At 58.7% G+C, this 57,061-nt stretch carries 52 protein-coding genes and 6 tRNA genes (1 of these 58 cut by a window edge); 44 read left to right on the top strand and 14 right to left on the bottom strand.

From position 1 onward, the window contains the following. The 6 genes in view from prmB to KUV52_RS01210 are tightly spaced (at most 21 nt apart) and all read left to right on the top strand, a layout consistent with a single transcriptional unit that may run on beyond the window. Positions 1-308, top strand: partial view of a 50S ribosomal protein L3 N(5)-glutamine methyltransferase gene (gene prmB / locus KUV52_RS01235; RefSeq protein WP_222524120.1) — the end only. Its footprint begins 628 nt before the window's first position; 308 of the gene's 936 nt are visible here — the last part of the coding sequence; its start codon lies beyond the left edge, outside the window; its stop codon occupies positions 306-308. 21 nt (positions 309-329) lie between these two features. After that, positions 330-1,427, top strand: a complete 1,098-nt coding sequence (gene aroC / locus KUV52_RS01230; protein ID WP_222524119.1) for a chorismate synthase — start codon at positions 330-332, stop codon at positions 1,425-1,427. Positions 1,428-1,434: 7 nt separating this feature from the next. After that, positions 1,435-2,610, top strand: coding sequence for an MFS transporter (locus KUV52_RS01225; RefSeq protein WP_222524118.1), 1,176 nt, complete (start codon positions 1,435-1,437; stop codon positions 2,608-2,610). Then, positions 2,594-3,148, top strand: a complete 555-nt coding sequence (locus tag KUV52_RS01220) for an elongation factor P hydroxylase (protein ID WP_222524117.1) — start codon at positions 2,594-2,596, stop codon at positions 3,146-3,148. Before KUV52_RS01225 ends, KUV52_RS01220 begins: the two co-directional genes overlap by 17 nt. Beyond that, complete coding sequence (locus KUV52_RS01215) at positions 3,123-4,247, top strand: ATP-NAD kinase family protein (RefSeq protein ID WP_222524116.1); 1,125 nt, start codon at positions 3,123-3,125, stop codon at positions 4,245-4,247. Before KUV52_RS01220 ends, KUV52_RS01215 begins: the two co-directional genes overlap by 26 nt. Continuing rightward, positions 4,241-4,507 (top strand): YfcL family protein, encoded by a 267-nt coding sequence (locus KUV52_RS01210; protein WP_222524115.1) that lies wholly within the window; start codon positions 4,241-4,243, stop codon positions 4,505-4,507. Before KUV52_RS01215 ends, KUV52_RS01210 begins: the two co-directional genes overlap by 7 nt. Positions 4,508-4,512: 5 nt before the next feature. Here KUV52_RS01210 and mnmC read toward each other — a convergent pair whose 3' ends face one another. Next, entirely contained in the window at positions 4,513-6,489 is a 1,977-nt protein-coding gene (gene mnmC / locus KUV52_RS01205) for a bifunctional tRNA (5-methylaminomethyl-2-thiouridine)(34)-methyltransferase MnmD/FAD-dependent 5-carboxymethylaminomethyl-2-thiouridine(34) oxidoreductase MnmC (RefSeq protein ID WP_222524114.1), read from the bottom strand. Between the two features lie 128 nt (positions 6,490-6,617). Here mnmC and fabB point away from each other — a divergent pair, with 128 nt between their 5' ends. The 10 genes from fabB to purF all read left to right on the top strand — a co-directional run bounded on the left by fabB (position 6,618) and on the right by purF (position 17,853). Next, the gene (gene fabB, locus KUV52_RS01200) at positions 6,618-7,841 is read left to right on the top strand and encodes a beta-ketoacyl-ACP synthase I (protein WP_222524113.1); all 1,224 of its coding nucleotides are present in this window, start codon (positions 6,618-6,620) and stop codon (positions 7,839-7,841) included. Positions 7,842-7,952: 111 nt separating this feature from the next. Further along, positions 7,953-9,092 carry a 4-phosphoerythronate dehydrogenase gene (locus tag KUV52_RS01195; RefSeq protein ID WP_222524112.1) on the top strand — a complete coding sequence of 380 codons (1,140 nt, stop codon included), beginning with the start codon at positions 7,953-7,955 and terminating at the stop codon, positions 9,090-9,092. Positions 9,093-9,098: 6 nt separating this feature from the next. After that, positions 9,099-10,109, top strand: a complete 1,011-nt coding sequence (locus tag KUV52_RS01190) for an aspartate-semialdehyde dehydrogenase (RefSeq protein ID WP_222524111.1) — start codon at positions 9,099-9,101, stop codon at positions 10,107-10,109. A gap of 93 nt (positions 10,110-10,202) precedes the next feature. Beyond that, positions 10,203-11,855 carry a FimV/HubP family polar landmark protein gene (locus tag KUV52_RS01185; protein ID WP_222524110.1) on the top strand — a complete coding sequence of 551 codons (1,653 nt, stop codon included), beginning with the start codon at positions 10,203-10,205 and terminating at the stop codon, positions 11,853-11,855. Between the two features lie 77 nt (positions 11,856-11,932). Beyond that, positions 11,933-12,724, top strand: coding sequence for a tRNA pseudouridine(38-40) synthase TruA (gene truA / locus KUV52_RS01180; protein ID WP_222524109.1), 792 nt, complete (start codon positions 11,933-11,935; stop codon positions 12,722-12,724). Between the two features lie 248 nt (positions 12,725-12,972). Further along, positions 12,973-13,851 (top strand): acetyl-CoA carboxylase, carboxyltransferase subunit beta, encoded by an 879-nt coding sequence (gene accD, locus KUV52_RS01175; RefSeq protein WP_222524108.1) that lies wholly within the window; start codon positions 12,973-12,975, stop codon positions 13,849-13,851. Continuing rightward, positions 13,848-15,098: a bifunctional tetrahydrofolate synthase/dihydrofolate synthase gene (gene folC / locus KUV52_RS01170; RefSeq protein ID WP_222524107.1), complete on the top strand. Its 1,251-nt coding sequence runs from the start codon at positions 13,848-13,850 to the stop codon at positions 15,096-15,098. The genes accD and folC overlap by 4 nt, the downstream gene beginning before the upstream one ends. A 2-nt stretch (positions 15,099-15,100) precedes the next feature. Beyond that, positions 15,101-15,673 carry an SPOR domain-containing protein gene (locus KUV52_RS01165; RefSeq protein ID WP_222524106.1) on the top strand — a complete coding sequence of 191 codons (573 nt, stop codon included), beginning with the start codon at positions 15,101-15,103 and terminating at the stop codon, positions 15,671-15,673. A 132-nt stretch (positions 15,674-15,805) separates the two neighbouring features. Then, positions 15,806-16,288, top strand: a complete 483-nt coding sequence (locus tag KUV52_RS01160) for a CvpA family protein (protein ID WP_222524748.1) — start codon at positions 15,806-15,808, stop codon at positions 16,286-16,288. A 50-nt stretch (positions 16,289-16,338) separates the two neighbouring features. Further along, positions 16,339-17,853: an amidophosphoribosyltransferase gene (purF, locus tag KUV52_RS01155; protein ID WP_222524105.1), complete on the top strand. Its 1,515-nt coding sequence runs from the start codon at positions 16,339-16,341 to the stop codon at positions 17,851-17,853. A 539-nt stretch (positions 17,854-18,392) separates the two neighbouring features. On the opposite strand, the gene KUV52_RS01150 is transcribed toward purF, so the two are convergent. Beyond that, positions 18,393-18,992 (bottom strand): Yip1 family protein, encoded by a 600-nt coding sequence (locus KUV52_RS01150; protein WP_222524104.1) that lies wholly within the window; start codon positions 18,990-18,992, stop codon positions 18,393-18,395. A 185-nt stretch (positions 18,993-19,177) separates the two neighbouring features. Between KUV52_RS01150 and KUV52_RS01145 the strand changes: the two genes are divergently transcribed. Then, complete coding sequence (locus KUV52_RS01145; protein ID WP_222524103.1) at positions 19,178-19,897, top strand: tRNA-(ms[2]io[6]A)-hydroxylase; 720 nt, start codon at positions 19,178-19,180, stop codon at positions 19,895-19,897. Here the strand turns inward: KUV52_RS01145 and KUV52_RS01140 are convergent, their stop codons facing one another. Continuing rightward, positions 19,898-20,650, bottom strand: coding sequence for a UDP-2,3-diacylglucosamine diphosphatase (locus KUV52_RS01140; protein WP_261389820.1), 753 nt, complete (start codon positions 20,648-20,650; stop codon positions 19,898-19,900). Next, complete coding sequence (locus KUV52_RS01135) at positions 20,640-21,134, bottom strand: peptidylprolyl isomerase (RefSeq protein WP_222524102.1); 495 nt, start codon at positions 21,132-21,134, stop codon at positions 20,640-20,642. Before KUV52_RS01135 ends, KUV52_RS01140 begins: the two co-directional genes overlap by 11 nt. 140 nt (positions 21,135-21,274) lie before the next feature. On the opposite strand from KUV52_RS01135, the gene cysS reads away from it, so the two are divergent. Next, a complete protein-coding gene (gene cysS, locus KUV52_RS01130; RefSeq protein ID WP_222524101.1) occupies positions 21,275-22,657 on the top strand; it encodes a cysteine--tRNA ligase in 1,383 nt (460 codons plus the stop codon). 54 nt (positions 22,658-22,711) lie between these two features. On the opposite strand, the gene folD is transcribed toward cysS, so the two are convergent. Further along, a complete protein-coding gene (gene folD, locus KUV52_RS01125; RefSeq protein ID WP_222524100.1) occupies positions 22,712-23,566 on the bottom strand; it encodes a bifunctional methylenetetrahydrofolate dehydrogenase/methenyltetrahydrofolate cyclohydrolase FolD in 855 nt (284 codons plus the stop codon). A gap of 194 nt (positions 23,567-23,760) precedes the next feature. Between folD and KUV52_RS01120 the strand changes: the two genes are divergently transcribed. From KUV52_RS01120 to fabV, 10 genes are all read left to right on the top strand, one after another. Next, positions 23,761-23,837, top strand: a tRNA-Pro gene (locus KUV52_RS01120). A 32-nt stretch (positions 23,838-23,869) separates the two neighbouring features. Further along, positions 23,870-23,946, top strand: a tRNA-Arg gene (locus tag KUV52_RS01115). A gap of 12 nt (positions 23,947-23,958) precedes the next feature. Further along, positions 23,959-24,034 (top strand) — tRNA-His (locus KUV52_RS01110). 353 nt (positions 24,035-24,387) lie between these two features. Then, positions 24,388-25,689, top strand: a complete 1,302-nt coding sequence (gene tig, locus KUV52_RS01105; RefSeq protein ID WP_222524099.1) for a trigger factor — start codon at positions 24,388-24,390, stop codon at positions 25,687-25,689. Between the two features lie 97 nt (positions 25,690-25,786). Beyond that, positions 25,787-26,404 carry an ATP-dependent Clp endopeptidase proteolytic subunit ClpP gene (gene clpP / locus KUV52_RS01100; protein WP_222524098.1) on the top strand — a complete coding sequence of 206 codons (618 nt, stop codon included), beginning with the start codon at positions 25,787-25,789 and terminating at the stop codon, positions 26,402-26,404. A 64-nt stretch (positions 26,405-26,468) separates the two neighbouring features. Next, complete coding sequence (gene clpX / locus KUV52_RS01095; protein WP_222524097.1) at positions 26,469-27,746, top strand: ATP-dependent protease ATP-binding subunit ClpX; 1,278 nt, start codon at positions 26,469-26,471, stop codon at positions 27,744-27,746. A gap of 129 nt (positions 27,747-27,875) precedes the next feature. Then, on the top strand, positions 27,876-30,233 hold the full coding sequence (gene lon / locus KUV52_RS01090; RefSeq protein WP_222524096.1) for an endopeptidase La: 2,358 nt from the start codon (positions 27,876-27,878) through the stop codon (positions 30,231-30,233). A 277-nt stretch (positions 30,234-30,510) separates the two neighbouring features. Continuing rightward, positions 30,511-30,783 carry a nucleoid-associated protein HU-beta gene (gene hupB, locus KUV52_RS01085; protein WP_222524095.1) on the top strand — a complete coding sequence of 91 codons (273 nt, stop codon included), beginning with the start codon at positions 30,511-30,513 and terminating at the stop codon, positions 30,781-30,783. A gap of 209 nt (positions 30,784-30,992) precedes the next feature. Next, entirely contained in the window at positions 30,993-32,867 is a 1,875-nt protein-coding gene (locus tag KUV52_RS01080; protein WP_222524094.1) for a SurA N-terminal domain-containing protein, read from the top strand. A gap of 207 nt (positions 32,868-33,074) precedes the next feature. Continuing rightward, on the top strand, positions 33,075-34,283 hold the full coding sequence (gene fabV / locus KUV52_RS01075) for an enoyl-ACP reductase FabV (protein WP_222524093.1): 1,209 nt from the start codon (positions 33,075-33,077) through the stop codon (positions 34,281-34,283). Between the two features lie 54 nt (positions 34,284-34,337). On the opposite strand, the gene KUV52_RS01070 is transcribed toward fabV, so the two are convergent. The 6 genes from KUV52_RS01070 to pspF are packed head-to-tail and all read right to left on the bottom strand — an operon-like array spanning position 34,338 to position 40,760. Continuing rightward, positions 34,338-35,114: an ATP-binding cassette domain-containing protein gene (locus KUV52_RS01070; RefSeq protein ID WP_222524092.1), complete on the bottom strand. Its 777-nt coding sequence runs from the start codon at positions 35,112-35,114 to the stop codon at positions 34,338-34,340. Next, positions 35,111-36,115 (bottom strand): oligopeptide/dipeptide ABC transporter ATP-binding protein, encoded by a 1,005-nt coding sequence (locus tag KUV52_RS01065; protein ID WP_222524091.1) that lies wholly within the window; start codon positions 36,113-36,115, stop codon positions 35,111-35,113. Before KUV52_RS01065 ends, KUV52_RS01070 begins: the two co-directional genes overlap by 4 nt. Then, entirely contained in the window at positions 36,115-37,005 is an 891-nt protein-coding gene (locus KUV52_RS01060) for an ABC transporter permease subunit (RefSeq protein WP_222524090.1), read from the bottom strand. Before KUV52_RS01060 ends, KUV52_RS01065 begins: the two co-directional genes overlap by 1 nt. Next, on the bottom strand, positions 36,998-38,020 hold the full coding sequence (locus KUV52_RS01055) for an ABC transporter permease (RefSeq protein WP_222524089.1): 1,023 nt from the start codon (positions 38,018-38,020) through the stop codon (positions 36,998-37,000). Before KUV52_RS01055 ends, KUV52_RS01060 begins: the two co-directional genes overlap by 8 nt. Then, the gene (locus tag KUV52_RS01050) at positions 38,021-39,625 is read right to left on the bottom strand and encodes an ABC transporter substrate-binding protein (RefSeq protein ID WP_222524088.1); all 1,605 of its coding nucleotides are present in this window, start codon (positions 39,623-39,625) and stop codon (positions 38,021-38,023) included. A gap of 55 nt (positions 39,626-39,680) precedes the next feature. Beyond that, positions 39,681-40,760, bottom strand: a complete 1,080-nt coding sequence (gene pspF, locus KUV52_RS01045; protein ID WP_222524087.1) for a phage shock protein operon transcriptional activator — start codon at positions 40,758-40,760, stop codon at positions 39,681-39,683. A 181-nt stretch (positions 40,761-40,941) separates the two neighbouring features. Between pspF and pspA the strand changes: the two genes are divergently transcribed. The 12 genes from pspA to gltS all read left to right on the top strand — a co-directional run bounded on the left by pspA (position 40,942) and on the right by gltS (position 52,510). Further along, on the top strand, positions 40,942-41,610 hold the full coding sequence (gene pspA, locus KUV52_RS01040; RefSeq protein ID WP_222524086.1) for a phage shock protein PspA: 669 nt from the start codon (positions 40,942-40,944) through the stop codon (positions 41,608-41,610). 29 nt (positions 41,611-41,639) lie between these two features. After that, entirely contained in the window at positions 41,640-41,888 is a 249-nt protein-coding gene (gene pspB, locus KUV52_RS01035) for an envelope stress response membrane protein PspB (RefSeq protein ID WP_222524085.1), read from the top strand. After that, a complete protein-coding gene (gene pspC, locus KUV52_RS01030; protein WP_222524084.1) occupies positions 41,872-42,261 on the top strand; it encodes an envelope stress response membrane protein PspC in 390 nt (129 codons plus the stop codon). Before pspB ends, pspC begins: the two co-directional genes overlap by 17 nt. A 57-nt stretch (positions 42,262-42,318) precedes the next feature. After that, on the top strand, positions 42,319-43,710 hold the full coding sequence (locus tag KUV52_RS01025) for a YcjX family protein (protein ID WP_315900182.1): 1,392 nt from the start codon (positions 42,319-42,321) through the stop codon (positions 43,708-43,710). Then, positions 43,707-44,735 carry a YcjF family protein gene (locus tag KUV52_RS01020; protein ID WP_222524083.1) on the top strand — a complete coding sequence of 343 codons (1,029 nt, stop codon included), beginning with the start codon at positions 43,707-43,709 and terminating at the stop codon, positions 44,733-44,735. Before KUV52_RS01025 ends, KUV52_RS01020 begins: the two co-directional genes overlap by 4 nt. Positions 44,736-44,874: 139 nt before the next feature. After that, entirely contained in the window at positions 44,875-46,098 is a 1,224-nt protein-coding gene (locus tag KUV52_RS01015) for a trans-sulfuration enzyme family protein (protein WP_222524082.1), read from the top strand. Further along, positions 46,095-46,886, top strand: coding sequence for a phenylalanine 4-monooxygenase (phhA, locus tag KUV52_RS01010; protein WP_222524081.1), 792 nt, complete (start codon positions 46,095-46,097; stop codon positions 46,884-46,886). Before KUV52_RS01015 ends, phhA begins: the two co-directional genes overlap by 4 nt. Positions 46,887-46,895: 9 nt before the next feature. Then, positions 46,896-47,237 carry a 4a-hydroxytetrahydrobiopterin dehydratase gene (locus tag KUV52_RS01005; protein ID WP_222524080.1) on the top strand — a complete coding sequence of 114 codons (342 nt, stop codon included), beginning with the start codon at positions 46,896-46,898 and terminating at the stop codon, positions 47,235-47,237. A 139-nt stretch (positions 47,238-47,376) separates the two neighbouring features. Next, complete coding sequence (gene tyrR / locus KUV52_RS01000; RefSeq protein ID WP_222524079.1) at positions 47,377-48,921, top strand: transcriptional regulator TyrR; 1,545 nt, start codon at positions 47,377-47,379, stop codon at positions 48,919-48,921. 165 nt (positions 48,922-49,086) lie between these two features. Beyond that, positions 49,087-50,163 (top strand): 4-hydroxyphenylpyruvate dioxygenase, encoded by a 1,077-nt coding sequence (hppD, locus tag KUV52_RS00995; protein WP_222524078.1) that lies wholly within the window; start codon positions 49,087-49,089, stop codon positions 50,161-50,163. A 192-nt stretch (positions 50,164-50,355) separates the two neighbouring features. Further along, positions 50,356-50,997, top strand: a complete 642-nt coding sequence (maiA, locus tag KUV52_RS00990; protein ID WP_222524077.1) for a maleylacetoacetate isomerase — start codon at positions 50,356-50,358, stop codon at positions 50,995-50,997. A gap of 316 nt (positions 50,998-51,313) precedes the next feature. Then, on the top strand, positions 51,314-52,510 hold the full coding sequence (gltS, locus tag KUV52_RS00985; protein ID WP_222524076.1) for a sodium/glutamate symporter: 1,197 nt from the start codon (positions 51,314-51,316) through the stop codon (positions 52,508-52,510). A 3-nt stretch (positions 52,511-52,513) separates the two neighbouring features. Here the strand turns inward: gltS and KUV52_RS00980 are convergent, their stop codons facing one another. The 3 genes from KUV52_RS00980 to KUV52_RS00970 all read right to left on the bottom strand — a co-directional run bounded on the left by KUV52_RS00980 (position 52,514) and on the right by KUV52_RS00970 (position 54,992). Beyond that, entirely contained in the window at positions 52,514-53,389 is an 876-nt protein-coding gene (locus tag KUV52_RS00980; RefSeq protein WP_222524075.1) for a LysR family transcriptional regulator, read from the bottom strand. Positions 53,390-53,462: 73 nt separating this feature from the next. Next, entirely contained in the window at positions 53,463-54,698 is a 1,236-nt protein-coding gene (locus tag KUV52_RS00975; protein ID WP_222524074.1) for an MFS transporter, read from the bottom strand. Positions 54,699-54,764: 66 nt separating this feature from the next. Next, positions 54,765-54,992, bottom strand: coding sequence for a hypothetical protein (locus KUV52_RS00970; protein ID WP_222524073.1), 228 nt, complete (start codon positions 54,990-54,992; stop codon positions 54,765-54,767). Between the two features lie 182 nt (positions 54,993-55,174). Between KUV52_RS00970 and gltX the strand changes: the two genes are divergently transcribed. The 4 genes from gltX (at position 55,175) to KUV52_RS00950 (ending at position 57,033) form a co-directional block, all read left to right on the top strand. Further along, positions 55,175-56,587 carry a glutamate--tRNA ligase gene (gltX, locus tag KUV52_RS00965; protein ID WP_222524072.1) on the top strand — a complete coding sequence of 471 codons (1,413 nt, stop codon included), beginning with the start codon at positions 55,175-55,177 and terminating at the stop codon, positions 56,585-56,587. Between the two features lie 82 nt (positions 56,588-56,669). Further along, a tRNA-Ala gene (locus tag KUV52_RS00960) sits at positions 56,670-56,745 on the top strand. 40 nt (positions 56,746-56,785) lie between these two features. Further along, a tRNA-Glu gene (locus tag KUV52_RS00955) sits at positions 56,786-56,861 on the top strand. Between the two features lie 96 nt (positions 56,862-56,957). Further along, positions 56,958-57,033: transfer RNA gene (locus KUV52_RS00950), tRNA-Glu, on the top strand. Positions 57,034-57,061: the final 28 nt, after the last annotated feature.

The raw sequence follows: 57,061 nt of genomic DNA, 5'->3' as shown, positions 1-57,061 counted from the left end.
CCTATGTGGACGCCGAGGATATGGGGGATCTGCCCGAGGAGTTCCACCACGAGCCGGAACTGGGTCTGGCGTCTGGCCGCGATGGCCTGGACCTGACCAAGCGCATCCTGGCCCGTGCTGCCGACCACCTGACCGACGACGGCATCCTGATTGTCGAAGTGGGTAACTCCATGGTGGCCCTGGCAGAGCAGTATCCGGAAGTGCCTTTCACCTGGCTGGAGTTTGAGCGTGGCGGTGATGGGGTATTCCTGTTGACCCGCGACCAACTGCTCGAAGCGCAGGACCTGTTTGCCATCTATCGCGATTAATCATTAAGGGAGTGCGTCGCCATGGCCGGCAACAGCATTGGACACCTCTTTACCGTCACCACTTTTGGTGAAAGCCATGGCCTCGCTCTCGGGGCCATCGTTGATGGTTGCCCTCCGGGGCTGCCACTCACCGAAGCAGACCTGCAGGGCGACCTGGATCGTCGTCGCCCGGGCAGTTCCCGCTACACCACCGCTCGCCGCGAACCGGACCAGGTGAAGATCCTGTCCGGTGTGTTCGAGGGCAAAACTACGGGCACCCCTATCGGCCTGTTGATTGAGAACACCGACCAGCGCAGCAAGGATTACTCCGACATTGCACCGCTGTTCCGTCCTGGCCACGCCGATTACCCGTACCACCACAAGTACGGCAACCGGGACTACCGTGGCGGCGGGCGAAGCTCCGCTCGCGAAACGGCCATGCGGGTGGCAGCAGGGGCGATCGCCAAGAAGTATCTGAAGGCACAACATGGCATTGAGATTCGGGCTTGCGTCAGCCAGCTCGGACCGGTGATTGCCGAGCAGGTGGACTGGAGCCAGGTGGAGCAGAACCCCTTCTTCTTCCCGGACCCCACCAAGCTAGACGCGCTGGATGAAACCATGCGGGCGCTGAAAAAGGCGGGGGATTCCATCGGTGCCAAGGTGATGGTGGAGGCGACCAATGTGCCGGTGGGGCTGGGCGAACCGGTGTTTGATCGCCTCGATGCGGACCTGGCCCATGCCCTGATGGGCATCAACGCCGTAAAGGCCGTGGCCATCGGTGACGGCTTTGATGTAGTGACGCAGAAAGGCTCCGAACATCGGGACGAGATGTATCCGGATGGATTTGCCAGCAACCACTCTGGTGGTGTGTTGGGTGGGATCAGTTCCGGCCAGCCGCTGAAAGCGGAGATCGCGCTGAAGCCGACCTCCTCCATTATGGTGCCGGGCCAAAGCATTGATGTGGACGGCAACCCGGTGGAGATGGTGACCCGCGGACGCCATGACCCCTGCGTCGGGATCCGGGCCGTGCCCATTGTTGAAGCGATGGTGGCCATTGTGCTGATGGATCATCTGCTGCGCCACCGTGCTCAAAACCTGGACGTGTCCGTCTCTACCCCTGTGTTGTCCATGCGAGACTGATGACTGCATGAGTGCGTTACTGGCAGGCCGTCAACGTAAAGCGTTGGCGGCCTCTTATTTTGCGTTTTTCGCCATTCTTGGACTGATGGTGCCCTACCTCAGTCTCTATCTCGATCACCTCGGCTTTGACTCCGCGCAGATAGGCTGGATGCTGGCCATTCTGTTTGCGACCCGGGTGGTGGCCCCCAACCTCTGGGCAGCCCTGGCCGATCGGCTGGGTAAGCCAGTGACCGTCATTCGCGCCGGTGCCGTACTGGCGGCCTGCACCTACCTTGGCCTGTTTGTTGCCGATGCCTTCCTGGTGCTGGCGGTGGTGTTGGGGATCTACACCTTTTTCTGGAACGCCATCCTGGCACAACTGGAAGTGGTCACCCTCTCAACCCTGGCTGAACGCCCCCAGGACTATGGCGGGTTGCGCAGCTTCGGTAGCGTGGGATACATCGTGCTGGTGGTGGGCGCCGGTTGGTGGTTCGGCCAGCATGGGCCCGCCGATCTGCCAATGATTGGACTGGTGCTGTTCCTGGCGCTGGTTGCGGCCTCCCTATTGCTGACTGAGGTGCCTGCCCGCGTTCGCAACGAAACCGAAGTGGATACGCCGTTCCTGAGCCAGTTGGCGAAGCGTCCGGTGGTGCTGTTCCTGCTCAGTGCACTGTTGTTGCAGACCAGCCACGGTCCCTTTTACACCTTCTACGTGCTCTACCTGAGAGGGTTGGGGCTGGGCGAGGGGCTCGCCGGGGTTTTGGTGGCACTGGGGGTGCTGGCGGAGATCGGCATCTTCCTGCTTGCTCCCCGACTGCTGGGACGCTATCCGGTGCGCGCACTGATGGTGTTCTGCTGCTTGATGAGTGCGGTGCGCTGGTGGCTGACCGGCATCGCTGGCACCAGTTTGGCCGGGCACGCGCTTGCGCAGTTGCTGCACGCCTTCAGCTTTGGTCTGGCGCACGCCTGCGGCATTCAGTTTGTGCATCGTAATTTCAGTGCCGGGCACCAGGGCAAAGCCCAGGCGTTTTATGCCAGCACCAGTTTCGGATTGGGTGGCGCACTGGGCGCCTACATCAGTGGCCAGTTGTGGCACAATGGCGCCGGCGCCAGCCTGACCTGGTCACTGGCGGCCGGAGCGGCCGTGCTGGCGGTGGCAGGTGTGGCCCTGATGGGACGGGAGCAGGATGGTCGACGTCGATAAGTTGATGGCGGTGTTTAACGCCACATTGGGAGTGGAGCATGACACCCGGTTGGTAAGGGGAACCGATGAGCCTCTGTACTTGCCGGCGGATCAGCATTGCCCCTTTCATCGCATCTACTTTGCTCACGGTTTTACCGCCAGTGCCCTGCATGAGCTGGCGCACTGGTGCCAGGCGGGGCCAAAGCGCCGGACTCAGTTGGACTACGGCTACTGGTACCACCCCGACGGGCGCGATGCCAAGCAGCAGGCGGAGTTTGAGCAGGTCGAGGCCAAGCCCCAGGCGTTGGAGTGGATGCTGTGCCGGGCCTGTGGTCAGCCGTTCGACGTCAGCGTAGACAACCTGGCCATCGACGTAGACCGGGCCGCCTTTCGCCGGGCGGTTCTGGCGGAAGTTCAGGGTTACTTTGAGCGGGGCGTTCCGGTTCGAACCCGCGCATTGATGGCGGTGCTGGCTGAGCATTTTGACCAGCCAATGCCGGTCATGGACGATTTTCAGTTAAGGGAAGACGGTCGTGTTTACACTGGGACTGATCATTAACCCCCTGGCGGGACTGGGGGGCAGCGTTGCCCTGAAGGGCAGTGACCAGGTGGCGGAGCAGGCGCTCGCTCTGGGCGCGGAGCCCAAAGCGCATCTTCGCATGGCGGAAGCACTGGCTTACCTGGTGCCACTGAGGACCCAGATCCGGGTGCTGACCGGCGGCGGAGCCATGGGGGAAGCCCTGGCCCGCGAGATGGGCTTTCAGGTGGACGTGCTGCATCAGTGTGGCGATGTGAGCACCGCGGAGGACACGCGGGCCCTCGCCTCGGCGATGATGGTGCATCGGCCCAACCTGATCCTGTTTGCCGGTGGTGATGGGACGGCCCGGGATCTGTGCGCCGTGGTCGGCGAACAGCAACCGGTGCTGGGGGTGCCCGCGGGCGTGAAAATCCACTCCGGCGTATACGGTTTGACCCCCAAAGCCAGTGGCATTGTGGCAGCCCAGATGGTTAAGGGCGAGCTGGTCAGCGTCACGGACGGTGAAGTCCGGGACATTGATGAAGCGGCATTCCGGGCCGGTCAGGTGCGCGCCAGGTACTTTGGCGAAATGACCGTACCTGAAGCCCTTCGCTATGTGCAGGCGGTCAAGATGGGCGGGCGGGAAGACGACGCCCTGGTCACCGATGACATCGCCGCCGAAGTGGCAGAGATGATGGAGCCGGAGTGGCAGTATGTGATGGGCTCCGGCTCAACCGTCGCTGCGGTGATGGCCCACCTGGGGCTTGAGAACACCCTGTTGGGGGTGGATCTGATCCGCGATGGCCAACTGCTGGCGTCCGATCTGACCGCCGCCCAGTTGCTGGAACGGGTGCAGGGGACCCCCACCAAACTGGTGATCACCCTGATTGGCGGCCAGGGCCATCTGTTTGGTCGTGGTAATCAGCAATTAAGCCCGGCGGTGATCCGGGCAATTGGCCGGGACAACATCCTTATCCTGGCCAGCAAAAACAAACTTACGGCGCTGGGTCACCGCCCGATGGTGGCGGACACCGGCGACACTCAATTGGACAGTGAACTGCAAGGTCACTACCGAATCATTACCGGCTATCGGGATGCGGTGCTGTATCCCCTGGCCAACCCGGAGGACGCGTTATGTTAGAGCGGTGGGATGAGATCTGCCATCAGTGGGTGGCAGAGCATCTGGAGAGTGGCAACGACGATGAGGTGTTTGCCAGCGGCTATCTGCAGGGGCATTTCGCCGTGGTGCTGGCCAGTCTGGAGCAGGAGCCTGAGGTCACTCTTGAGTCCCTGAAATCCCGGATGGAAGCGCACCTGGATGAGGCGCGCTCAGAGCTGGAACCCGCCGATATGGCGTTGGTGCAAGGCGCCTGGGCGGAACTGGCCCAGCGCCTTGCCTGATCGCCTTAGCGGGTGACGGGCTGCCCCTTTACCCGCTTGCGGATCCAGAACCGGCCCGGCGTAAGCCGGGCTTGTTGTTCCTGGCTCTGGGGACGCGGTTCGTCCATCAACTGGCTGAGAAGCAACTCAGCACACAGAGCACCGGAGCAGAGCCCCCGGGAACCCAGCCCTGTGATCAGGTGCAGCCCGGGCTGAAGGGGCAGGGGAGTGTCCGGCGTCCATTGCGCCAGCGTATCCCAGTCGGGAACGGGCCCCACCAGCGGCAGATGGTCACGCACCGCAGCCCGAACCGCAGCCCGACCGGAATCATCCAACACCAGCTCCGGCTCCCAGGGTTCCTGGCCAAAGCTGTTCGCCATCCGCTGCACAATCTCCGCTTTATCTGTCTCACGCCACTCACTGCTGGCATCGCCCCGGCCAAAGCTGGCGCCGCAGGTGAGTCGACCATCCTGTTCCGGCACCAGATAGCCATCGGCACAGAGCACGGTTTTGAGCCCGGCGGTGGTGGGTCCGGCCTCGGGATAGCTGATCTGTCCACGTACCGGATTGAGCGGCAAGGGTGCGGTCACCTCAAACTGATTGCTCTGGTGTCCCAGCGCCAGCACCACCTGATCACTCAGCACCTTATGACCACCGTCAAACTCAAGCTGCCACTGGCCGCCTTGAGGCGTGAGGGTTTGCAGTTGATGGCGATAGTGGCAGGTCAACAGCCCGCTTTTTTCCGCTTCGGCTAACAGTGCGTCGGTCAGTTGAGCCGGACAGAGCCAGCCTCCAAGCGGGTAATAGAGTCCGCCGCGGGACAGCGGTACTCCGGCGATCCGGCTGGCGCTCTCGGCATCGACGCCATGGGCCAGCTCGGTGGGAAACGACTGCTGAGCCAGCGCGTCCAGCCGGTTTTGTGATTTTTCATCCACCCCAAGCTGCAGTACGCCGCTTAAGTCATGGGCAATGGGGTGTTCCCGCGCCACCATCTGCAGCAACAGCTGACGGGCCAGCGGGAACGCCTGCTGGTAGAAGCGGGATAAGCCATCGTCCGCTTGGTTGAGCAGTGGGTAGATGGCGCCCTGACGGTTGCCGGATGCCCCCTGGGCTGGCCCTTCATCCTGGCAGTACAGGTCAACACGGACGCCACGACGCACCAGACCCAGAGCGGTGGCGGCACCAGCCAGACCGGCGCCGACCAGGGTGACGGCATCCGGTTCTGCCGCTTCACTCAGCGCGGCGTAGTGCTGCTCGGCGATCCGGCCCCGGGCCATCTCTCGCTTGCGGCCGAATCCGGGTACTTTCTCCACCTCAAACCCCGCATCCTGCAGCCCGCGGCGAACAATACCGGCGGCGGTAAAGGTGGCAAAGGTGGCCTCCGGACGGGAGAGGCGGGCCATCTCGTTAAACAGCACCGGCTGCCACATGTCGGGGTTTTTGCTGGGGGCAAAACCATCCAGGAACCAGGCATCCACCACACCTCGATCGCCCGCATCGAGCCCCGGCAACTGCTCCAGCACATCGCCAAACCAGAGGTCCACCACCACCTCACCACCCTGAAGCAGCAGTCGATGGCATCCCTCTGTGGCAGGCGGATAGTGTGACCGAAGCTCTGCGGCCAACGCCTCGAACTGGGGCCACTGTCGGTGGGCCCGGCTCAGGTCGGTGACGTTCAACGGATACTTTTCGAAGCTGACAAAGTGCAGCCTTCGACACCGTGCGTCAGGGTTGGTCTGGCGGAAGGCATTGAATCGTTGCCACAACACCAGTAGGTTGAGTCCCGTACCAAATCCAGTTTCGGCCACTGAAAAGTGACGGCGTGGGTGGTCGGCCCAACGGGATGGCAGTTGGTTGTGTTGCAGAAAGACGTAATCGGTCTCAGCTGCGCCATCGTGTTTGGAAAAGTAGACATCATCGAATTGGGTCGACACCGGCGCAGCCGGATCTGACCAGTCGATGCTGGCCGATTCCAGGGTGTTGGAGGAGGGGGAAACGCTCACGATGATCCTTTTGGGGGGAAAGACTGAGCGCCATTTTAGCCTTCTTTAGGGAAAGCCGACCAGTTGTGACCAGGCTTCGCGCTACCATAGCGCAGCTTGCGACAGATCTAACGTAATAGGATGGAAGCATGAAAAGAGCGGTAATTACCGGGATCGGCGTGATCTCCAGTATCGGTAACAACGCCGAAGAGGTGACAGCTGCCCTCAAGGCCGGGAAGAGCGGTCTGAGCTACTCCGAACAGTTTGAAGAGATGGGGCTGCGTAGCCGCGTCTGGGGTGATCTGAAGATCAACCCCGCTGAACACATTGACCGTAAGGTGCTCCGCTTTATGGGCGATGCCGCCGCATACGCCTACCTTTCAATGGAACAGGCGATCGCGGATTCGGGTCTCTCCGATGATCAGGTTAGCAATGAGCGAACCGGCATCATCGTGGGTACCGGTGGCGCCTCCTCCCTGAACCAGGTGGAAGCGGCGGACACTCTGCGTTCCAAAGGCGTGCGCCGCATTGGCCCCTATCTGGTGCCGCGGATCATGTCCTCCACTGCATCAGCGTGTCTGGCCACTCCGTTCAAGATTAAAGGGGTGAACTACTCCATCAGCTCAGCCTGTGCCACCAGTGCGCACTGCATCGGTAACGCGGTTGAGCAGATCCAGCTGGGCAAACAGGACGTGGTATTTGCCGGTGGTTCTGAAGAGCTGCACTGGACCCTGGCTATGGGCTTCGACGGCATGGGCGCCCTGTCCACCAAGTACAATGATGACCCGACCAAGGCATCCCGCACTTACGACGTGGATCGCGATGGTTTCGTGATCTCCGGTGGTGGCGGCATCGTTGTGGTTGAGGAGCTGGAGCACGCTCTGGCCCGTGGCGCCAAGATCTACGCGGAGATCGTCGGTTACGGCGCCAACTCCGACGGTTACGACATGGTGGCTCCCTCCGGTGAAGGTGCGGTGCGCTGCATGAAGCAGGCTCTGGCTGAAGCTGAGGCGGTGGGTGCTGACCCGGTGCAGTACCTCAACACTCACGGCACCTCCACGCCGGTGGGCGACACCCGCGAACTGGGTGCGATCCGTGAAACCTTCGGCGACAACGCTCCGCTGATCAGCGCCACCAAAGCGATGACCGGTCACGCTCTGGGTGCTGCCGGTGTGCACGAGGCGATCTACAGCCTGCTGATGCTTGAGCATGGCTTTGTGGCGCCCTCCATCAACATCGACAACCTGGATCCGGACGCCGAGGGCATGCCCATCGTGACCGAGTGTCAGGAAAAAGCACTGACGACTGTGATGAGCAACAGCTTCGGTTTCGGTGGCACCAACGCCACTCTGATCTTCCGTAAGTTGCCGTAACCTGTTCCAGGCCTGACGGTTTTGCCGTCAGGCCTGTACTCCCGCCATCTCGCGCCAGCCTGGCGCTTCGGTTACACTGTCTGCCCGGAACTTTCACTATCCCTTCCTGACATGCTCCTGGCTGATGAAAACATGGCGTGCCTGGATCCGCTTTTTGCGGACCTGACGCCGATCTGCACGCGCCCGGGCCGGGCCATCTCCGCTGACCAAATTGACCCCACGCTGCTGGCGCAGGTGCACACCCTTTTGGTGCGCTCAGTGACATCGGTCAACGCAGCACTGATCGACGCGATGCCGTCTTTGCGCTTTGTGGGTACGGCAACCATCGGTACCGACCACCTGGATATTCCGGCGTTGGAAGCCCGTGGGATCCACTGGGCCAGTGCCCCCGGCTGCAATGCTGAAGCGGTCGGTGAGTACCTGCTCACTGCGCTGCTGGAGTTGGCAGAGCGCACCGGGTTGCCACTGTCCGGACGCACCATTGGCTTGATCGGGGTGGGCAATACCGGTGGGGCGGTCTACCGGCGCCTGCACGCCCTGGGCCTGAAGGTGCTGCGCTGTGATCCCCCCAAGGCCGCCGCCGGCGAACCGGGCGAGTGGTTGTCGCTGGACGGCCTGATCGCCCAGTGTGATGTGATCAGCTGCCATGTCCCCAATCAGCCCGATACCTTCCACCTTTTGGATGAGGCACGGTTGAGCGCGCTCAAACCCGGATGCTGGCTGATCAACGCCAGCCGGGGTGAGGTGATCGACAGCCGGGCGCTTATCGCCGTGAAAGATCGGCGCCCGGACCTGCGACTGGTGATGGATGTCTGGGAGGGGGAGCCGGAACCGATGCCGGAACTGGTGGTCCGTTGCGATCTGGCCACCGCGCACATCGCCGGCTATTCGGTTGAGGGAAAGATCCGCGGCACCCAGATGCTGCATCAGGCCCTGGCTGCCAGCCCGGTAGCGCCGGAGGGGATCGCCACCACGCCCGAGCTGTCGGAACTGCTGACCATTCCGGGCTTGGGCGAGGTCACCCTGGATGGACCTCTGGATGAACAGCGGCTGCTGAGTCTCTGTCGGCGGGTCTATGATCTGGCGGAAGAGGATGCCCGCTTCCGGGAAGCGATAGGGGTTCCCGGTGGATTTGATGCCCGGCGAAAGGCCAACCTGGCTCGTCGGGAGTTTTCCGCACTGACGGTGCGGAGTCGGAATAGTGGGGAGGTCGCGATACTGGCTTCCCTTGGATTTGATACAGAAGAGTAAGCGCAGATGGCATATAACATTGCGGTACTGGGCGCCACGGGCGCCGTGGGCCAAACCATGATCGAAATCCTCGAGGAGCGTGAGTTCCCGGTGGCCAACCTCTACCCCCTGGCCAGCGCCAACAGCGCGGGCAAAACCGTCAGCTTCCGCGGGGATACACTGGATGTGCTGGACGTGGAGTCTTTTGACTGGAGCCAGGTGGAGATCGCGCTGTTCAGTGCCGGTGGTGATGTGTCTGCCCATTGGGCCCCCATCGCGGCCGATGCCGGTTGCGTGGTGATCGACAACACCAGCCACTTCCGCTACGACCCGGAGATCCCGCTGGTGGTGCCGGAAGTGAACCCTCACGCCCTGGAAGAGTTCCGCAACCGCAACATCATCGCCAATCCGAACTGCTCCACCATCCAGATGGTGGTGGCGTTGAAACCGCTGCACGACGCCTACGGTATCGACCGCATCAACGTGGCGACCTACCAGTCGGTTTCCGGTGCCGGCCGCAAGGCGATCGAGGAACTGGCCCGTCAATGTGGCCAGCTGCTGAACGCGCAACCGGCCACCCATGATGTGTTTGACCAGCAGATCGCGTTCAACGTACTGCCTCAGATCGACCGTTTTATGGATAACGGCTACACCAAAGAAGAGATGAAGATGGTGTGGGAGACTCAAAAAATCTTTGGGGATGCCGATATCCGGGTAAACGCCACTGCAGTGCGTGTGCCGGTGTTCTATGGCCACGCCGAAGCGATTCACCTTGAGACCCGACTGCCCACCTCCGTTGAGGAAGCCAAAGCGCTGCTGGACCAGGCGCCGGGTGTCACCCTGATGGCTGATGACGAGGATTATCCGACCCCGTTTACCAACGCCGCAGGGCAGGATGAGGTGTTTGTCGGACGGGTACGTCAGGACATCTCTCACCCTCAGGGCCTGAACCTGTGGGTGGTGGCGGACAACGTGCGCAAGGGCGCGGCACTGAACTCTGTACAGATTGCTGAGCTTTTGGTGCGTGACTACCTGTAATATCCTTTAAACTGAGTACTTTATCTGAGCCCCGCTTAGGTCGTAGTATCAAGGTAACCCCGCTCAGCGAAATTTTGGAAACGGATTGAACGCATGAAAACATGGATCCATGGCCTTGGCCTGGCGACGCTGACCAGCATCGTGCTGGTCAGTGGTGGGCTCTCAGCCCAGCCTCTTAAGATCACCGGGCCAAATGGTCAGGTTCGGCTGGAAGCCGACACGCCGATCCAGGAGTACGGCCCCACCAAGCGCACAGATACGCTCTGGCGCATTGCCAACGAGGTTCGTCCCGATGAGGGAATCACCATCTATCAGGTGATGCTTTCCATCTATCAGGCCAACCCTCATGCGTTCAACTCCAGCAACTTCAACAGCCTGGAGCGGGGCAAGATGCTCCGGATCCCCACCCGCGAAGTGATGGCCTCGCTGCCAGCGTCCGAAGCCCGGGCAAAGGCTCGCCAGGACGACAAGCAGTGGCAGCCTGGCACGACTGCGCCCAAGGCGGAAACTGCCAAGCCGAGTCAACCGGCTGCGCCCGCCGTATCACAGGCGGAACTGGATAAGCTGAAGGCGGAAAATACCCGTCTGACCGCCCAGTTGGCGGAGCAGAGCGGGGAGGGGGAGCAGATCCAACTCCTGCGCAGCGAACTGGCCACTTCGGTTGAAGAACTGGCCACCATGCTGGAGCAGAACGAGCAACTTAAGCGTCGCCTGGATGCGCTCAATGATGAGATCGCCCTGCTGCAAACGGCACTGGATGAACAGCAGACGCTGAACCAGCAGCTGGAGCAGCAGATGTCCGATGGCCCTGAGATGGCGCCGGAAGCGGTGCAGTCCGGCCCGGTGGTGGCGGAGCCGGAACCGGAGCAAACGGTCACTCCCCCGAGTTTCTGGCAAGGGCTGGCCAGCAACCCCTGGTTACTGACTCTGGCCGCCGTGGTACCGGCTCTGGCGCTGCTGTTGGCGCTGTTTGCCTGGCTGCGTCGTCGTAATGAAACCCAAGGGGATGAACTGGTGTCAGGGCAGGACGATGCCGTCTTTGCTGATGAGGTGGTTCAGGACGAAGAGCATAACGATGGCACCCTGGAGCCGCCTCAGTTTGAGGAGGTGAGCACCGCCGCCGTTCAACTCGATCCGGAGATGGAAGAGGAGGGTCAGTCCCTCAGTGACCTGCTGCGTGAGCAGGAATCCGCTCGCGAGGAGGTTGATCTCGACAGCCACCTGATGATGGATGACGACCTGGACGCCTTGCTGGCTGAGGTGGATAAGCCGGCGCAAACCGCTGCAGAACCTGAAGCCACTTCTGAATCTCCCGAAGCGGCGCAACCGGAGCCGACTCCTGAGACCCGGGACAGCCGTGATCTGGACTTCGATATCGACTTTGAGGATCTCGAACCCACACCGTCGGTGGAAGCGGCCACTCCGGCACCGGTCGCGAAAGCCGAGCCCGCGCCGGTTCAGCCGACCGCAGAAGAGGAACCCTTTATCGACATCGACAAACTGCTCGAAGAGAGCGAAGGAGAGGTCGAAGTCGAGTACCCGGGCGTCCGCTTTGAGATGGAAGGGGAGCCGTTGGGGAGCGAGTTGGTTGAGGATGAGAGCGCCATCAACGCCAAACTGGACCTGGCGCGTGCTTACATCGAGATCGATGACCACGACAGTGCGAAGGCCTTGCTCAAAGAGGTGGCCTTCGACGGTAACGAGCAACAGAAGGCGGAAGCCAACAGCTTGTTGGAACAGCTCTGAAAAAGGAAAACGGTGGCGATGGCCACCGTTTTTTTTCACCGCTATAATGCGCCCCCTACAGCATCACAGGGGGCAATATGCGGATTGCACTAGGCATTGAGTACGACGGTCACAGTTATTACGGCTGGCAGCGTCAGCGGGAAGTGGTCGGGGTACAGGAGCGCCTTGAGGCTGCCATCGCCAAGGTGGCCAACCATCCGGTGGAAGTGGCTTGTGCCGGTCGCACCGACGCTGGTGTTCACGCAACCGGTCAGGTGGTGCACTTTGACGCCCAGTTTGACCGCCGGCCTGCTGCCTGGACCCTGGGGCTGAACGCCAACCTGCCGGACGGCATCGCCGTACGCTGGGCCCAGGAGGTGAGCGATGAGTTCCATGCCCGCTTCTCCGCCACCGCACGACGTTATCGCTACATCATCTACAACAATCGTCTGCGTCCCGGCATTCTTCGTCACGGTGTCAGCCACTATCATCACCCTCTGGATGAGCGCCTGATGCATGAGGCCGGCCAGTTGTTGCTGGGTGAAAATGATTTCAGCGCGTTCCGCGCGATTCAGTGTCAGTCCCGGACGCCCTGGCGTAACATCCATCACCTGCGCGTGACCCGTCAGGGCAAGTACGTGATCATCGACATCAAAGCCAACGCCTTTGTCCACCATATGGTGCGCAACATTGCCGGTTCATTGATGGAAGTGGGGATGGGCAATCGACCGGTTGAGTGGATCGCAGAGTTGCTGGCGGGTAAGGATCGTAACCTTGCAGCCGCCACTGGCAAAGCCGAGGGGTTGTACCTGGTGGAAGTGGACTATCCCGAACAGTTCGGTCTGCCAAAAGCGGAACCGGGCCCACTGTTTCTGCCCGACCCGCTCTAACAACACAAAAACCATACGTAGTTTGAGTTTTCGCCGGTGTTCGCCGCTCTATTGAGGGGGTTCACCGGGTATGACCAGTTTTCGTTAGCCCCCTAAACCCCCTTGTGGTTTAATGTTTGCCATTCCAATTCCGGCATATTGGCTGCCTGTTACGGTCTTTCGCTCTGAAGCCCAGGCGTTCCCCCCAATATCTCTGCCGGTTCGAAACAGATAGGCCCCAGATGGCCCAAATGGATACAGGACTGTAAATGAGCTGGTTAAAGAAGATCCTGCCGAAGAGTAAAGCGGTTTCCGACCGTCGCCGTAGCGTCCCGGAAGGGGTGTGGAGCAAGTGCGGTAAGTGTGACCAGATCCTCTATCGGGCAGAGCTTGAGCGTAACCTGGAAGTGTGTCCCAAGTGCGACCACCATATGCGCATCAGCGCCCGTGAGCGCCTGCTCCGCTTCCTGGACGCGGACAGCACTCGTGAGCTGGGTGCCGAGCTCGAGCCTCAGGACATTCTGAAGTTCCGTGACAGCAAAAAGTACAAAGACCGCATCAGTCAGGCTGAGAAGGTCAGCGGTGAGAAAGACGCCCTGATCGCGATGGAGGGCTCCCTGCACGGCATGCCGGTGGTGGCTTGCTCCTTCGAGTTCTCCTACATGGGCGGCTCTATGGCGTCCGTAGTGGGTGCCCGCTTTGTGCGTGCGGTTGAGGTGTGCCTCGAGAAAAACCTGCCGCTGGTCTGCTTCTCCGCTTCAGGTGGCGCCCGCATGCAGGAGGCTTTGTTCTCCCTGATGCAGATGGCCAAAACCTCTGCGGCGCTGGCGCGCATGAGTGAGCGTGGCCTGCCCTTCATCTCTGTGCTGACCGACCCCACCATGGGTGGCGTGTCTGCCAGTCTGGCGATGCTGGGCGACGTCAACATCGGTGAGCCCAACGCATTGATCGGCTTCGCCGGTCCCCGCGTGATTGAACAGACCGTGCGTGAAAAGCTGCCGGAAGGGTTCCAGCGCAGTGAATTCCTGCTGGAGAAGGGCGCTATCGACATGATCGTCGATCGCCGCGAAATGCGTGACACCATCGCTCGTCTGTTGGCGAAGTTTACCCATCAAGACTCTGTCGTCGTTGTCGACGCCACCGCATGACCGAACGTCCCTTTACAAGCCACTCCCTTGCGGAGTGGCTTGATCATATCCTCGCACTGCACCCCACTGAAATCGATTTAGGCCTGACCCGGGTCCGCGCTGTTGCTCAACGGCTGCATCTGGACACGCTGCCCCACAGCACCGTGATCACCGTTGCCGGTACCAACGGCAAGGGCACCACCTGCGCGCTGCTGGAACAGGTTCTGATGGCCGCGGGTCGCTCCGTTGGGGTATTCAGTTCGCCCCACATCGAGCGCTACACGGAGCGGGTACGTATCAACGGTGCCGAGCGCCCCGAATCGGAGCACGTCGACGCATTCCAGGCCATTGCGGCAGCCCAGGGCGACACCTCACTCACCTTCTTCGAGTACTCCACGCTGGGTGCACTTCACCTGTTTGCCCGCCATAAGCCGGATGTGGTGTTGCTGGAAGTCGGACTGGGCGGACGATTGGACGCCACCAACCTGATCGATGCTGACCTTGCCGTTGTCACCTCCATCGACCTGGACCACCAGGAATACCTGGGGGACACCCGGGAAAGCGTGGGTCGGGAGAAGTCCGGGATTTTCCGTCGCGGTCATCCCGCCATTTGTGGTGAGCCAAATCCGCCGGTAACGGTTGAGGAGGAGGCGAACCGTATCGGTGCGGTTCTGCAGCAGCGTGGCCATCACTTTGATGGCCGGTTTACGACGACAGAGTGGGGCTTCCGGGGCGCCCTGTGGCAGCTCGAAGGCCTGCCTTTGCCCCATATCCCTCAGGATAACGCCGTAACGGCTCTGGCGGCTCTTGAGGCGCTTTGGCCAGAGCTGTCGGTACAGGCCATTGAGGCAGGTTTGCGCCAGACCCGGGTGGAAGGGCGATTGGAGCCTCTGTGCGACCAGCCTCGCCTGGTGGTGGATGTGGCCCACAACCCCCATGCGGCGCGCCACCTGGCACAGTGGCTGGCTCAGCAACCTGAGCCTCGGGTCCACGGGGTGTGCGCCATGTTGAAGGACAAGGACATTGAGGCGACCTTGGTCGCCATCAAAGCCAGCATCGATCACTGGTACCTGGCACCTCTGAGCGGTCCGCGCGGCGCAGAGGCAGAGCGCCTCGCACAGTCCCTCCCACAAGGGCTGTGCTACGACAGTGTGGCGGACGCTTTGGAAGCCGCGATCGTCAATGCGGCGCCTGAGGATCTGGTCATCGTCTTTGGCTCCTTTTACACTGTTGCGCAAGCCAAGTCCTATTGGCAGACGAGGAGATAGCATTGGCCAAGCAGCTGCAAAATCGCATTGTGGGTATCGTGGTACTGACCGCGCTTGGAGTTTTGTTCCTTCCTGACTTGCTGAACGGCGAAAAAGCGTCGGTTGAGGAGCACTTCGCCACCATCCCTCTGCGCCCCAGTGTGTCCACGGCTGTGGCACCGGATGAAGCGTTTGAGCCGATCACCCAGGATCAACCCAGTGAGGTGGATGAACTGGTGGAGGATGAGCTTCCTCAGGAAGCGGTTGTGGTTCAGCGTGGCCCGGAGAAAACTCAGGCCGAACCGGCCAAGTCCGTGCCTAAGGCGCAACCCGAGCCTCAGCCCCAGCAGGCAGGATGGGCGATTCGCCTTGGCAGCTTCCGGGATGCGGGGAATGTGGCCCGGTTGGTGAACAACCTGCGGGATAAGGGCTATCGGGCCTATACCATCCCCAATAAGCCGGTGAACGGCGAGCTCACGGTGGTCTACGTCGGCCCCGAGGTTTCCCGTGACAAGCTTAAGACGATCCAGGGTCGATTGGCCAAGGATCTTGGTCTGCAGAGCCAGCTGGTTCAGTATGATCCCCTTCAGATGTAAAGCCCGCAATGCGGGCTTTTTTCTTGCCGTTTTTAAAGGGGCGCGGGCCACTGTGGCGGGAGTAGTGAGAAAGTGCGGTGGTTCTGGTAGGATCGCCGCGCATTACAACATTGGAAGGAATATCCTGTGACCATGGTGTGGTTTGACTACGCGATCCTGGCCGTGATTGGCCTCTCGGTCGTGATCAGCCTTATCCGCGGTTTTGCCCGCGAGGCCATGTCCCTGGTGGTTTGGGTGGCGGCCTTTTTCATAGCCAGTCATTTCTATGAAGATCTGGCCGTTTATCTGACCCAGCTTAGCGACCCCATGATGCGCAAAGGCGCCGCCATTGCCATCCTCTTCGTCTGTACGCTGATACTCGGTGCTCTGGTGAATTACCTGGTGGGCCAGTTGGTGGACAAGACAGGCCTGTCGGGAACAGACCGGGTTCTTGGTGTCTGCTTTGGCGCGATTCGTGGCGTGCTCATCGTCGCCGCAGTCCTGTTTTTTCTTGATTCCTTTACCGGTGCCTCGGACGCCGTGTGGTGGAAGGATTCCGTGCTGATCCCTGAGTTTGGCGTGGTAATCCAATGGTTTTTTGATTATCTGGAGCAATCCTCCAGCTTCCGTACCTAATAACAACAAGCCCTAAAATAGAACATCGACCTTTGTGAGGACTCTCAATAATGTGTGGTATCGTCGGAATCGTCGGTCACTCTCCCGTCAATCAGGTCATCTATGATGCCCTGACTGTGCTGCAGCATCGCGGCCAGGACGCTGCGGGGATTGTGACTGTAGACGGAGACGCTTTCCGCCTTCGTAAGGCCAATGGCCTGGTGAAGGACGTGTTTGAAATCAAGCACATGCATCGTCTCCAAGGCACCAGTGGCATCGGCCACGTGCGTTACCCCACCGCCGGCAGCTCCAGCTCGTCGGAAGCCCAGCCCTTCTACGTTAATTCCCCGTTCGGGATCACCCTCGCGCACAACGGTAACCTCACCAATGCGGATGAGCTGACCGACGCGATGCGCAGCATGCGCCGTCACATCAACACCACCTCGGATTCCGAGTTGATGCTGAATGTGCTGGCTCACGAGCTGCAGATGATCCCGGGCCAGCAACTGACCGCAGACCAGATCTTCTCTGCCGTACGCAATCTGCATCGCCAGGTAAAGGGCGCTTATGCCGCTGTGGCTCTGGTGATTGGCCAGGGCCTGCTGGCGTTCCGGGATCCCAACGGCATCCGCCCGTTGGTTCTGGGTAAGAAAGAGACTGAGCGTGGCGCCGAGTACATGGTGGCCTCTGAGAGCGTGGCGCTGGATGCGGTTGGCTTTACCCGCATGCGGGATGTGGCACCCGGTGAAGCGATCTTTATCGACCACCAAGGCCAGCTGTTTACTCAGCAGTGCGCCGATGCGCCTCAGTACGCCCCCTGCATCTTCGAGTTTGTGTACTTCGCCCGTCCCGACTCCATGCTGGATGGGATCTCCGTCTACGCCAGCCGGGTTAATATGGGCCGCAAACTCGGCGCCAAGATTGCCCGCGAGTGGGAAGACCATGACATCGACGTGGTGATCCCCATCCCGGAGACCTCCTGCGATATCGCGCTGCAGATCGCCAATGAGCTGGAGCTGCCTTACCGCCAGGGCTTCGTAAAGAACCGCTACATCGGTCGAACCTTTATCATGCCGGGCCAGAGCGAGCGTAAGAAGTCGGTTCGCCGCAAGCTCAACCCGATCAGCGATGAGTTCAAAGGCAAGAATGTTCTGCTGGTGGATGACTCCATCGTTCGGGGCACCACCTCTCAGCAGATCATCGATATGGCCCGCGAAAGCGGAGCCAATAAGGTCTACTTCGCTTCTGCGGCGCCGGAGATCCGTTTCCCCAACGTCTACGGTATCGACATGCCCAGCCCCAATGAGCTGATCGGCTATGGTCGTGATGTGGAGGAGATCCGGGAACTGATTGGCGCCGATGGCCTGATCTTCCAGGACCTGGCCGATCTGGAGGCTGCGGTGCGTGAAGGCAACGAGAGCATCCAGCACTTTGAGACCTCCGTATTCAACGGCCACTATGTGACCGGTGACGTGGACCAGTCCTATCTGGATCGCCTCAATGCTGCCCGCAACGACAACGCTAAGATCCAGCGTGACTCGGAGCAGAGCACCAACCTTGAGATCCACAATGTCTGCCATCCCTGATGGTCAGCATGGGAACAAAAAACGCGCCGTTAGGCGCGTTTTTTATTGCGCGTCTTAAACCACCTTCTATGAAAATGATGATCGTTCATTCGGAGTTTTGCCCGTAGAGTCGAGATTGTTAAATAACCTCCGAAACGGATAAGCAGATTAGCCAAAAATCGAATCCATCTTGATGTTGTCCGCAGGTCTTTCACGGCGAAAGCCGTCCACCTTCGCCGACTCGCGGCGCCGAGCGTGAGCGACTGGGAATGATGCCGAGGGCCAGGGAAGGCCCGAGTGGCCAGCCGAGCATGGAAGCGAGTCTGGCCAGAGCTGAAATGGGAAGGAGAGGGAGCGAGGGGCTTTCGTCGCGCCGGAGGCAAAGGAGAGTCCAGAGGGGCGTAAGCCCTTCTGGCGGTCGCCGGGCCGCTCCCGGCAACAGGGGGTAAGGGTGCCTCTAGAGTCACATGCCTGTGGCATCCCCGAATATAAAAAGCCCCCTGATAGGGGGCTAATCAAAGCCACCTGCTACGCAGGTGGATATTTACCGGGGCTTTCGGTCAGCCCATATAGGCGGGTCCGAAGCCGTAGCTCCACAGGATAACGGAGCTGGCCATAATGGCGACCAGCAGCACCAGGCCGCAGGTTACCAGGGAGCTGGCATAGATGAAGCCTCGCTCCTCCGGGATGTTCATCAGAATCGGTACACCGGAATAGAGCAGGTATACCGAGTAACTGACCCCGGCCAGGCCCGCCACCATCAGGAACCACAACTCCGGATAGAGGGCAGCAAAGCCCACCATAAACAGAGGAGTCGCGGTGTAGGCGGCCAGCTCAAGCGCCTGGGAGAAATCCGGCTTGGCGCCGAACGTCTTAGCCATCCAGTTGGCCAGATAAGCCAGAGCAAACACGCCACCGATCAGGGCCACGTACATGGCGGCGGCGATCTTCAGGGCGCTGCCCTGAGTCAGGCGGATGGGATCCCCGGCACCGATACTCCAGCCGATATGTGCGGTAGCAAAATACCCACAAATCGCCGGGATCAGCGCGATGATCATGATGTGGATCAGACTGGCGGAGAAGCCCTCATGGCTCCGCTCAATGGTCTTCCACTCCTGTTTCGGGTGGGCGTACAAACCCCATAAATGATTGAGAATCATAGTTATAGTCCTTCCCTATACGTCACTGTGCGATCTCGTCAGTCACTTCAGACGGTACAACTACTGCTCACTTACTGCTCGCTTTCTAGTTATTGGTTAATGTTGAAGGGGAGTCAAGCCTTTGTCGGTTTGATTCTTCGGTATAATCGCGCTTTTCATCGCCTCACCTGTGAAAAGGAGTCCCCGTGAGCGCCCAGCTAGAGCCGATTCTTCAGTTTCTCCACTGCCCCACGCCAGAAGCCTGGTTACAGGCAGCAATCCAGGCACCCGACATTCTGTTGATTGACCACTGCAACTGTGAGTTGAAGGCCGCACAGGCCGCGGTTCGGCTGATGCGCCGTTATGACCGAGTGCCCGAGCAGGCGATGCGGGACTGGCTCGCCCCCTACGAAGCGGTGTCCTTTGGCCGGATGGCTCCCGAGACGCTGTTGGCCAACCGGCCGGCCGCTCCGGTGTTGGCTGATAAGTCTGAGATGGTGGAGAAGCTGTTCCTGCTGGTGCGGGAGGAACTGCATCACTTCGAGCAGGTGCTGGAGATCATGAATGCCCGAGGCATACGTTACGATGCCGTCACTGCGGCACGCTACGCCAATGGCTTGCTGGAGGTTGCGCGGCGAGAGGAGCCGGGTGCATTGGTGGACCGCCTGATCATTGGGGCCTATATCGAAGCCCGCAGTTGTGAGCGGTTTGCGGCGCTTATCCCCTACGTTGATGATGAACTGGCGAGCTTTTACCACTCGCTGCTGCGCTCAGAGGCGCGACACTATCAGGACTACCTGGCGCTGGCGCAGTGTTTCAGTGAGGAGCCGATAGTGGGAAGGGTAGAGGCTTTGGGGCAGGCGGAAGCCCGTCTGATTGAAAGCCCGGACCCGCAGCTGCGGTTTCACAGTGGGATCCCGGCCTGACTACAAGGCTCGGCTGTAGAGCATCGATTCCTCTGGCGTAACCACCAGAACGCTGTCCTGGGTGTACCAGTCACCGACAACCAGGCGTTGACGCCGTTGCGGCAGGTCATGGATGGCAGGCCGATGGGTGTGGCCGTGGATCAGTCGACGGGCGTCGTACTTCTCCATCAACGCTTCCACCGCTTTGGGGCTGACGTCCATGATCCGGGCGTCCTTCATCTGAGTCTGCATCTTGCTTCGGGCTCGGGCGCGACGCGCCAATCCCTGACGTAACGAGAGCGGCAGAGAGAGCACCAGCATACGGAACCAGGGACGGTTTCTCAGTCGTCGGAACTTCTGGTACTCGCGGTCTTCGGTACAGAGACTGTCGCCATGGAGGATCAGCGTGGTTTCGCCATAGAGCTCCAGCACCTCGGGCTCTGGCAGCAGCGCCATGCCACAGCGTTGCGCAAACCGGGGGCCGAGCAGAAAGTCCCGGTTGCCATGGCAGAAGTAGATGGGAACCCGTTCACTGGCTTGCTTGAGCTTGTCGGCAATAGCAAGGGTGAAATCGCTCAGGTCATCATCGCCAATCCAGGCTTCGAACAGGTCACCAACGATATAGAGCGCGTCTGCGCCATCGATCTCGTTATCGAGGAATCGGGCAAACGCCTGGGTGATGTCCGGGCGGTTGGGGGAGAGGTGCAGATCCCCGATGATGAGAGTGCGAGGGCCGCATTGAGCGGCCCTCTGAGTCAGCGTATCAGGCTTCAACGGTGACTTTCTCGATCACCACAGCGTCCAGAGGAACGTCCTGGTGCATGCCGTAGTTGCCGGTGGCAACGCCCTTGATGGCGTTAACCACGTCCATGCCTTCAACCACTTCACCAAATACGCAGTAGCCGAAGCCCTGCATGGACTCGTTCTTGAAGTCCAGGAAGTTGTTGTCGTTCACGTTGATGAAGAACTGGGCAGTGGCGGAGTGCGGATCCGGAGTACGGGCCATGGCGATGGTACCGGTCTTGTTGGACAGGCCGTTGCTGGCTTCGTTCTGGATGCCGCCCTTGGTGGACTTCTGCTGCATCTGAGCGTCGAAACCGCCGCCTTGGATCATGAAACCGTCGATAACACGGTGGAAGATGGTGCCGTCATAGAAGCCCTCTTTGGCGTACTCGAGGAAGTTCGCAACGGTTTGCGGGGCTTTTTCGGCGTCCAGCGCCAGCTTGATGGCGCCGAAGTTGGTATGCAGTGTGACCATGAGTCAGTTCTCTTTGTGGATATTCAACGAAATTCTATCGGATCGATGCGCCGGGAAAAAGCTCGCAGGGCGCTCTGTGTTATGTGTTAGACTGCCGTCTTTGTTTTGGCCACAAGGCATTGGCATTAACGAGTTATACGATGTTGCAGATATTCAATACCCTGACACGACAGAAAGAGGAATTTAAACCCATCGAGCCCGGCAAAGTGGGCCTGTATGTGTGTGGGGTAACCATCTACGACTACTGTCACATCGGCCATGCCCGGACCTATGTCGCTTTCGACACCATGGTGCGCTATCTGCGCAGCAAGGGCCTGGATGTGACCTACGTTCGTAACATCACCGATGTGGACGATAAGATCATCAAGCGTGCGGCTGAAAACGGTGAAAGCTGCGATGCGCTGGTGGCTCGCTTTACCCAGGCGATGTACGAGGATTTTGATGCGCTGAACCTGGTGCGCCCCGATATCGAACCGACCGTAACCGGTCATATGGGGGAGATCATCGACATCATTCAGACTCTGGTGGACAAGGGTCACGCCTACGTGACTGATGCTGGCGATGTCTGGTTCGAAGTGAAAAGCTTCGCTGACTACGGCAAGCTCTCCCGTCAGGATTTGGAGCAGCTGCAATCCGGTGCCCGGGTTGAGGTAGATGAAAGCAAACGTAACCCGATGGATTTCGCTCTGTGGAAGAGCGCCAAGCCGGGTGAACCAAGCTGGTCCTCCCCCTGGGGCGAAGGTCGTCCAGGGTGGCACATTGAGTGTTCCGCTATGAATGGCAAGCACCTGGGTAAGGTGTTTGATATCCACGGTGGTGGCTCTGACCTGATGTTCCCGCACCACGAGAACGAGGTGGCGCAGAGCTGCTGTGCGCACGACACCAACTACGTGAACTACTGGATCCACTCCGGTATGGTGCAGGTGAACAAGGAGAAGATGTCCAAGTCCCTGAACAACTTCTTCACCATCCGGGAAGTGCTTAAGGCGTACCAGGCTGAATCGGTCCGCTACTTCCTGCTGTCCAGCCACTACCGCAGCCAGTTGAACTACTCCGAGGAGAACCTCAACCAGGCCCATGCGGCGCTGGAGCGCCTGTACACCGCCCTGCGTGGTGTGACTCCGGCCACTGAGGTGAATCTGGATAACGACCACGTACGCCGCTTTAACGCTGCGATGGACGACGACTTCAACACCGCGGAAGCGCTGCCGGTGCTGTTCGATCTGGCTCGCGAGCTGAACATCACCAAAGAGGATGGCGAAGCGGAGCAAGCGGCTCACCTAGCTGGCCTGATGCGCCATCTTGGCGCCACTCTGGGTCTGCTGGAGCAGGCTCCTGAGGCCTTCCTGCAAGGTGGCGGCGATGATGATGAAGTGGCGAAGATTGAAGGGTTGATCAAGGCCCGTAACGACGCCCGTGCCAGCAAGGACTGGGCGGCGGCTGATGCCGCTCGTGACGAGCTGACTGCCATGGGCATTGTGCTGGAAGATGGTGCCGGTGGCACTTCCTGGCGCCGCAAGTAAATGACCACCAAATAAAAAAGCCCGCAGATGCGGGCTTTTTTATTATCTCCACACTCAGCTGTGGTACTGCTCACAGGCAAACAGGGTGTTCTGCAACAGACTGGCGATGGTCATGGGGCCCACACCGCCGGGAACCGGGGTAATGTGTGCGGCCCGTTCAGCGGCGGAATCGTACTCCACATCCCCAACCAGACGACCGTCCTCAAGGCGATTGATGCCTACATCGATCACGATGGCGCCGGGCTTGATCCACTCTCCCGGGATAAAGTGGGGCTTGCCTACCGCCACCACCAGCAGGTCCGCCCGCTCCACCTCGGCTTTCAGATCCTGAGTAAAGCGATGGCAGGTGGTGGTGGTGCAGCCAGCCAGCAACAGCTCCAGTGTCATGGGGCGACCGACGATATTGGACGCGCCAACCACCACCGCATGGAGTCCGTGGGTGGGCACACCGGTGGATTCGATCAGTGTCATGATCCCCATCGGCGTACAGGGACGCAGCACCGGGATGCGTTGGGCCAACCGGCCAACATTGTAGGGGTGGAAACCATCCACATCTTTTTTCGGATGAATACGCTCAATCACTTTGGCGCTGTCGATGTGGGCGGGGAGGGGAAGTTGCACCAGGATACCGTCGATGGTGGTATCACTGTTCAGGTTGTCAATCAGGCTCAGCAGTTCGGATTCAGGCGTATCGGAGGGGAGGTCGTAGCTTTTCGAGAGGAAGCCCACTTGCTCGCAGGCGCGGCGTTTGTTGCCAACGTAGACCTGGGAGGCCGGGTCCTGTCCCACCAGGATTACGGCAAGGCCCGGTGGACGATGGCCCTGATGAACCCGTTTGGCCACGGAGGTCTGAATGGTTTGGCGTAGAGAGGCGGCAATCGCTTTTCCGTCAATGATGGCTGCTGGCATGAAAAACTCTGTATAAAGTGTGATGGCGGCGGCATTTTACCAACGCTTGCCAACTCTGTCACAGCTATGGTTAAGCTGGTTGTGTAAGGTTTGCACAATCAGCGTGACAGTTGGAAAAAAGGTTTGACGCCACCCAGGGGCAGCGCTAATATGCGCCCCCGTTGAGAGGCACAGTCCTGACTCAACAATTTGATCGGTGAATAGCGCAGCCTGGTAGCGCATCTGGTTTGGGACCAGAGGGTCGGGGGTTCGAATCCCTCTTCACCGACCACTTTTAAGGTACGCAAGGTAAACCCTGTTTCTGCGCCCGTAGCTCAGCTGGATAGAGCAGCTGCCTTCTAAGCAGCTGGCCGCAGGTTCGAGTCCTGCCGGGCGTGCCATGCAACACAGTGGTGGCTGTAGCTCAGTTGGTAGAGTCCCGGATTGTGATTCCGGTTGTCGCGGGTTCAAGTCCCGTCAGCCACCCCATCATTCAGATTAAGCCCCGGTTTTTCCGGGGCTTTTTCGTATCTGCTCTCCTGTCTCACTCTGTTTGGGTTCCGGCTTGGTTCCGCTTCCTGCGCCACCAATCTGAAAGGGGCCCACGGCGAATGATGGTATCGCTGTGAAATCTTACCCTTGCTGCATTTTCCCCTGCTTATTCTCTGTCCAGCTGAATCTCGACTCTAATGGGTGCTATCGCTATAATGGCGCGTCTTGATCCCGGCGTGGACGCCGACTTTTCCTCAGTTTTGCTCCATTCAGGGCAACTGAGGCCGGATTTTTTGCCAGTGGATGAACCGCTGGTTTGCACAAGAATATCGAGTACTTGAGGTAACGAAATGCAAGTTTCCGTTGAAACCACCCAGGGCCTGGAACGCCGCATGACCATCACCATCGCGGCTGCTGATTTTGAGCCCAAGGTGCAGGAAGAGATGAAGAAAGAAGCCAAACGTGTACGTCTGGATGGCTTCCGCCCTGGCAAAGTGCCGGTTTCTGTATTCAAGAAGCGCTTCGGCGCCTCCATCCGCGCTCAGGTAATGGGCGACGTAATGCAGCAGAGCTTCTTCCAGGCCATCGTTGAGCAGAAGATCAACCCGGCTGGTATGCCGAAGTTCGAGCCTCTGAAGAACGAAGAGGGTGCTGACCTGGAATTCGCGGCCATCTTCGAGGTTTACCCGGAAGTGGAAGTGAAAGGCCTGGACGCAATCGAAGTTGAAAAGCCGACTTGCGACGTGACTGAAGCTGACGTGGACACCATGCTGGAAACTCTGCGTAAGCAACACGCTGAGTTCAAAGCAGTAGACCGCGAAGCTGGCGACAACGACAAGGCCAAGATCGACTTCACCGGTTCCATCGACGGTGAAGAGTTCGAAGGCGGCAAAGCGGAAGGCTTCGAGCTGGTTATCGGCTCCGGCCGCATGATCCCGGGCTTCGAAGAGGGCGTTAAAGGCCACAAAGCCGGCGACGAGTTCACCATCGACGTGAACTTCCCTGAGGAGTACCACGCTGAGAACCTGAAAGGCAAAGCCGCTCAGTTCGCCATCAAACTGCACAGCGTTGAAGAGCAGGTTCTGCCTGAGCTGAACGACGAGTTCGTGGTTAAGTTCGGCATCGCCGAAGGTGGCGTTGAAGCCCTGCGCGCCGAAGTTCAGAAGAACATGGAGCGTGAACTGGCTCAAGCTCTGAAGAACGCCGTTAAGCAGCAGGTTATCGACGGTCTGGTTAAGGCCAACGACATCGACATGCCGCAGGCTCTGATCGCTTCCGAAATCAATGTTCTGCGTCAGCAGGCCATGCAGCGCTTCGGTGGCATGCAGGGCAACAACATGCCGGAACTGCCGGCTGAGCTGTTCCAGGACGAAGCCAAGCGCCGCGTACAGATCGGCCTGCTGCTGGGCGAAGTGATCAAGGGTAAAGACCTGAAAGTAGAAGACGAGCGCGTTGACGCTCTGATCGCTTCCATGGCTTCTGCCTACGAAGATCCGCAGGAAGTTGTGGACTACTACAAAGGCAACCAGGAAATGATGCAGAACATGCGCAATGTTGCCCTGGAAGAACAAGCAGTTGAAGCTATCCTTGCTGAAGCGAAAGTTACTGAGAAAGCCGTGAACTTTGATGAGTTCATGAATCAACAGCGCTAAGCGAAGTTGATTTGACTTGGCCGCCTCGGCCAATCTTATAATGGCTCGTATGAGGCTTCGCTCATGCGGGCCATTTTGTTAGGAAGACGGAAAACTTATGCAGCATCTGCTTGATTCTCCCCTGAATGCGCTTATCCCCATGGTGGTGGAACAGACCGCCAAGGGCGAACGCTCCTACGACATCTACTCCCGCCTGCTCAAAGAGCGGATTATCTTCCTTACCGGCCCGGTGGAAGACCATATGGCCAACTTGGTCGTGGCGCAGTTGCTGTTTCTCGAGTCGGAGAACCCGGACAAGGACATCTACCTGTACATCAACTCCCCGGGTGGCTCCGTGACTGCCGGTATGTCGATCTACGACACCATGCAGTTCATCAAGCCGGACGTGAGCACGGTGTGTATGGGGCAGGCTGCCAGCATGGGCGCCTTCCTGTTGGCCGGTGGTGCCAAGGGCAAGCGTCACTGTCTGCCCAACAGCCGGGTGATGATCCATCAGCCTCTGGGCGGCTTCCAGGGCCAGGCTTCTGACATCGCCATTCACGCTCAGGAGATTCTGGGCATCAAACATAAGCTCAACGTGTTGCTGGCAGAGCACACCGGTCAGCCGCTGGAAGTGATTGAGCGTGACACTGACCGTGACAACTTTATGAGCGCCGCGGATTCCGTGGAGTATGGTCTGGTCGATTCTGTAATGAACCGCCGTGCTGCTGAATAAGCAAAGCGATTAAGCCTGTCTTAGACTCTATATACCGTAACGCACCAGCACTACGAGGTCGTTGATGAGTGATATCAAGAAGGGAGATGGCGATAACAGCAAGCTGCTGTACTGCTCTTTCTGTGGAAAGAGTCAGCACGAAGTACGCAAGCTGATCGCGGGTCCCTCTGTTTACATTTGTGATGAGTGCGTTGACCTGTGCAACGACATCATCCGCGAGGAGGTAAAGGAGCTGGCGCCTAAACGCGCCTCCGACCGTTTGCCGACCCCGCATGAGATCCGGGCGCACCTGGACGAGTACGTGATTGGCCAGGAACAGGCCAAGAAGGTACTGGCCGTGGCCGTCTACAACCACTACAAGCGCCTGCGCCACGGTGGTGATGAGGCGGAAGTGGAACTGGGCAAGAGTAACATCCTGCTGATCGGTCCCACCGGTTCTGGTAAAACCCTGCTGGCCGAAACGCTGGCCCGCTTGCTGGATGTGCCCTTCACCATGGCAGACGCCACCACCCTGACCGAAGCCGGTTACGTGGGTGAGGATGTGGAGAACATCATCCAGAAACTGCTGCAGAAGTGCGATTACGATGTGGAGAAGGCCCAGCGCGGCATCGTCTACATCGATGAGATCGACAAGATCTCCCGCAAGTCTGATAACCCCTCCATCACCCGTGACGTGTCCGGGGAAGGGGTACAGCAGGCGCTGCTGAAGCTGATTGAAGGCACAGTGGCCGCAGTACCGCCTCAGGGTGGACGTAAGCACCCGCAACAGGAGTTTCTGCAGGTCGATACCTCCAAGATCCTGTTTATCTGTGGCGGCGCGTTTGCCGGTCTGGATAAGGTGATTGAGCAGCGTGCCTTTACCGGCACCGGCATCGGTTTCGGCGCCGAGGTTCGCAGTAAGGATGACGGTAAGTCCCTGACTGAAACCTTTGCCCGGGTTGAGCCGGAAGATCTGGTGAAGTACGGCCTGATTCCCGAGTTCATCGGTCGTCTGCCTGTGGTTGCCACTCTGGGCGAACTGGATGAAGACGCCTTGATCCAGATCCTTCAGGAACCGAAGAACGCGCTGACTAAGCAGTACGGTGCGCTGTTCGATCTGGAAGGTGTTGAGCTGGAGTTCCGTGAAGACGCGCTGCGTGCCATTGCCCGCAAAGCGATGGAACGGAAAACCGGTGCTCGTGGTCTGCGCTCCATCGTTGAAGGCGTGCTGCTGGATACCATGTACGACCTGCCATCCGTTCAGGATGTGGCGAAAGTGGTTGTGGACGAGTCTGTTATCAAGGGCGAAACCGCTCCGCTGATGATCTACAACGGTGATGCCCAGGCGGCTTCCGCTGAGTAAGCCAAATGATTGATGAAAAAGGGACCATTAGGGTCCCTTTTTTTGTGCCCCTGTCATTGAATCCTGTCGATCCAGCCCCATATACTGGATATCTCCCTTATTTATCCTGCAGCAAAACGGAATCGAGCGATGACCCTAGAGCGTTCTGACCACGTTGTCATTCCTGTGCTCCCACTCAGGGACGTGGTGGTCTACCCCCACATGGTGATCCCTCTCTTTGTGGGTCGAGAAAAGTCAATCCATTGCCTGGAAGCGGCAATGGAACAGGAGAAGCAGGTATTACTGGTGGCCCAGCGTGAGGCCGACCAGGACGACCCGACCGAAGATGAGATCTATCAGGTCGGTACCGTCGCTTCCATCCTTCAATTACTCAAGCTGCCCGATGGCACCGTTAAGGTGCTGGTTGAGGGTGGCCAGCGGGCCCGCATCCAGCAGATGACCGAAGTGGACCCCTTCTTCGTTGCCGAGGCGCAGTTCCTGACCTCCAAGCCGATGCCTGAGCGGGAAGAGGAGGTGCTGGTACGCACCGCCATCAGCCAGTTTGAAGGCTACATCAAGCTCAACAAGAAGATTCCGCCGGAAGTCCTGACCTCGCTGAACGGCATCGACGAAGCCGCGCGTCTGGCTGACACCATGGCTGCCCATATGCCACTGAAGCTTTCCGATAAGCAGGCGGTGGTAGAGATGGTGGATGTGGGTGAGCGCCTCGAATATCTGATGGCCACCATGGAGTCTGAGATCGACATCCTGCAGGTGGAGAAGAAGATCCGTACCCGGGTCAAAAAGCAGATGGAGAAGAGTCAGCGCGAGTACTACCTCAACGAGCAGATGAAGGCGATCCAGAAAGAGCTGGGTGAGCTGGATGATGCGCCGGATGAGTTTGAAGCGCTGTCCAAGAAGATCGACGAAGCGCGCATGCCTGCGGAAGCCAAGGATAAGACCGTCGCTGAGCTGAATAAGCTCAAGATGATGTCTCCCATGTCCGCGGAAGCCACAGTGGTTCGTAGCTACATCGACTGGATGGTGGGCGTGCCCTGGGCCAAGCGCTCCAAGGTGAAGAAAGACCTTGCTGTTGCCAGCGAAGTGCTGGATGCCGACCACTTTGGTTTGGACAAAGTAAAAGAGCGCATCCTGGAATACCTCGCGGTACAAGCCCGGGTGAAGCAGCTCAAAGGCCCAATCCTGTGTCTGGTGGGACCGCCGGGGGTGGGTAAAACCTCTCTGGGCCAATCCATTGCCAAGGCAACCGGTCGTAAATACGTTCGCATGGCGTTGGGCGGCGTACGGGATGAAGCGGAGATCCGCGGTCACCGTCGCACCTACATCGGCTCCATGCCGGGCAAGCTGATCCAGAAGATGTCCAAAGTGGGTGTGAAGAACCCGCTGTTCCTGCTGGACGAGATCGACAAGATGAGCTCCGACATGCGGGGCGACCCGGCGTCCGCACTGCTGGAAGTGCTGGATCCGGAGCAGAACAACGCCTTTAACGATCACTACCTCGAGGTGGATTACGACCTCTCCGATGTGATGTTCGTTGCCACCTCCAACTCCATGAATATTCCCGGTCCTTTGCTGGATCGTATGGAAGTGATTCGTCTGTCCGGTTACACCGAAGACGAAAAGCTGAATATTGCTCTGCAGCACCTGCTGCCGAAGCAGTTGAAGCGCAATGGCGTAAAGGCGGACGAACTGAAGGTTGAGGACAGCGCCATTATCGGCATCATCCGCTATTACACCCGTGAAGCGGGCGTGCGTAGTCTGGAGCGAGAGATCTCTAAAATCTGCCGCAAGGCGGTTAAGCAGATCCTGCTTGGCAAGCAGAGTAAGCCGGTAGTGGTGAACATCGACAACCTCAAAGAGTTCCTTGGGGTACAGCGTTTCGACTACGGCAAAGCGGAAGAGAGCAACCAGGTTGGTCAGGTGACCGGTTTGGCCTGGACCGAAGTGGGCGGTGATCTGCTGACCATCGAAACCACTGCGGTGCCCGGCAAAGGTAAGCTGACTTTCACCGGTTCACTCGGCGATGTTATGCAGGAGTCCATCCAGGCGGCAGTGACTGTCGTCCGGGCCCGTGCCGAGAAACTTCGTGTGGCGCCTGACTTCTATGAGAAGCGCGATATTCACGTGCACGTACCGGAAGGGGCGACACCGAAAGATGGTCCGTCAGCGGGCATCGCGATGTGCACGGCGTTGGTTTCCAGCCTGACCGGAAACCCGGTAAGAGCCGATGTGGCCATGACCGGTGAAATTACGCTGAGGGGCGAAGTACTGCCTATTGGTGGCCTGAAAGAGAAGTTGCTCGCGGCGCATCGCGGTGGCATTAAACGTGTACTTATCCCGAAAGAAAACGAACGTGACTTGGAAGAGATTCCGGATAACGTAAAAGCGGATCTGGATATTCGCGCCGTTCGTTGGATTGATGAAGTCTTGAGCTTGGCTTTGGAGAATCCACCGGAAGGATTTGAAGTGCTCAAAGCCACAAAATAAGCATTCAATATCTCAATGCGCCCAAATGGGCGCATTTTTTGTCCCAAGATGCTTAAAAAGGGCTTTTCAACGAAAAAATACGTGGTAGTGTAGGGAACTGACGCAACCCAGACCTTGCTGCAAACCGCTACAGGACTGGGTTTGAGCCGTATCCAATTAATGGATTTTGCTGTCTGTATAGCGCTTGAACTTCTATTTCAAGCTTGCTATAAAACTTCCGCAGACCGCGCTTTAATGGACAGGCGACGGCGCGAATAATTGCATTCAAGGGGATGATATGAACAAGTCTCAACTGATCGATCAAATTGCTTCTGGCGCGGACATTTCTAAAGCGGCTGCTGGCCGTGCGCTGGACTCTTTTATCGATGCGATCACCACTTCTCTGAAAGACGGTGAGAAAATCTCTCTGGTAGGTTTCGGTACTTTCGAAGTGCGTGAGCGTGCTGAGCGCACTGGCCGCAACCCGCAGACTGGCAAGGAAATCAAGATCGCTGCTGCGAAGATTCCTGCCTTTAAAGCCGGTAAGGCGCTGAAAGACGCTGTAAACTAAGAACTGGTTTACGCACTAACGCTCAAGCCCCTGCTTGAGCGTTATTGTTTGATGCGGTAGACGCAGCCTGTTTTTGCAGGTAACCGACCTAAATGGTCAAAAATTGACGACTACGGTGTCACGCAATAAGAAGCGCATCTTGCATAGATGCGCTTTTTTTATGACACTGCGAACCATTCCGAAAACCGATTCGAATTAAGAGAAGGTCGATGTTAGAAAAGATCCGCGAAGGTTCACAGGGAGTGGCCGCCAAGATCATTCTTGGGGCAGTGATCCTGTCATTCGCCTTGACCGGCGTATACAGCTACCTGGGCGGCAACAGCGAGATGCTGGCGGCCGAGGTCAATGGTGAAGAGATCACCCGCTACGACCTGGACCAGGCGTTCCAGAACGAGCAGGCTCGAATGCGCGCTCAGTTGGGCGAAATGTTTGATAGCCTCGCCGCTGATCCCACCTACATGGCTGGTCTGCGCCAAAGCGTGCTGGATCGCCTGATTGCCGAACGCTTGATCGATCAGAAAGTGCTGGCGATGGGTCTGCGGGTTTCCGACGCTCAGATCCAGCAGGCCATTGTGGCCATGCCGGAGTTTCAGGTGGATGGCAAGTTCGACAATGAGCGCTATCAGGCGGTACTGCGTCAGAACAACCTGAGTGGTGTTCAATTGCGTGACATGCTGCGTCGTGACATGAGCCGTCAGCAACTGATGGTGGGTCTGCTGGGCAGTGAGTTTGTCACCGACGCTGAAGCACAGGCATTGACTGCGCTGCAGCAGCAGACTCGTGACCTGCGTTACCTGCTGGTGTCTCAGGAGGACTTCAGCAACGGCATCGAGGTGAGCGAGCAGGAGATCAGCGATTTCTACGAGGCTAACAAAGCCCGTTTCGCGACTCCGGAAGAGGTGGCGGTTGAATACGTTGAGCTGGCGGTTTCCGACCTGGCGAAAGACGTTGTGGTTACCGACGAAGAAGCCAAAGCCTTCTATGACGCTCAGGCCATGGCCTATCGTCAGCCTGAGCGCCGTCTGGCGGCTCACATGCTGTTTGAAGGCGACGATGCTAAGGCTCGCGCGGAAGCAGCTCTGGCACGGATCCGTGCCGGTGAAGCCTTTGCCGATGTGGCCGCTGACGCCTCCGACGATACCTTTACTGCCGAAAACGGTGGTGAACTGGATTGGATGACCCCCGGTCAGATGGATCCGGCGTTTGATCAAGCACTGTTTGCACTGGAGCAGGGCGGTACCTCTGATGTGATTGAAACCGAGTACGGTTTCCAGATCGTCAATGCCAAGCAGATTGAAGCGGCCACTCAGCGTCCGTTTGAAGAGGTGAAGAGCAGCATCATCGACACCCTCAAGGCTGACAAGGCTCAGACTGAGTTTTATGGTCTGCAGCAGCAACTGGCTGACGTGAGCTTCCAGGTGCCCGATAGCCTGACCGAAACCGCCGAAGCGGTGGGTGGTGAGGTGAAGCGCACTGAACAGTTCTCCCGCAGCAATGCGCCGGCTCCGCTGGATAACCCGCGTGCCCTGGCTGCAGCGTTCTCCGATTCTGTGCTGCTGGATGGTATGAACTCCGAAGTGGTGCAGATCGACAACGGCCACATCCTGGTACTGCGCGTGAGCGAGCATCAGGCCGCTGGCACAGAGTCTCTGGACGAAGTGAAAGACCGCATCCGCGAGAAGCTGGCCACCGATAAGGCCAGTGAGAAGGCGATGGCAGACGCTGCCGCCATCGAAGCGGAGTGGAAAGCGGGCAACGAGCCGGAAGGCGTGATTGCTGTGAATGGTGTTGGCCGTTTCGGTCAGGCGGACCTGGATCCCACTCTGGTACAGTCCGTGTTTACCATGAGCAAGCCGGCGAACGGTTCCGAGTTTAACCACTTCCGTCTGCCCAGCGGTGACATTGCCATCGTGGCTCTGGATAAGGTGAGCGATGGGGAAGCTCAGGCAGAACTGGTTGGTGCGCTGAAAGGTCGACTGGCTCAGCAGATGAGCGAAGCAGACTACCGTTCACTGATTGACAGCCTGCGTGCAGAAGCGGAAATCCGCTACCTGGACCGCGCAGAGGCTCAAGAGATCCAGTAAGGACTCTAGAATGAAACGGCGGCCCTGGGCCGCCGTTTTTTATGGGCGCAACTCCGGTAGTCGGGCAGGTCGGATCACCTTGCTTTGGCTTCAAGAGGCCCCGGTTCTGGGTTAACCTTGCGCACAAGCTTTATCTTGCCGGCCCGTAGTTTGCCGGCCACAGACTCAGGTCCCACTTCCCCGGGGCTGGTTTAAGGGAATCATGACATGATCATCAAGCCGAAAATCCGAGGTTTCATCTGCACCACCACCCATCCGGTAGGTTGTGAGAAGAACGTGCGGGATCAAATTGCCTACACCCAGAGCCAGGGTGCCATTGCCAATGCGCCGAAGCGGGTGCTGGTGGTGGGCTCCTCCAGTGGTTACGGCCTGGCCTCCCGAGTGGTTTCGGCCTTCGGTGGTGGTGCTGCCACCATCGGTGTGTTCTTTGAAAAGCCGGCGTCCGAAAAGAAGCCGGGTACCGCTGGCTGGTATAACGCCGCTGCGTTTGACAAGGCGGCCCACGAAGCGGGCCTGTACGCCAAGAGCATCAATGGTGACGCTTTCTCTCACCAGGCCAAGCAGAAAGCGATTGAACTGATTAAGGAAGACCTGGGTCAGGTTGATCTGGTGGTTTACTCTCTGGCCTCTCCGGTGCGTAAGATGCCGGAATCCGGGGAACTGATTCGCTCCTCCCTGAAGCCGATGGGCCAGACCTACACCGCCACCGCCGTTGACACCAACAAGGACACCCTGTTCGAAGCCAGCATTGAGCCGGCGAACGAGCAGGAGGTTCAGGACACCGTTACTGTAATGGGCGGCCAGGACTGGGAACTTTGGATCCAGGCGCTGTCCGAGGCCGGTGTACTGGCTGAGGGTTGCCGTACCGTGGCTTACAGCTACATCGGCACTGAAATCACCTGGCCAATCTACTGGCATGGTGCTCTGGGCGAAGCTAAGAAAGATTTGGATCGTGCTGCCAAGGCGCTGGATGACCATCTCTCCAGCATCGGCGGCGCAGCCAATGTGGCCGTTCTGAAATCCGTGGTGACTCAGGCCTCCTCCGCCATTCCGGTGATGCCCCTGTACATCGCCATGGTGTTCAAAAAGATGCGCGAAGAGGGTGTTCACGAAGGCTGTATCGAGCAGATCTTCCGTATGTTCAACGAGCGCCTCTACAAGGCCGACGGCACCGCGCCTCAGACCGACGAAGAGAACCGCCTGCGTCTGGACGACCTGGAGCTTCAGGACCACATCCAGGCCCACTGTAAGGCTCTCTGGCCGCAGTTGACCGACGAGAACCTGAAGGAACTGACCGACTACGTTGAGTACAAAGAGGAGTTCCTCAGCCTGTTTGGTTTTGGCCTTGAGGGTGTGGATTACGACGCCGACGTGGATCCGGTTGTGCCGTTCGACGTGATTACCCTGGAAGGCTAACCTTTCCGGAAAAAGAGAAGGGAGCGTATTACGCTCCCTTTTTTGTGCCCGGGGTTATCGCTCCAGACGAAACACCTGCTCTTCCAGAAGCCGCTTGGTGTACTCGTGCTGCGGATCATCAAAGACCTCTCGGGTCAGCCCCTCTTCAACCACCTGTCCGGATTTCATCACGATCACCCGGTCCGCCATATGGCGAACCAGCCCCAGATCGTGAGACATCAGTACGTAGGCCAGCCCCAACTCCCGCTGCAGTTGCAGCAACAGATTGATGCACTGGGCCCGAATGGAGGTATCCAGGCCGGTAAAGGTCTCATCGGCGACGATGATCTTAGGCTCCAGCATCAGTGCCCTGGCGATGGCGATACGTTGGCGTTGGCCCGGAGCCAGCATATGGGGATAGAAATCCGCGTGCTCACGCAGCAGGCCTACCCGGCTCAGGATCTCCTCCACCGCGGCGCGTCGTGCTTCCGAATCCATGTCGGTGTTGAAGATCAGCGGCTCCTCTAACTGCTCGCCAATCCTCAGGCGTGGGTTCATCGAGGTGCTGGGGTCCTGGAAAATCATCCGGATCAGCCGGCTGCGCTGGCGATAGTTGCGGCTTTCCAACTCTTTGCCGTCCAGCAGGATCTGTCCCCCGGTGCGGGTTTGCGCGCCAGTGAGGATCCGTGCCAGTGTCGTCCGGCCTGAGCCCGCTTCACCAACAAACGCCAATGTCTGTCCCGCTTCCAGATCGAAAGAGAGGGGCGACAGCGCGGTGTGGTACTGACGTCGCCACCAGCCGCCGACCGGGAAACGCTTGTGCAACTGGCGCACTTCCAGCAACGCACTCATGCCTGCGGCTCCTTCTTAATGGGGTTAAGGGGATAGTGGCAACGGAACGCCTGACCCATCTGGGTGCGGATCCTGGGTGGCTGCACGCACTCGCGGCGGGCATAGGGGCAGCGTGGGCCCAATCGACACCCGACCGGCAGGTGATGCATGGGAGGGATGCCACCGGGCAGCGCCGACAGCGGGCTCTTGGCTTCCAGGTGACTGCTGGTGGTCAGCGCGCTCTGGATCAATGCCTGGGTGTAAGGGTGCATCGGCTTATTCAGCAACTGTTTCGCACGCCCTGACTCCATCAGTTGGCCACAGTAGAGTACGCTGATTTTCTTGGCCAGGCGGGCTACTGAGTCAAGGTCGTGGCTGATCAACAGGATGGCGACGCCCCGCAACTGGTTCAGCTTATCCAGAAGACGGTAGATCTGGGCCTGAGTAGCGGTTTCCAAACCGGTGGTCGGCTCGTCGGCAATCAGCAGTTTAGGCTGGTGGGCCAGTGCCATGGCCAGCATCACCTTATGCGCTTGCCCGTCGGTCAATTCCCAGGGGAAGGCTTTCATCATCTTGGTGTGCTGCTTGACCCCCACCTTGTGCAACAGGCGGATGGCATGGGCCTTCTTGGCCGAGCGCTTTTGCCACCACCAGCGGACGCCTTCCGGCTCCGGCATTGCTTCCAGCAGTTGGGTGCCGATGCGGGCCGAGGGGTCGAGGCAGGAGGTGGGTTCCTGAAAGATCATGGCGATCTCACGACCCATCAGGGCGCGTCGTTCGGATGCGCTCATCTCCAGCAGGTTACGCCCGTTCCAGCTTAATCGGTCGGCACGGACATGGGTGCGGCGGTCAACAATCCCCAGAATCGCTTTTGCCAGCAGGCTTTTTCCGGAGCCGGACTCGCCCACCAGTCCATGGATCTCGCCTTCGCCGAGCTTGAGGCTGAAGCGGTCGAGCGCCACGGTTCTGCCGTGTGGGGTATCCAGCTCAATGGTCAGATTACGAATGTCCAACAGGGGCATCAGCCGCGCTCCTCTGCAATGGCCTGGCGCAGGCCGTCACCCACCAGATTGGTGGCCAGTACGGAGAGCAGAATGGCAAGTCCGGGCATGGTGACGGTCCAGGGGGCGCTGAGGACATTATCCAGACCCTGATTAACCATCGCTCCCCACTCGGCCGAAGGGGCCTGAGCGCCCAGCGCCAGGAATCCCAGTGCGGCAATATCCAGAATGGCGTTGGAGAACGCGAGCGTGGTCTGTACCACAATGGCGTCGGTCACATTGGGCAGAATCACGTAGCGAAACTGCTGCCAGCGACTGGCACCATCCAGTCGTGCGGCCATCACGTACTCTTTCTGCATCTCGTCGTGCACGGCGTTGTGCACGGCACGAATAAAGCCCGGCAACAGGGCCAGCCCCACCGCCCAGAACACGTTGTCGAGGCCTGGTCCCAAAACGGCGGCGATCAGCAGTGCCAGTACCACTGAGGGTAGCGACAGCAGCGCGTCCAGCAGGTGGCCCAGCACTGAGGATTTCAGGCCTTCGCTCATGCCGGAGATCGCGCCAATCACGAATCCGGTGGCCAGTGCCACCAGCACGATCAGCGCGGCGTAACCAAAGGTCAGGTGTGCGCCGTGCAGCAGTCGGGAAAAGATGTCCCGGCCCAGATCATCGGTTCCCAGGAAATACTCGACCGAGCCGTTCTGATGCCATGATGGCGGCTTAAGCAGGGCGTCAGCGGCCTGGAATTCGGCATCATAAGGGGCGAGAAGAGGGCCGAACACCGAGATCAGCACCACCAGCGTCAGGCACCAGAGCCCAAGCATTGCGGTAGGCCGATTGGCGAAGTGCTGCCAGATCAGATGCCAGGGTGAGGGGATCTTGTCCTCGTGATAAAGCTGCGGGCTAGCCATGGATCTCTTTCCGACTGATGGGGTTAAGCAACGCTTGCAGGATCTCCATCAGGATCCCGAGCACGATAATAAACAGTGAGATCATCAGGATACCGCCTTGCAGCGCGGTGAAGTCTCCCTGGTGCAGTGCCGTCAGAACCCAACTGCCTAGCCCCGGCCAGGAAAAGATCACCTCAACGATGATGGCGGCAGAAGCGAGGGAGCCAATCTGCAGGCTCAGTGTGCGGAACATTGGGGCCAGCGCATTGGGCAACGCGTGGAACAGGACAAGCCGCAGGCGGTGTACGCCTCGGGCGGTCAGTGCCCGGATGTAGTTCTTCTCCATCTCAGCAATCATCGCGATGCGAATGGTGCGCACAATGATGGTGGTGGGCAGGGTGGCGAGTACGGCGGCTGGCAGAACCAGATGATGGATGGCGTCTTTCAGGGCCGCCCAGCGCCATGAGGCATCAGACAGGGTGATGTCCAGCAGCAGGAAGCCGCTGCGAACGGGCACGTCATACAGCAGGTTGAATCGGCCGGAGGGCGGAAGCCAATCCAGTTGGATGCCAAAGGTCAGCATCAGCAACAAACCGAGCCAGAACACCGGCAGGGAGAATCCCAGCAGGGTTAGCGCCCACAGCAGTTTGGGGATCAGGCCCTGACGGCTGGCGGCGAGAATGCCGAAGGGGATGCCGACAGCCAGAGCCAGCATCATTGCCACAACAGCCAGCTCAAGCGAGGCTGGCAAATAGGTGGCCACCTGCTCAAGAACCGGTTCACCAGAACTCAATGAGAGGCCGAGATCACCGGAGAGGCGGTGTTGAACATAGGCCAGGTAGCCGGAGAGCAGCGAATGCTCCAGCCGGTACTGAGCGATCACTTCAGCTTCTTCAGCCAGAGTGGGCTCCTGAATGCCGCTGAGATTGCTGATGGGATCACCCGGCATCATCAGGGTCGCCGCATAGAGCAGCCCCAACAGCACCAGGGTGGTGAGCACCAGCAGATTGATACGGCGCAACAGATAGGTGTACATCTAGGGTTCCTTGACCACGGCGGAGAAATCGATTCCACCGGTGGTGTGTAACATCGGGCCTTGCCAGGCGCGCTGGCGACCCAGGGTCCGACTGGCATGAGCCAGCGGAAGCAGGGGCAGTTCCTGACGCAGGATATGCTCCAGTTGGCCATACAGGGCCTTTCGGATTTCTTTGTTACTGGATTGACGAGCCTGACGCATCAGGGCGTCAAACTCCGGGTTGCACCAGCGGGCCCGGTTGGAGCCAAACACCAGTGCTTCGCAGCTGAGCAACGGGGTAAAGAAGTTGTCCGGATCGTAGGTGTCCGCGCTCCAGCCAATCAGCACGGTGTCGTACTCGGCGTATTCGAGGCGGTTAACAAAGACGGTCCAGTCGTAGCTGACGATGCGGCTGCTCACGCCAATGGCGGCCAGATCCTGTTGAATCAACTCCGCGGTCTTGATGGCGTTGGGGTTGTAGATTCGGCCCACCGGCATTGCCCAGATGGTCAGATCCAGTTGCTCGACGCCGACCTGCTCCAACAGCAGACGCGCTTTTTCCGGATTGTACTCCGGCAGCGCGGTATTGGGATCGTACGCCCAGGAGATGGGGGGCAGCAAGCCATGGCTGGCGACAGCGGTGTTGTGGTACACCGCCGCCAGAATACGGCGCTGATCGACCGCCAGGGAGAGGGCGCGGCGAACGAGGGGGTTGTCCAGTGGCGGCTTTTGGGTGTTGAAGGCCCAGTAGGCCACGTTGAGTCCGGGCCGGGTGTCTACGGCCAGATCGTCCTGAGCCTGGATTACCGACAGTTCACTGATCTGGGGCAGAGCGGCAACGTCGCAATCGCCGCCAATCAGTTTAATCAGTCGGCTGGTACTGTGAGGCGTGATGTCGAATACCAACTGCTCCAGCGAGACAGGGCCATCCCAATACTGCTCGTGGCGCTGATAGCGGATGTAGTGATGACGCTGGAACCCGCTCAACTGAAAGGGACCGGTGCCGACCGGCTCCAGGTCGATAACCTCGGGTGTCAGGTTGTCCAGCAGCTGCTGACCATATTCGGCCGAGAGGATAATGGCAAAGTCGGTGGCCAGTTCCGACAGGAAGCTGGCGCTGGCGTAGTGGAGGTCAAAGGCGACCTGATGGTCGTCGATGCGACGTATGCCCTTGATCTGCTTTGTCAGGCCGGCACTTTGAAAGTAGGGGTAGCGTCCGCCACCAATGGCATGGAACGGATGGTTGGGGTCCAGCACCCGCTCAAAGCTGAACACCACATCATCGGCGTTCAGGGGGCGGCTAGGCTGGAAGCGCTCTGTGGTATGGAACATGACGTTCTGGCGCAGGGTAAATCGCACCTCCAGGCCGTCGTCGCTGACCTGCCAATGGGTTGCGAGATCCGGCACCAGGGTATCGATTTGTGGGTCAAAACGCAGAAGACGGTTGTAAAGTTGCTTGGCACTTGCGTCGATGCTGGTGCCGGAAGTGGTCAACTGAGGGTTGAAGCTGTCCGGGTCACCTTCAGAGCAGTAGACCAACCCGGACGGGGGGGCGGAAGCGCCGCCACAGCCTGTCAGCCACCCCAGGGCAGCACAGAGTGCCACCAACAACCGTAATTTTGTCATGATTTCAGTTCATAACGCCGTGATCTGCGTAGTCTAGCAAGGCGCAAATTCGGGCTCAAATATCATTACCCAAGAGGTCGTACTTTTTCAGTATGCCTCGTAACTGGTGATAGGTCAGTCCCAGCAGCTCTGCGGTCTTCTTCTGGTTGTACTGGCTCTGGACCAGCGCCTGTTTGAGGATCTGAACTTCGAAGGTCTGGCAGGTCTGTTTGAAATCCAGCGGCAGGCTTGGCACTGCGCTGCCATTTGCACCACTGGGCGCCGGGTTCTCCGCCTGACTGGCTGAGGGAGAGGGCGATGCCGCTGGTTCTGCAGGACGCTGATCCCGGGTGCGGATGGCCGCGCCGGGACGCCACGGAGAGTCGAAAGGGTCGAGAATTATCTCATGCACCGGCAGCTGGGCATTGTTGTGGCGGTAGACGCTGCGCTCCACGGTGTTTTTCAACTCCCGAATGTTGCCCGGCCAGTAATAGTCCATCAGGGTGCGTTTGGCTTTTTCTGTAAAACCGGAAAACAGTTCCAGGTCCAGTTGTCGGGTCATCTGGATGGCAAAGTGCTCTGCCAGCATCAGGATATCTTCCGGCCGCTCCCGCAACGGCGGCAGAGTAATCACGTCAAAGGCGAGTCGGTCCAGAAGGTCAGCCCGGAACTCGCCCCGCTCTGCCAGGGCGGGCAGGTCTTCGTTGGTGGCGCAGATCAATCGGACATCGGAACGAACGGTGCGGCTGCCGCCGACCCGCTCAAACTCTCCATACTCAATCACCCGAAGCAGCTTCTCCTGAACCAGCCCGGAAGTATTGGCCAGCTCATCGAGAAACAGGGTGCCTTTGTCGGCACGCTCAAAACGACCCTCGTGGCGCTTGCTGGCTCCGGTAAAGGCGCCGGACTCGTGACCAAAGAGTTCACTTTCCAACAGGTTCTCATTCAGAGCGGCGCAGTTGAGTTTGAGATAGGGTTGGTCCCAACGGCTGGAAAGAAAGTGGAGACGCTCGGCGATCAGCTCCTTACCGGTACCCCGTTCACCGATAATGAGTACCGGTTTGTTCAGCGGAGCCACCTTGGAGACGTGGTCGAGCACTTCATGAAAGCTGACGGATTGACCGATCAGGTTGTCTTGCTGTCGTGGTGTTGGCATCGGTCCCTGATGTAGTGATTTTGCCCAATAGTTGGTGATTTCCATGATAGGGACGGACAGCTCAAAAATAAACCTCTTGTTAAAGCCCTTTTAAAATAATAACTTACGATAAAAATCGAACTTGGCACGGAATCTGATTGTTGTTGGTCCGAGGGCATATCAACGATTGAGGAAACAGATTATGGGTATTTTTTCTCGCTTTGCTGACATTGTGAATTCCAACCTCAGCGCCTTACTGGACAAGGCGGAGGATCCGGAAAAAATGGTGCGTCTGATCATCCAAGAGATGGAAGATACACTGGTTGAAGTTCGCTCCACCTCCGCCAAAGTACTGGCAGAGAAAAAGGAGATGATTCGCCGCGTTGATCGTGCCGAACGTCAAGTTGAAGAGTGGCAAGCCAAGGCCGAACTGGCGCTGACCAAGGCGCGTGAAGACCTGGCCAAGGCGGCACTGGTTGAGAAGCAGAAAGCGGCTGAACTGGTGGATGCACTCAAGCGTGAGCTGATCAACATTGAAGAGCAGATTGAGCGCCTCAAGGAGGAGATCAGCCAACTGCAGGAAAAACTGAATGACGCCCGTGCCCGTCAGAAGACCATCATCATGCGCAAGCAGACCGCGTCTTCCCGACTGGATGTTAAGCGTCAGCTGGATTCCTCCAAGATTGACCAGGCCATGAACAAGTTCGAGCAATATGAGCGTCGGATTGAAGGTCTGGAAGCGGAAGTGGAGTCCTACGATTTGGGTCAGGCTCGCACTTTGGAAGATGAGTTTGCCGCTCTGGAAGCCGAAGACAAGGTGAACCAGGAGCTGGAAGCCATGAAGAAAAAGATGGCGAAGAAAAAAGCCTGAGTAACGATTGAGAATAGGGGGATCCGACCATGGAAGATCTGATTGCACTGCTGGTGGCACCATTGCTGGTATTTATGTTTCTGGTGGCGCCCATCTGGCTGATTCTGCATTACCGAAGTAAGAAGCAGATCAGCCAGGGCCTCACCGAGGAGGAGTACCAGCAACTGAATGGCCTGTTGCAGCGGGCTGACAAAATGGCGGATCGAATCGAGACCCTCGAACGGATTCTGGATGCGGAGTCGCCGGAGTGGAGGAGCAAGCATGAGCATGAACGGTAAAAAAGAGCTGTATCGGATCCCGGAGCAGGGAAAGGTCGCAGGCGTCTGTGCCGGTGTGGCCGAGTACTTCAACCTGGAGGTCTGGCTGGTTCGAATCGTGGTGCTCTCTGCCATCATCCTGACCGGCGTATTCAGTTTCGCCCTGTTGCTCTACATCGTTGCCTGGGTGCTTTTGGACAAGAAACCGGCGGCGCAGTTTGGCCACCGCTCGGAGCTGAAAACCAAGGTCTGGCAGGCGGGGGAGGCCCCCCGACAGGCGCTTAGGGAGATCAGCACCCGGTTTCGCTCCCTGGAGCTGCGATTGAGGGCACTGGAACAGCACGTGACGTCTGATTCCTACAGCCTGAAACGCGAAATTGACAACCTCAAGTAAAGCCCTCGACGGGCGTCCCTCCCGGGGCGCCCGTTCCCGTTATAGCGAGTCACTGTAGTGTCCCGAGTCGCCAATACCGTAAAACCTCGTTTGAAACTTCTGGGCCAGCAGATGGAAGAGTGGGCCCATCGTGGCCTCGACCAACACCTGCGTGTCGGCATCACCGGTTTAAGTGGTGCAGGCAAAACCGCCTTTATAACCGCGCTGGTTCATCAGCTGCTTAACGCTGAACGGGATCATCTGCCGATGTGGGAGGTGCTGGCGGAGGGGCGTTGGTTGGGGGCACAGCGCGCCCGACAACCGGACCTCACCCTGGCACCGTTTGATTACGATGCTGCCATGGCCTGCCTGCGTGAAGAGCCGCCGACCTGGCCGCCGTCCACCCGGGGCATCAGTGAGATTCGGCTGGCGCTGCGTTATCGGCCGGGCCGCGGTCTGCGCCGACAGTTCAAAGACAGCGTGACCCTTTACCTGGATCTGGTGGACTACCCCGGTGAGTGGTTGCTGGATCTGCCGATGCTGTCTCAAAGCTATGAGCAGTGGTGTGAGCAGGCGTGGGAGCGTCTGCTCGAAGGACCCTGGCAAGGGAACACCGAGGCCTGGCGACAGTCGGTGTCCGAACTGGCGCAGCCTGACGATGCTGCCGTGGCGGCCTGTGCTGAAGCGTACGGGACATTATTGGGCACGCTGCGGCAGCAGGGGGCCACCCTACTGCAACCGGGCCGGGCGTTACTGCCGGGGGAGTTGGCGGGCACACCGGTGATCGCATTCTTTCCGCTCTCTCCCGAGCAGCGTCAGAGTGACAGTGAGCTGAAAAGCCTGATGACCGACCGGTTTAACGCTTATTGCGAACAGGTGGTGAAGCCCTTCTACCGCCATCACTTTGCCCGCTTTGATCGCCAGGTGGTGCTGGTGGATACCCTGACTCCCCTCAATCAGGGCCGTGCATCGGTGGAGCAGATGGGGGATGCCCTGCGAGGAGTATTGGAAAGCTTCCGCTACGGCCCGGGCTCTTTATTACGCCGGCTGTTTAAACCGCAGATCGACAAACTGCTGTTTGCTGCCACCAAGGCGGATCACGTCTCGGTGGATCAGCACCCCAACCTGCTGAAACTGACCCAGAGCCTGATGGGGGAGGCGCAGCGTCAGATCCGCTTCGCCGGTGGCGAGGTGGAAACCATGGTGCTGAGCGCTGTTCGGGCCAGCGAGCAGGGGCAGGTGGATGACGGTAGGGGACCGGTGCCGGTGATCCGCGGCCGCAGACTGGATGGGCAACCCCTGGTCCGTTTCCCCGGTGAAGTGCCGGACAAGCTGCCACCCGCTTCCTTCTGGCAGGGGCAGGGCTTTGATTTTGTGGCGCTGGCGCCGCCTAAGGTGGCGGAGGGGGTATTGCCTCATATGCGGATGGATCATCTGCTGCAATGGTTGCTGGGAGATAAAGTGCGATGAGTGGTTTGAAACCCGCCAAAGAGTTTGAAGCGCAGGAGGCGATGCTCACGCCGGAGCTGAAACCCGCCCAGGAGTGGGAGGAAGCGGCGTGGCAGGATATGACCCCTCAACCCAGTGTTGAACCCAAGCCCCGTGGACGGCGTTGGGGCACCCTGGTGGTTGGATTGCTGGCTACCCTGGCGCTGGTGGAGGCGGGGCTGACCCTGTGGGACAGCTGGCAGCGCAGCCCGGCCCTGTTTGCCCTGTACGGTGTCACCTTTGCGGTGGCCGGAGGCTGGCTGATACGAGGGCTCTGGCGCGAATGGCGACGCCTGGCACAACTGAAGCGGGCAGACGGTCTTCGTCGAACCGGCGAGCGACTGGCGCAGAGCCAGCAGCAGGGGGAGGCGGAGCAAGTACTGACTGAGCTGAAGAAAACCCTGCCGGTATCCTTTGACGGAGCCTGGCAGCAGTTTCAGTCCCAATGTCAGCCCCACCACAGTGACGCTGAGCAGTTGAAGCTCTATGAACTGACCGTACTCAGTGCCCAGGATGAGCAGGCTCAGGCCTGCGTCTATCGCTACTCGGCGCAAGCCAGTCTGCTGCTGGCAGCCAGCCCCATGGCCGCACTGGATATGGCGCTGATGCTGTGGCGCAATCAGGCGATGCTGGATGAGGTTGCCCGCATCTACGGCATTGAACCTGGCTACTGGGGACGGATCCGCCTGGTTCGGATGATTCTGCAGAACCTGTTGTATGCCGGCGGCAGTGAACTGGCGCTGGATCTGGGCACCCAGATGTTGTCCGCGGAGTTGACCGGCAAGCTGTCCGCTCGGGTGGCCCAGGGACTGGGAGCCGGACTGCTGACTGCGCGATTGGGTTATGCCGCAATGGCCCAGTGCCGTCCACTTCCCTACAACGCACGGCAGCGCCCGCCGTTGGTGCAGGTTCAAACCCGCCTGCTGAAGGAGTTGACCCGAATCTCTGCGGATGCTTTGGCCACCGTCCGACAAAAGGCGGGGCGCGGGTCTGGGCCGGAGTTGTAACTGATAATTTACAGGGTGAACAAAGTGTGATCGCGGTCACGCGAGTGACCTCCCCCGGTCTGCGTATAAGTTAGACCAACAGGATCCGTCCCTTTAACAACAAACAACGACGGACCAAGCATCAAGGGGAGTTAGCAACATGGCTGCGTTTAAGCACCAAAGTACCTGCGTGATCCATGGGGGTCACGACAGGACGGCACCGGGGAGTTTAGCCACCCCACTTTATCAGTCCGCCACTTTCGTCTTTCCCAACTGCGAGAGTGGCGGTGCGCGCTTTGCCGGAGAGGAATCCGGTCCCATCTATACCCGTCTGGGTAACCCGACTACCGATGAACTGGAACGCCGTATGGCGCTACTGGAAGGCGCCGAGGAAGCGGTCGCGTTTGGCAGTGGTATGGGGGCGGTTTCGGGCGCTTTGCTGAGCCAACTTTCCTGCGGCGATCACCTGGTGGCCGCCATTGGACTTTATGGCTGCACTCATGCACTGATATCGGAGCAGCTGCCGCGGTTTGGCATTGAAAGCACATCGGTGGACTTCTCCGATATCCACGCCGTTGAAGCGGCGATCCAACCCAACACCCGGGTGCTTTACCTGGAGACACCGGTGAACCCTCATCTGGCGGTTTACGATCTGGACGCCATCGTCGCCCTGGCGCGCCGCAAAGGGTTGCTGACCATCGTCGACAACACCTTTATGACGCCGCTGCTGCAACAACCATTGCGCCACGGGGTGGACATGGTGCTGCACAGTGCCACCAAGTACCTCAATGGTCATGGTGATGTGATTGCCGGGGTAGTGTGCGGTCGTACCGAGTTGATGGCCCCGGTTAGGATGGCGATCCGAAAGGACATCGGTGCGGTGCTGTCGCCTCATGATGCCTGGTTGATACTTCGGGGCATGAAAACGCTGGCGCTGAGGATGGAACGCCATAACGACAATGCGATGGCGGTGGCTCATTTTCTTGAAGCGCATCCCAAGGTTTCCCGGGTCTACTATCCTGGGCTGCCCAGTCATCCGGGCCATCGCCTGCTCGGTCGTCAGATGCGCGGAGCCGGCGGGGTGTTGGCGCTGGAGCTGACCGGCGGTTACGACACCGCGGTTCGGTTTGTAAATCAGCTGAAGCTGTTCAGCATTGCGGTCAGCCTGGGAGACGCTGAGTCGCTGGTTCAGCATCCGGCTTCCATGACCCATAGCCCCTACAGCGCGGAAGACCGCGCTGCAGCAGGGATCAGTGACAACATGGTTCGGCTGGCGGTAGGGCTGGAACACATTGAAGATATCCTGGCGGATCTTAAACAGGCTTTGGCAACATGCGATGAAACGTCGAATGCCGTCGATCTGGCCGGGGAGGAGACACCATGAAGGGAACCCAATATCAGGCCCGCATGCCCGATGCGAATGGCGTGATCCATTACAGCGATGAGGAAAACCGGATCTGGGCCGACCTGATCAGCCGACAGCTGGAGTGCATACAGGGAAAAGCCTGCGATGAGTTTATGACCGGGCTGGCGGCTCTGGACCTGCCGCGCCACCGCATACCTCAACTGTCAGAAGTGGACGCGGTGCTTGAAGCGGCAACCGGATGGCGTACCGCCCAGGTGCCTGCGTTGATCTCTTTCGAGCGCTTCTTTGAGCTGCTGGCCAATAAGCAGTTCCCGGTGGCCACCTTCATCCGAAGCCGTGAGGAGTTCGATTACCTGCAGGAGCCGGACATTTTTCACGAGATTTTCGGCCACTGCCCGCTGTTGACCAATCCGGCCTTTGCCCACTTTACCCATACCTACGGTAAGTTGGGGCTGGCGGCCAACCCCAAGGAGCGGGTCTACCTGGCGAGACTGTACTGGTTTACCGTCGAGTTCGGCCTGGTGAACACGCCGATGGGGCGGCGCATCTATGGGGGTGGGATCCTCTCCAGCCCCGGTGAAACCCATTACGCGCTCTCAGAGGAGCCGGAACATCAGCCGATGGCGGTGTCGGACGCCATGCGTACGCCTTACCGCATCGACATTATGCAGCCCATCTACTACGTACTAGAGTGCATTGATGACCTTTACTCTCTGGCCGAGATGGACCTGATGGCCCTGGTCCATCAAGCGATGGCACTGGGACTGTTTGAACCCAAATTTCCCCCCAAATCACAAGCAAGCTAAGGAATAGCCATGACCGAACTGAGCAAAATGACCTGTGAAGCCTGCCAGGCAGGCGCCCCAAAAGTCAGCGATGAAGAGCTGGCTACTTTGATGAAGGAGTTGCCGGACTGGGCGGCTCCGGTCAAAGAGGGTGTGTTGCAGTTGGAGCGGGTATACCGCTTTAAGAACTTCAAACAGGCCTGGGCGTTTTCCAACAAAGTGGCCGAAATGGCAGAGGCGGAGTTCCACCATCCGGGCATCCTGCTGGAGTGGGGCAAAGTGACGGTAACCTGGTGGACCCACGCCATCGGCGGCCTGCACAAGAACGACTTCATCATGGCGGCCAAAACCGACGCTCTGCTTGAAGAGTGAGTCTGGTCTATGCTCATTAGCCCGCCGTTTGGCGGGCTTTTTTGTGCTGTACAAATGCCGTGGCAGGGCGGTGATTTTCCAGTATGATCTGTGCATCCCGACCAAGATAACGGAACTATAACAACAGGAAGGGCAAGTAATGCGATTACAAGTCAGCTGTGAGGACCGAATCGGGCTCGCCCGGGAAATCCTCGAAGTGCTGGAAAAGCAGAATATCAACATCAACGCCATCGATGCTGGCAGCGCCGGGTATGTGTTTTTGCAGATCCCCGCGCCGAGCTTCGAGGAGTTGCAGATTCTGATGCCGATGATCCGCAAAATCCCCGGGGTCACCGACGTCAAGACCGTGCCATTTATGCCCTCTGAGCGTGAACACTACGCCATGGAGGCACTGCTAAGAACCCTGCCAGACCCCATCTTCGCCATCGACCTCAAAGGCCGAATCTCCATGGCCAATGACTCCATCCTTTCTCTGTTGGGCCTGCCTCGCGATCAGGTGATGGAGGAGCCGGTGGCCAACTGGGTTCAGGGGTTCTCTTTCCTTCGTTGGTTGGGGATGGATGAGGTATTGCCTCAGGCGACCCGTGTGTCCGTGCAGGGCAATCAATACCTGGCTGAGATCTTGCCGATCGACCTGCCAGACGAGGAGGGCACCAGCATTCTGGCCGGTGCCATGGTGCTGCTGAAGTCTCCGGCCCGGGTCGGCAAACAGTTCAACGCACTGAGGGACCAGGTCAGCGGATTTGACACCCTGCTCGCCGAGAGCGACAAGATGCGGGCTCTGCTGGCGGAAGCGCGCCGTATGGCTCAACTGGAAGCGCCACTGCTTATCACTGGGGAAACCGGTACCGGAAAAGAGTTGCTGGCTCGCGCATGTCATGAAGCCAGTCTGCGCCAGGACAAAGCGTTTGTGGTGATCAACTGCGCCTCTTTGCCCGACAGCGTAGCGGAGAGCGAACTCTTTGGTCTGTGTAAATCCCCGGGAGAAGTGGTGAAACGGGGCGTGGTGGAGCAGGCAGACGGTGGGACCGTATTCCTGGATGAGGTGGCGGATATGACGCCACAGCTGCAGGTTAAACTGCTGCGCCTTATTCAGGATGGCTGCTTCCGCCGGGTCGGTGACGATAACGAAATCCGGGTGGATTTGCGGGTGATCTGCGCCAGCCAGAAGGATCTCTCCGAACTGTGCCAGCAGGGCGAGTTCCGTGAAGACCTCTACTACCGAATCAATGTGCTGAACCTGCATCTGCCACCGCTGCGGGAGCGTAAAGCGGACATCATTCCGCTGGCCGAGCTGTTTATGGAGCACTACAGCCAGCAACTGGCCAGCCCCTTGCGTCAACTCTCTGCGGAGTGCCGCGAGTTTATGAAGAATTACGCCTGGCCCGGCAATGTTCGCCAGCTCAAGAACGCCATCTTCCGTGCGGTATCGATGGCCGATGAACGGGGTGATTTGACCCCGGAGCAACTGCGTCTGCCTTCCTGGACAGAGGGCTTCGGCTACTTTGATCAGGAGTTTGAGGGGACGCTGGATGAAGCGGTGAAGCAGTTCGAAGCGAGTCTACTGCGACGCCTTTATCCCGCTTACCCGTCGACCCGACAGTTGGCCCGCAAGTTGGGCGTGTCCCATACGGCGATCGCCAACAAGCTGCGGGAACATGGCATAGGCAAAACAAGAAAGTAAGTTAAGCCTATGAAATAAAAGGGGATGTCGCCCAATGTAAAGCCAGGGTGACATCCCCTTTGTGCGTTCAGGGAAGTGTGATCGGGCGCACACTATTTATTCTTCCGGTCTCATTGTTTAAACAAGCTATCTGACATAACAACAATGTAACCAGGGAGAAGTAATATGGCCCATCAAGCGAATCCGGATTGGAATCCGCTGGGAACTGACGGTTTTGAATTTGTCGAGTACACCGCCCCCGACGCGGCAGGCATTGACGCGCTGAAGTCGCTGTTTGGTCTGCTGGGCTTTGCTGAGATCGCCAAGCACCGCTCCAAGGAAGCCTGGCTGTTCCGCCAGGGCGATATCAACTTCATCATTAATGCGGAGCCCCACTCCCAGGCTGCCGCGTTCGCTAAAGAGCACGGCCCCTCCGTTTGTGGTATGGCGTGGCGGGTAAAAGACGCGGCTGCGGCCCTGGCTCATGCCCTGGAGCATGGCGCGACCGAGTTCGAAGGCAACATCGGTCCGATGGAACTGAACATCCCGGCCGTTCACGGCATCGGTGATTCCACCCTGTACTTTGTTGACCGCTACGGTGACAAGAGCATCTACGACGTCGATTTCCACTTCTACGAGGACGCCGAAGCGCGTTTGAAGGCTGCCGACAAAGGGCTGTATGAAATTGATCACCTGACCCACAACGTGTTCCAAGGCAACATGGACAAGTGGGCGGGCTTCTATGAGCGCATCGGCAACTTCCGTGAGATCCGCTACTTCGACATCGAAGGCAAACTGACCGGTCTGGTAAGCCGCGCCATGACTGGCCCCTGCGGCAAGATCCGCATCCCCATCAACGAGTCCTCCGATGATAAGAGCCAGATCGAAGAGTATCTTCGTGAGTATAACGGCGAGGGGATCCAGCATATCGCTCTGACCACCGATGACATCTATGCGTCAGTGCGGGCGCTGCGTGCTGGCGGTATGGACTTTATGCCGACCCCGGGCACCTACTACGACAAGGTGGATCAGCGTGTACCCGGACATGGTGAGGATCTGGCGGCGATGCGTGACCTGCAGATCCTGGTGGATGGCGCACCGATGAAGGATGGCATTCTGCTGCAGATCTTCACCCAGACGGTCATCGGGCCGGTGTTCTTTGAGATCATTCAGCGCAAAGGCAATGAAGGTTTTGGCGAAGGCAACTTCAAGGCACTGTTTGAATCCATCGAAGAGGATCAAATTCGACGCGGCGTGATTTAATCGCCCGGAATCGATTTGATTCAGGTGAATGAACTGGCGGCGGCCCCCGGGGCCGCCGTCTCTTTTGGCATCTTGGCAAATTGGCAGAAAAGGGCGCTGTACTGGTGTATCAGGCCCAGTTCTCCGCATCGGAAAAATGGTGCTAGCTTAGTGACAAGGCGGATGTGGATCCGCAGAAAACAGGGAAAGTGAATGCTGACACTCTATGGTTATTGGCGCTCCAGCGCTGCCTATCGGGTTCGTATTGCCTGCCACTATAAGGGGCTGGCTTTTGATAACCGTTCCGTTCATCTGGTCCGGGATGGCGGTGAGCAGCATCTGCCGGCTTACGGCGTGTTGAACCCGAACCATCTGGTGCCCACCCTGGTGGATGGAGACCTGATCCTCAACCAGTCCCTGGCGATCATCGAGTATCTGGATGAAGCCTATCCGCTGCCAGCGCTGCTGCCGGAGGGACCGGTGGCTCGCGCCAAAGCACGCGCCCTGGCGCAAAACATTGCAGCGGATTGCCACCCGCTCAATAACCTGCGTGTCCTCAAGTACCTGAGCGGCGAACTGAAGGTCACCGAAGATCAGAAGACCGCCTGGTACCACCACTGGATTAAAACCGCCTTTGATGGGCTGGAGATGCAGTTGGAGCAAACCGCCGGGGAGTTCTGCGTGGGTGATGAAGTCAGCATTGCCGATCTCTGCCTGATCCCACAGGTTTACAATGCTGAGCGGTTCAAGGTACCGCTGGATGAGTATCCGCTGATTCGGGCCATTACCGCTCGTTGCCGCGCGCTTGAAGCGTTTCAGAAAGCGGCGCCGGAGTGCCAACCCGACGCGCTCTGATCCCTCAAACATCACTTTGGGGACGCAACCGCGCGTCCCCGGTCATTTTTTCCGCATCCGGTAACCTGGCCACCTATACTTGCTAATTCGTTACTGTCCCGAGGTTCAGTAACAGTAATCTCTTCTATTTCAAATGGATGCCATCAACTGGTGGCATTGCGTGCTCGGATCCTGCGCGGACCCATGTCGAAGTTTTGCAGTCGCGAGTGAGTGGAGTGCTTGGTAATGCGCCGTTGGAACCGGTAGCATCGCGAACCTTGTTTTTTCAATTGGTCAAACCATTGGGCCAATTTTCCAGTCAAATAAGGTGTTGTTTATGGTGCTTTCCCTGAAAGAGACGGTCTTGGCAGCCATTATCGTGTTGCTGATCGGACGGGGACTGACCCAGCTCTTCGGGGTGCTGCGGCGTTACAACATTCCTCAGCCGGTCAGTGGGGGGCTGTTTGCTTCCGTGATGGCGTTGATTGCCTATGAGCTCTGGGGGCTGGAACTGCACTTTGACATGGCCCTGCGCGATGCCCTGTTGCTGGCATTCTTTACCACCATCGGACTGACGGCACGATTGGATGCCCTGACCCGGGGCGGACGGCCGCTTGGTGTGCTGTTGGTGTTCTGCGTGGGTGGGGTGATTCTGCAGAATCTGGTCGGTCTAGGCATGGCACAGGCGACAGGCCTGGCGCCGGCTGAGGGGTTGCTGCTGGGGTCGGTCTCCCTGTTTGGTGGCCATGGCACTTCGGTTGCCTGGGCTTCCGTATTTGAGGCCCGCTTCGGCATTCCAAATGCGCTGGAGATCGGCATTGGCAGTGCCACGCTTGGCCTGATCATGGGAGGGATTGTTGGCGGTCCCATGGCGCAACGGCTGATTGAACGTCACCAACTTAAATCGGCTGAGCCGGTACTGGATGCCCATCCGCGAGGCGAGACGCCGCGTCGGCGCATCAGCAGCCAGGAGATGTTTGTGGTGCTGATGTACGTCAGCGCCGGCATGATTCTGGGGGGCCTGCTGTCCCGATGGTTGGCCACCCACGGCGTCAATATTCCCGAGTTTCTTGCCTGTATGTTGGTGGGGATGGTGATGACCAACACGCTGCCGCGGATCCTGCCTAAGCTGGAAGCCCCATCGGAAGGGCAGGCGTTGCCACTGTTGTCCGAGGTGAGCCTCGGCCTGTTTCTCTCCATGTCTTTAATGGGGATGCAACTGTGGACCCTGATCGACCTGGCGCTGCCCATGCTGCTGGCGGTCGGTGCCCAGGTGTTGGCCATGCTGCTGATGGTTCGTTTTGCTCTTTTCCCCATGCTGGGGCGCAGCTATGACAGTGCCGTATTGTGTGCAGGCTATATGGGGATGGGGTTGGGTGCGCTGCCCAATGCGATGGCCAACATGAACGCCCTGGTCGGGCGTTATGGGGCCGCGCCGCTGGCCTTTATGATCTTGCCGCTGGCCAACGCGTTCTTTGTGGATCTGGCCAATGCGCTGGTGCTGCAACTGACCATCAACAGCCTGCAGCCCTGAGCCTTAACGGCCGTTCTGCTCCAGCAGGAAGTCGAGGAAGGTCCGGTCCGCCTGAGTGAGGGCGCGGCCGCTCTTCCAACCGACATGCAGATCCATGTAGAGCGGGTCTTTGAACGGGATGGCGCGGATGTCCGGGTCCTGCTCAACCACCATCTTCAGGACCGTGGTGATGGCGAAGCCCTGACGCACGATGCTGCGGATCAACTCAATCAGGTTGGTTTCAAAAGCGATGTCCGGTGTCACGCCGAGATTCTTGGCGAGGTTGTTGATCAGCTCTCGGTGGTAGTAACCGTGCTTGAACATCACCAGTTCATGCTGGAAGAAGGTTTCAATATCGATCTTCTCTTCGCCCGCCAACGGGTGATCCAGCCCCACCGCGACGATCATCTCCTGACGGGTCAGAGGCACGGTTTCCAGTCCCTGATCGGCGGTGGGCTCGATAATGATGCCGATGTCCACTTCGTCCCGCTCCAGCATCCCCTGGATCTCCCGGGTGCCCGCCTCGCACAAGGACAATTTGAGCTCCGGGTAGCGGTGGTGGAATGCCATCAGAAGAGCCGGGAAGTAGTAGGATCCAATCATGCCGGGCAGCGCGATGCGCACTTCGCCCCGATCCAGATCCCGCAGGCGGTTCATGGCGGCTGTGGCCTGCTCAACCCGATCCAGGATCGCCTTGGCGTGAGGCAGCAGCTCTTTGCCCTCAGCCGTTAACTGCACCCGCTTATCCTGACGATGCAGCAACACCAGTCCCAAATCCGTCTCGAGCTTTTTAATGGCCGTACTGACTGCAGGTTGGGCGACCCCCAGAACACGTGCTGCACGGGTAAAACTGGCGTGTTCCGCCACCATGACGAAGTTGCGAAGCTGACGAAGATCCATAGTCGAAGCGCTGATCCCGGAATTTTTGTGGCAGTTTTCCTAATATGCCAGCATTAAAAACAAATACATAGACTTATAAACCGCTGGCGATCTCTTTTTCTGTGGTTGTTTGCGGCTCCGGTTCCGGCCAGGTCATGCGTCGGAAGTGGTGATGGGCAAACTGGAGGGTGGCCACCATTCCCAGCACGCCGGAAAGGCTCAACACCAGCCGGGTATCCCATATCGCTAAGGCGCTGCCGGCGAGCGCCATAAGGACGTTGCCAAGGAAGAAGGTTGTGGCCATCAGCCCCATCAGGATCCCCTGGCTATAGGCACCGCCCCGTTCAGCCAGGTAGCTGGGCAGCATGGCGTTATAAAGCGCGATGCCTGCCCCCATCAGGACAAAGGGCAATACGTACTGACCCTGACTCAGAGGCAGCAGCATCAGTGGCAGGCTGAACAGCGTCATGCCAACGATCCCCGCCCTGGCGAGACCCAATCGTCGCTTCAGTTTCATATTGAGCAGGGTTGCCACCAGGATCATGATGCTGGTCAACAGCACGGTGGCCCAGGCGATCTCGATACTGGAGAAGTGACGCTGCTCCACCAGCCAGACCGGATAGAACTCGTAGAACCCATTGACCGACAGCATCAACATTAAATAGAGGCCGAAGAATGCGCGGATCTTAGGATGGCGCAGCAGTGCCAGGCTGTGACTGTGCTCCGCTTGGGTGCTGGCTGATGTTGGCTTATCGGCGGGCAGCGCGATGGCGATAACCCCAACCGCAAGGCCACAAGCGACGGCGGCGGCAATAAAGGCCATGGATGCGCCCAGGGGTAATAGCAGGCCGCCCAATAGAGGGCCGACCAGATAGCCGGCGTAAGTGGTGGCGCTCAGTAGCGAGAAGGCTCGGGTTCGGTCTATCCGGGGGTGGAGATCGGAGGCGATTGCCCGAGCGACACTCAGGTTGCCTTCGCAGAGTCCGGTCAAAAATCGACTGATGGCAAACAGCAGAAAATCCCCTTCGCTGATCGCCCAGGCGGAGAGGGCGTAGCCGAGTGCCGACCCTGCCATGGTCCAAAGTAGGATCAGGCGTCGACCATGGCGATCAGACCAGGCGCCAATAACATTACTGCCAGCCAGAATACCCAGGGGGTAGATGGCCAGTACGGCGCCAAGAAGCAGTTTGGTCGGTAGGCCCGCAAACTGGCTGACGGGGTGCGCTATCTCAAGAAACAGCGGGGCGAGGATAGGGTAGGGCAGGGCGACACCACTGACGCTGATCAGGGTGACCAGCGCTGTGGTGGCAAGAATACGGTGTGGGCTCATCACGACCCCTTTTAATAAATAAACTATTTTGTTTACTTATATCCGAGTGCCGCGCTCAGGTAAAGCTCATTTTGTGTTCAGTCGGCTCAGTACCTCATCACTGGGAATCAACTCCAGATGACCCTGCTCATCGAAGTACCACCCCTGGATGTAGCCCAGTCGCTGCATCTTCTTGAAATCGTCAACCACCTGCTGTGCTTCTCGATCCGCACGAGCCTGGTCGTAACCGTGTATCTGCTTCAGGTAGGAGGCGATGCTTTCCACCGGAGCGGATTGGGAAATGTTGTCAGACATCACGCTGCTCCTTTGGGGGATCTCTGCCAAGCGTAGAACACCCGGCGCGGTCTGTCGGTTGCGCGGGATCAATCCACGGAGTAAACCTCCGCGACGATGATTGGTGAGCAGGCGCTTGGCTGCTAAACTACCGGGCTTACTGGCCAACCGGCCGTCGATGTTTGTTGAGAATCGAGAAGGACATGACCGTTAAAACCCGATTTGCGCCCAGCCCCACTGGCTTTCTTCACGTGGGCGGTGCCCGCACCGCGCTGTACTCCTGGCTCTATGCTCGTAGCAAGGGTGGCCAGTTTGTATTGCGTATCGAAGATACCGATCTGGAACGCTCTACCCAGGAAGCCATTGATGCCATCATCGAAGGGATGGAGTGGCTTGGCCTGAATTGGGATGAGGGTCCGTACTACCAGACCAAGCGTTTTGATCGCTACAACCAGCTGATCGACCAGTTGCTGGCTGAGGGCAAGGCCTACAAGTGCTATTGCTCCAAAGAGCGTGTGGATGCCCTGCGTGAACAGCAGATGGCCAACGGTGAGAAGGCTCGCTATGACGGTCATTGCCGTGATGGCAACCATGAGCACGCTGAAGATGCCCCGTTTGTTGTGCGCTTCAAAAACCCCACTGAAGGCAAAGTGGTGTTTGACGACCACGTGCGTGGCCGCATCGAGATCGACAACAAAGAACTCGATGACCTGATCATCCGTCGTACCGACGGTGCGCCGACCTACAACTTCTGTGTGGTTGTTGACGATTGGGATATGGGCATCACCCAGGTGGTGCGTGGTGAAGACCACATCAACAACACCCCGCGTCAGATCAACATCTACGAAGCGCTGGGTGCGCCGGTACCGGAGTTTGCCCACGTTTCCATGATTCTTGGTGATGACGGCGCCAAGCTTTCCAAGCGCCACGGTGCCGTGAGCGTGATGCAGTACCGCGATGACGGTTATCTGCAGGAAGCGTTGCTGAACTACCTGGTTCGTCTGGGCTGGTCTCATGGCGATCAGGAGATCTTCACTCTAGAAGAGATGACTCAGCTGTTCACCCTGAAAGCGATCAACAAGTCTGCGTCTGCTTTCAACACCGACAAACTGTTGTGGCTGAACCAGCACTATATGAAGTCGCTGCCGGCAGAACGCGTTGCGGAAGAGCTGAAGTGGCACTTTGATGACCAGGGCATCGACCTGAGCAATGGCCCGGCACTGACCGACCTGATCCCGGTGATGGCCGAGCGCAGCCAAACTCTGAAAGAGTTGGCCGCCACCAGCCGCTACTACTACGAAGATTTTGCTGAGTTTGAAGCTGGCGCCGCCAAGAAGCATCTGCGTCCGGTTGCTCAGGAACCTCTGGCCCTGGTTCAGACCAAATTGGCAGCGTTGACCGAGTGGACCGCGGAAGCGATCCATAAGTGCATTCAGGACACTGCCGATGAGCTGGAACTGGGTATGGGTAAAGTGGGTATGCCGCTGCGCGTTGCCGTAACCGGAGCGGGCCAATCTCCCAGCCTGGATCAGACTATTTTGTTGATTGGACAAGCACGTTCTGTTGAGAGAATCAGCAAGGCGGTGGAATTTGTAGCAAGCAGAGCGAATTCCTGAAAAACGTGTTGACTCTCTTTGGGGGGCTACCTAAAATGCGCCTCGCACTGAAGGGGACGCCCCCTGAAGCGCCAAGAGAGTTGGGGCTATAGCTCAGCTGGGAGAGCGCTTGCATGGCATGCAAGAGGTCCGCGGTTCGATCCCGCGTAGCTCCACCAACTTTCTAAGGGGCCGCCAACGCGGCCCTTACTGTCCGGGGTCCCCTTCGTCTAGAGGCCTAGGACACCGCCCTTTCACGGCGGTAACAGGGGTTCGAATCCCCTAGGGGACGCCACTTATTTGCCTTCGGGCAAGCACCATGGTCAATGACGGTGGTGTCGCATCGATAAGATGTGTCTCTTATCACCAGAGATTAAACGGTGAGTCCGGGGTCCCCTTCGTCTAGAGGCCTAGGACACCGCCCTTTCACGGCGGTAACAGGGGTTCGAATCCCCTAGGGGACGCCACACTTTCTTGCCTTCGGGCAGACGCTGC

It is taken from the genome of Ferrimonas balearica, from assembly GCF_019802055.1.
Taxonomy (GTDB): Bacteria; Pseudomonadota; Gammaproteobacteria; order Enterobacterales; family Shewanellaceae; genus Ferrimonas; species Ferrimonas balearica_A.
The sequence above is the reverse complement of the archived record's forward strand: the minus strand, read 5'-3'. Positions and strand labels throughout refer to the sequence as shown.

Coding starts and splice junctions, on each gene's coding strand:
- KUV52_RS01210 (WP_222524115.1), top strand. CDS start 4,241: ATGTTAGAGCGGTGGGATGAGATCTGCCATCAGTGGGTGGCAGAGCAT.
- truA (WP_222524109.1), top strand. CDS start 11,933: ATGCGGATTGCACTAGGCATTGAGTACGACGGTCACAGTTATTACGGC.
- KUV52_RS01150 (WP_222524104.1), bottom strand. CDS start 18,992: ATGATTCTCAATCATTTATGGGGTTTGTACGCCCACCCGAAACAGGAG.
- KUV52_RS01060 (WP_222524090.1), bottom strand. CDS start 37,005: ATGGCTAGCCCGCAGCTTTATCACGAGGACAAGATCCCCTCACCCTGG.
- KUV52_RS01160 (WP_222524748.1), top strand. CDS start 15,806: ATGGTGTGGTTTGACTACGCGATCCTGGCCGTGATTGGCCTCTCGGTC.
- KUV52_RS01195 (WP_222524112.1), top strand. CDS start 7,953: ATGCTCCTGGCTGATGAAAACATGGCGTGCCTGGATCCGCTTTTTGCG.
- KUV52_RS01135 (WP_222524102.1), bottom strand. CDS start 21,134: ATGGTCACACTGCATACCAACTTCGGCGCCATCAAGCTGGCGCTGGAC.
- tyrR (WP_222524079.1), top strand. CDS start 47,377: ATGCGATTACAAGTCAGCTGTGAGGACCGAATCGGGCTCGCCCGGGAA.
- KUV52_RS01220 (WP_222524117.1), top strand. CDS start 2,594: ATGGTCGACGTCGATAAGTTGATGGCGGTGTTTAACGCCACATTGGGA.
- pspB (WP_222524085.1), top strand. CDS start 41,640: ATGGAAGATCTGATTGCACTGCTGGTGGCACCATTGCTGGTATTTATG.
- KUV52_RS01080 (WP_222524094.1), top strand. CDS start 30,993: ATGTTAGAAAAGATCCGCGAAGGTTCACAGGGAGTGGCCGCCAAGATC.
- KUV52_RS01070 (WP_222524092.1), bottom strand. CDS start 35,114: ATGAGTGCGTTGCTGGAAGTGCGCCAGTTGCACAAGCGTTTCCCGGTC.
- KUV52_RS01015 (WP_222524082.1), top strand. CDS start 44,875: ATGGCTGCGTTTAAGCACCAAAGTACCTGCGTGATCCATGGGGGTCAC.
- KUV52_RS01225 (WP_222524118.1), top strand. CDS start 1,435: ATGAGTGCGTTACTGGCAGGCCGTCAACGTAAAGCGTTGGCGGCCTCT.
- aroC (WP_222524119.1), top strand. CDS start 330: ATGGCCGGCAACAGCATTGGACACCTCTTTACCGTCACCACTTTTGGT.
- KUV52_RS00980 (WP_222524075.1), bottom strand. CDS start 53,389: ATGGATCTTCGTCAGCTTCGCAACTTCGTCATGGTGGCGGAACACGCC.
- purF (WP_222524105.1), top strand. CDS start 16,339: ATGTGTGGTATCGTCGGAATCGTCGGTCACTCTCCCGTCAATCAGGTC.
- clpX (WP_222524097.1), top strand. CDS start 26,469: ATGAGTGATATCAAGAAGGGAGATGGCGATAACAGCAAGCTGCTGTAC.
- gltX (WP_222524072.1), top strand. CDS start 55,175: ATGACCGTTAAAACCCGATTTGCGCCCAGCCCCACTGGCTTTCTTCAC.
- phhA (WP_222524081.1), top strand. CDS start 46,095: ATGAAGGGAACCCAATATCAGGCCCGCATGCCCGATGCGAATGGCGTG.
- hupB (WP_222524095.1), top strand. CDS start 30,511: ATGAACAAGTCTCAACTGATCGATCAAATTGCTTCTGGCGCGGACATT.
- pspA (WP_222524086.1), top strand. CDS start 40,942: ATGGGTATTTTTTCTCGCTTTGCTGACATTGTGAATTCCAACCTCAGC.
- pspC (WP_222524084.1), top strand. CDS start 41,872: ATGAGCATGAACGGTAAAAAAGAGCTGTATCGGATCCCGGAGCAGGGA.
- hppD (WP_222524078.1), top strand. CDS start 49,087: ATGGCCCATCAAGCGAATCCGGATTGGAATCCGCTGGGAACTGACGGT.
- KUV52_RS01020 (WP_222524083.1), top strand. CDS start 43,707: ATGAGTGGTTTGAAACCCGCCAAAGAGTTTGAAGCGCAGGAGGCGATG.
- KUV52_RS01190 (WP_222524111.1), top strand. CDS start 9,099: ATGGCATATAACATTGCGGTACTGGGCGCCACGGGCGCCGTGGGCCAA.
- KUV52_RS01050 (WP_222524088.1), bottom strand. CDS start 39,625: ATGACAAAATTACGGTTGTTGGTGGCACTCTGTGCTGCCCTGGGGTGG.
- KUV52_RS01185 (WP_222524110.1), top strand. CDS start 10,203: ATGAAAACATGGATCCATGGCCTTGGCCTGGCGACGCTGACCAGCATC.
- lon (WP_222524096.1), top strand. CDS start 27,876: ATGACCCTAGAGCGTTCTGACCACGTTGTCATTCCTGTGCTCCCACTC.
- clpP (WP_222524098.1), top strand. CDS start 25,787: ATGCAGCATCTGCTTGATTCTCCCCTGAATGCGCTTATCCCCATGGTG.
- cysS (WP_222524101.1), top strand. CDS start 21,275: ATGTTGCAGATATTCAATACCCTGACACGACAGAAAGAGGAATTTAAA.
- folD (WP_222524100.1), bottom strand. CDS start 23,566: ATGCCAGCAGCCATCATTGACGGAAAAGCGATTGCCGCCTCTCTACGC.
- KUV52_RS00975 (WP_222524074.1), bottom strand. CDS start 54,698: ATGAGCCCACACCGTATTCTTGCCACCACAGCGCTGGTCACCCTGATC.
- KUV52_RS00970 (WP_222524073.1), bottom strand. CDS start 54,992: ATGTCTGACAACATTTCCCAATCCGCTCCGGTGGAAAGCATCGCCTCC.
- fabB (WP_222524113.1), top strand. CDS start 6,618: ATGAAAAGAGCGGTAATTACCGGGATCGGCGTGATCTCCAGTATCGGT.
- gltS (WP_222524076.1), top strand. CDS start 51,314: ATGGTGCTTTCCCTGAAAGAGACGGTCTTGGCAGCCATTATCGTGTTG.
- folC (WP_222524107.1), top strand. CDS start 13,848: ATGACCGAACGTCCCTTTACAAGCCACTCCCTTGCGGAGTGGCTTGAT.
- accD (WP_222524108.1), top strand. CDS start 12,973: ATGAGCTGGTTAAAGAAGATCCTGCCGAAGAGTAAAGCGGTTTCCGAC.
- tig (WP_222524099.1), top strand. CDS start 24,388: ATGCAAGTTTCCGTTGAAACCACCCAGGGCCTGGAACGCCGCATGACC.
- KUV52_RS01065 (WP_222524091.1), bottom strand. CDS start 36,115: ATGCCCCTGTTGGACATTCGTAATCTGACCATTGAGCTGGATACCCCA.
- KUV52_RS01005 (WP_222524080.1), top strand. CDS start 46,896: ATGACCGAACTGAGCAAAATGACCTGTGAAGCCTGCCAGGCAGGCGCC.
- maiA (WP_222524077.1), top strand. CDS start 50,356: ATGCTGACACTCTATGGTTATTGGCGCTCCAGCGCTGCCTATCGGGTT.
- pspF (WP_222524087.1), bottom strand. CDS start 40,760: ATGCCAACACCACGACAGCAAGACAACCTGATCGGTCAATCCGTCAGC.
- fabV (WP_222524093.1), top strand. CDS start 33,075: ATGATCATCAAGCCGAAAATCCGAGGTTTCATCTGCACCACCACCCAT.
- KUV52_RS01055 (WP_222524089.1), bottom strand. CDS start 38,020: ATGTACACCTATCTGTTGCGCCGTATCAATCTGCTGGTGCTCACCACC.